The following is a 57,671-nucleotide window of genomic DNA, read 5'->3' as shown; positions in this document are numbered from 1 at the left end:
ATCTTACCTCATTGCCATCATCAACATTCCATTCGTAATTTTAGGCTACAAACAAATAGGCAAAGGTTTTGCCATTAAAACAGCCATTGCCATTGCAACATTGGCCGTAGCATTGATTATTGTTCCGTTCCAGCCCATTACTCACGATAAATTATTGATTGCATTTTTTGGTGGTTTGTTTCTAGGCGGAGGAATTGGTTTGGCTATGAGAGGCGGTTGCGTAATTGATGGTACAGAAGTTTTGGCGCTTTACATCAGTAAAAACAGCATTTTAACGGTGGGCAATATTATCCTGATTTTAAACATCATTATCTTTGCGTTTGCCGCTTATTTCCTCAACATCGAAACTGCGCTTTACGCCATTTTGACCTACCTTTCTGCATCAAGTACGATCGATTTTATTGTGAATGGTTTGGAGCAATACACAGGCGTCACCATTATTTCCGAGCACCAGGAAGAAATTAAGGCCTATATTATCAACGATATGAAGCGTGGTGTGACCATTTACAAAGGCGAAGGCGGCTATGGCGAAAAGAAAGATCTCGATATTATTTTTACTGTAGTAACGAAGTTAGAAATGAGCAAATTACAATCGGCCATCAGGCAAATCGATGCAGATGCGTTCGTTATTCAGCAACAAATTGCCGATTTAAAAGGCGGTGTAGTGAAACGCCATGCATTACATTAAAATATAAATAATAATTCGGGCATGACCCCAAGCTGCGCAAGGGGTCGGGCTATACGCTAAATCTTTTCTGTCATTGTCATCCTAAAAATCAAATATCAGCAAACAAAAAAGTATACCGCTTCCATCCCTCATGCAAAACCCATAACCATAAAACATTCCCATTGAAAATATACCACAACCTTTCAGACTTTCAAAAACTGGATAATGCCGTAGTTACCATTGGCACTTTTGATGGGGTACATTACGGCCATCAAAAAATCATCAAACAATTGGTTGCCAAAGCCAAAGCCGACAAAGGTGAAAGTGTTATTTTAACCTTTTTTCCGCATCCAAGAATGATTATCGATCCTGAAAATCAGGATCTGAAGATGATTAACACCATCAACGAGAAAGCAGAAATCTTAAGAAGTTTAGGTGTAGATCATTTAATTATCACCACTTTTACTAGAGACTTTTCGAATCAAACGCCTGATGAGTACATCAAAAATACGCTAGTTGAAAACATCGGAACCAAACATATTATAATTGGATACGATCATCGCTTTGGAAAAGACCGATCTGGCAACTTAACCGACTTAAAAGCTGCCGGAATCCATTTCGGTTTCACCGTAGAAGAAATTAAAGAGCAGGATATTCACGATGTTGCAGTGAGTTCGACTAAAATCCGCCAGGCACTTTTAGCTGGTGATGTAAGCTTAGCCGCCGATTACTTAGGTTATCCGTTCTCAATTTTCGGCAGAGTAATCAAAGGCGATAAAATTGGCAGAACGATAGGCTTTCCAACGGCAAACCTATTTGTTGAGGAAACCTATAAACTTATTCCTGGTGATGGAATCTATGCAGTAACAGTGGAAATAAGTGAGGAGTTTGAAGAAGAAGGAAGTGTAGATTCAGTATGCAGACCCCGGACTTCGGACTCCAGACTTCGGACTTTCAAAGGTATGGCTTACATCGGCCAGCGGCCCACCATAAATGGCATGACCAGAAATATCGAGGTTAACATCTTTGATTTCGACCAGGAGATTTACGGACAGGATATCAAAATGAATTTTCTTAAATTTCTACGCCACGATGTAAAGTTTACCGGGCTTGAAGCATTAACGTTACAACTTCATCAAGACAAAGAAGCTACACTCGCATTTTTTGCATCATCTGCATCAATTTAAAAAAATAAATCCTCTAAAAAAAGCCTCAATTCGTTATATTAGCAGCAATGAGGCTTTTTTACATCATCATATTCTTTTGTATACCTTATCATTTTGTGAGTGCAGCATCACAAATAAAAACAGATTATGCTGTAATTAAATCCACGCCTACAAGTTTTCAGCCTTATTATGGTCAGGTTAAATTCCATCAGCAAACGGCAATGGAAAACGAAAGTATTGAAAAGGATCTCCTCAACAATTACCAGCATCAAAATTTCACCGGCATATTATCGCTATTATTTTTCACTACTATTTTTTTGAAGTTCTATTTTTCTATTTCCAAAAAAATAGTACAAACTATCAGGCAAAATTATTGGTATTCGTTTAAAATGCTTTACCCAAAACATGTGTTTTGGTAAGTAAGTTGGCAATTCGTCAAAACCGAAAGTCCAATTTATTCAAGTGTAAATACACTCGAAAATTATTTTAACTACCATCATTATCAATGCATTTACCAGATTTAATAGCCGATTTAGGATTAATACTTGCCGCAGCAGGAATAACAACGCTCATATTTAAAAAAATAAAACAACCCTTAGTATTAGGTTACATCCTGGCGGGGCTATTGGTTGGCCCACACCTTGATTTTTTTCCTTCAGTAACAGATACGAAGAGCATCAACATTTGGGGAGAAATTGGAGTAATCTTCTTGCTGTTTAGTTTGGGATTAGAATTCAGTTTCAAGAAGTTGGTCAAAGTTGGCGGCTCGGCTTCCATTACTGCTGTTGTAGAGGTTGTTTTTATGTTGCTTATTGGTTTTTCTGCAGGCAAGTTAATGGGCTGGAAAACGATGGATAGTATATTTTTAGGCGGTATACTTTCTGTTTCATCAACCACAATTATAATTAGGGCATTTGAAGAACTCGGTGTAAAGCACAAAAAGTTTGCTGGTTTGGTTTTCGGTGTGTTGATTGTAGAAGATTTAGTGGCCATTTTATTGCTGGTTTTACTATCAACCTTAGCAGTAAGTCAGCAATTTGCAGGGAGCGAAATGCTCATTTCAATTTTGAAACTTGCCTTTTTCCTGGTGCTTTGGTTTTTAGGTGGAATCTTTCTTATTCCAACGTTTTTAAAGGCCACCAGAAAATTAATGAATGATGAAACGATGCTAGTGGTTTCACTGGCACTTTGCTTAGTAATGGTTTTGCTTGCAGTTAAAGTGGGCTTTTCTCCAGCTTTAGGGGCCTTTATTATGGGCTCAATTTTAGCAGAAACAACACAGGCCGAGAAAATAGAGCATCTTACAAAATCAGTTAAAGATTTATTCGCAGCGGTGTTTTTTGTATCTGTAGGCATGCTCATTGACCCAAAAATTTTGGTTGATTATGCTTTGCCAATTGTTATCGTAACGATGGCTACCATTCTAGGTAAGTTTTTAAGCTCAAGTCTAGGCGCTTTATTATCTGGTCAGCCGCTCAAAACATCGGTACAAGCCGGAATGAGTTTGGCGCAAATTGGAGAGTTTTCTTTTATCATTGCCACTTTAGGCCTCACACTTAAAGTAACCAGCGATTTTCTCTATCCTATCGCCGTAGCCGCATCGGCGATTACTACGTTCACAACACCATACCTCATTAAATTATCAGAACCTTTTTATCAGTTCCTAACCAGAATTTTGCCAAAGAAATGGATTGATGGGATATCAAGGTACAGTTCCAGTACAGCTGGAATTACCACTTTAAGCGACTGGAAAATCCTGCTGCGCAGTTATGCGTTTAACACCATTATACACTCGGTAATTATCATTGCGGTTATCTTTTTAGCTTCGCGATATGTGCAACCATTTATCGCTAAAAACGTGGTTAATGGTTTAAAATCTACCATCATTAGTTTAGTTGCATCGTTCATTCTAATGGCTCCGTTCTTATGGGCATTGTCAATCAGAAGGATACAGAAAACCGCTTATTCTCATTTGTGGTTAAACAAGAAATATACCCGTGGACCATTGATTGCCATCGAAGTATTTAGAATTGCACTCGGAATATTTTTTGTCGGTTTTTTGATGTATGAATTTTTCGACACCTGGGTTGCCGCTGGAATTGCATTAGCCTTAATTGTGTTGATGATGGTCATATTTTCACGCAAACTTCAATCCTTCTACAATAAGTTAGAAAAACGTTTCATGCTAAATTTGAATGCGAGAGAAAACCAAAAGCCTGATATTTTACCTTGGGATACCCACTTAACGGAAATTAAGGTATCACCGGAATCGAATGTGGTTGGAAAAACGCTTTCAGAACTAATGATTAGGGAAAAGTACGGGGTAAATATTGCCCTGATTGAACGTGGTAGAAACAACATTCCAACGCCTGGCCGCGATGAGAGACTTTACCCGAATGATAATTTATTATTAATTGGAGCTGACGATCAGCTTGCTTCAGTAAAAGCACTTCTTGATGTGGATATACCCCATCATGAAGACGAAAAATCTTTCCCCGATAAGGAAATGACACTGCAGAAGGTGATTGTCAATACCGAATCACCGGTGTATGGCTTAAGCATTCGAAATGCTGGCATCAGGGAAAAAGCACAAGCATTAATTGTTGGCATTGAACGGGGTAGTGAACGCATTTTAAATCCTTCATCCGATTTCATATTTGATAACGGAGACGTCATTTGGATTGTGGGGAACAATAAGAAAATTAAGGAGGTAATATAAACCTAAAATTGAGCGTGTTAATTTGGAGCACAGTGGATCAGTTATAATATTATTTCTTTTGCTTCAAACTTCCGACTATTGACTTAGGACTTATTTTTCTATATTCGTGTATAACCTAACCTATGAAAGTTGATAGAGAAAAGAGTGAATTTTTAGATGATATGATTGAACAGTGGCAAACCACTGGCTTAATTACTGAAGACACTGGCAGCAAACTTCGCAAAAGCTATGAGGCTAAAAATTTTGATTGGTTGCGTTTAGCTCAGTATGCTTTTTGGGTTGCCCTTGCTTGCGGGTTTATCGCACTCGGTTCATTATTAATAGATAATTCCATCCTCAACTATCTTAAAAGGGTTTACAACACACCGAATATTGTTATTGCAATTGTTTCAGGAGGTCTGGCCGCCTGGCTTTACCTGCTAGGATTTAGAAGAAAAAAGAAAGTGGCTCATTTAAAGTTTAGCAATGAGGCCATCGTATTTTCAGCCATATTACTTACAGCAAATGCCATTGCCTATTTCGGAAAAGCAATGGATAATGGTTCTGGAAATTTTTCAATTTTAATCTTAATATCCGTTTTCATTTATGGGGGATTGGGATACTTTTTCCATTCGCGGCTCATCTGGGTTTTCGCATTAATCTCTTTAGGCGCCTGGTTTGGAACAGAAACTGGTTATTTAAGCCGTTGGAATTATTATTTTCTGGGGATGAATTATCCTTTGCGCTTCGTTGTATTTGGAGCGGCACTAACTGCAGCGTCTTTCATCATGAAAGCATTGCCCAAAACACAACATTTCTTTCAGGCAACTTACATTGCCGGAATGGTTTACTTGTTTGTCTCACTTTGGGCATTATCCGTTTTCGGGAATTTTGCCAGCTTAGAAGAATGGTATTCGGTAAGGCAATTAAGCTTATTCTATTGGGCATTAATTTCGGCAATAGTCTGTGTAGCAAGCACCCTATTTGGCTTAAAATATCATGATGCTATTGCCCGTGAATTCGGGATCACCTTCTTATTCATTAACCTCTACACCCGTTATTTCGAATACTTCTGGGATAGCTGGCATAAAGCGTTGTTCTTCTCGGTACTTGCAGCATCCTTTTGGTTAATCGGCAGAAAAGCCGAGAAAATTTGGAACGTTGAGTTTTTGAAATAGGAATAAATACGGGTTATACTCAAAAAACCAATTCTACGGCTTGTTCAATATTTTGCAGCGCAAAAGACAGTGAAACATGGGTTACAGTAGTCCCGCCCATACTACCTGTCTACCGCAAGAAGGCAATCTTTCGATTTAAGGTGAAGTAATGAAAGTTTTGAGCAATCAAAAGTATTTTCGTTATGTCCGGGCTATTTAGTTTAATTCAGAACTATTTTGGTGGGTTCTATGCACAACGTTGTATTTAAACCCGACATAATCGAACACGGAACGCAGTGAAGTAAAGTGTTTGGCGGGACTGGAAGCCGCCATTAAAACAGCGCTTTCATTTCTAAATAATTAAATTTAAACTGAAGGGGTCCGAGAACCTCCAAGATCATTACAGCTAACTTGGCAATGAAATAGTTTCCTCTATAACAAAACCACTAATTGTTTAATTACCAAATAAGCGGCCAGCACGTATAAAAATATGGCTATCGATTTATTGATGATCAGACTGCTTAGAGCAAATTTTTCCTGAATAAAAGTGGCAAAATGCGCATAAACATATAATGCTACTGCAGAACCCACACCAGAACCTAAGCTAAAAATAATCAGCGAAAGGTAATCGGTCTCAATCCATTCGTGCAAGATTACATAGTTGCCGAAAAATAGCCAAAAAGGAATTTGTACTGGATTTAAAACACCTAATATTAATCCGTAAAGTACACTGCCACTGCGCTTGTCCTCTTTTTTATTGCTGGTAATAGGTACTTTTTTTCTGTTTACCCATGTGATTGTGCCCATGGTAATAAACATCAAAATCATAAAGCAATCTACTAATGTGCCTAACCTTACTTCACTTACGGCCTCATTAGGATTGATGTCGCTCATTGCCCAGCGGGCAAAACGCATCATTCCAAATGTAAAAAAAACCTCTACGCAAGAGAAAGAAAGGATGAAATACCAAACCTGGCGCATACCTTTATTTATGGCGAGTTGCGCAACCGTGAGGTTGATATTACCAGGAGGAATATACCCCATGGCGTTGAGAAGAATGCCTATAAAAAAGGTGAGAAAAAGCATTGCCGAAATTATGGATTTAAATTCAAATGCGATGCTAAATATTTTCCTGTATAAGAAGTCTTTTCTTTCACCAAATCTTCAGGGATACCCTCAAAAACAACTTTACCTCCACCATCTCCACCTTCCGGACCGATATCGATCACCCAATCGGCACACTTAATCATATCCATATTGTGCTCAATCACCAAAATAGTGTTTCCCTGCTCTATCAACGTATTTAAAGCCTTTAATAGCTTTTTGATATCGTGGAAGTGTAAACCCGTAGTGGGCTCATCAAAGATGAATAGTGTTTTGCTGGCGTTATTTCCTTTAATTAGAAATGAAGCCAGTTTAATCCGCTGGGCTTCACCACCTGATAAGGTATTAGATGATTGGCCTAAATGAACGTAACCCAAACCAACATCAACCAAAGGGTTTAACTTATTGAGAATTTTAGGTTCATCTTTAAAGAAATCCACAGCCTCATCGATGGTCATATCCAAGATTTCCGAAACATTTTTCTCTTTATAAACTACATCCAAAACCTGCTGCTTAAACCGTTTTCCTCCGCAAGCCTCGCATGGCAAATAAATATCTGCCATAAACTGCATTTCGATTTTCACCTCACCCTCACCCTGGCAAACATCGCAACGGCCACCTTCTACATTGAAAGAAAATGCTGCTGGCTTTAATCCAGCTGCTTTTGCCGATGCCAAACCAGAAAATAAAGCACGGATATCATCCCAGGCCTTTACATACGTTACGGGATTAGATCGGCTTGAACGGCCAATTGGATTTTGATCAACCATTTCTACGGCACTGATCAAATCACAATTACCAAAAATCCCATCGTAAGCTCCGGTTTGTTCGCCAGCATAATTTCCAATGGCTTTCTGCAAAGCAGGATATAAAATCTTTTTAACCAAACTGGTTTTACCCGAACCTGAAACTCCACTAACCGCAGTAAAAACACCCAAAGGAAATTTAACATCAATGTTTTGAAGGTTGTTTTCTCTGGCACCTTTAATAAGGATATGATCTTTCCACTTCCGGCGTTTTTCTGGGATGGCTATTTTTTCTACCCCCGATAAATAGCGTCCGGTTAAACTGTTTTTATCTTTTAATATTTCTTCGTAATTCCCGCTAAAAACAAGGTTACCGCCGTGGGTTCCCGCCTCCGGACCGATGTCAATAATATAATCGGCAGCCCGCATCATTTCTTCTTCGTGCTCTACAACTAGAACCGTATTACCAACGTTTCTGAGGGAAATTAATACTTCAATCAGTTTATTCGTATCTCGTGGATGCAAACCAATACTTGGCTCATCCAAAACATAAATAGAACCGACTAAGCTACTTCCCAAAGAAGTTGCCAAATTAATTCTTTGCGATTCTCCTCCTGATAAGGTATTTGATAAGCGATTTAAGGTTAAATAACCTAAACCAACATTATTTAAATACAGAAACCGGTTATCAATTTCGGCTAGCAAACGTTTAGCTACCTTAGCATCAGTAGCGTTTAATTTTAACTCGTTGAAGAAAACTAAAGCTTTTGCTAAGGGCATTAAAACGACATCGATAATCGATTTTTCTGCAATCTTTACATAAGATGCATCCTTGCGCAAACGTGATCCTTTACATTCTGGGCAAGTGGTTTTTCCGCGGTAGCGAGACAACATTACCCGGTATTGAATTTTATAGGTCTGTTCTTCCAGCTCCTTAAAAAAAGCATCAAGGCCAGCAAAATATTTATTGCCCGTCCACAGTAAACGTTGCTCTTTCTCAGTTAGCTGACTGAAAGGACGATGTATGGGAAAATCGAATTTTGGAGAAGCTTTAATAAAGTTCTGCAACCAAACACTCATCTTCTCTCCTCTCCATGGCGCTATTGCATTATCAAAAACGCTTTTGCTCTTATCAGGAATGACCAAATCTTCATCAATACCAATTACATTTCCATAACCTTCACAGCGCTTACATGCACCATAAGGATTATTAAAAGAGAAAAAATTTGGTGTTGGCTCCTCGAACTTCATTCCGTCAAGCTCGAAGCGATCGCTGAAATGCTTGGTTTTACCATTAGCTTCGACATCACAATCACCCTTACCTTCAAAAAAAGCAGTTTGAACAGAATCGGCTAAACGGCTTAAAGTTTCTTCTTCTTGGGTAGCAACTATTCTATCAATTAAAATCTGAACCGTTTTATCATCGGTTAATTCGGCATCTTTGAAATCAGCATCATCTAATACAGATTCAATTTTTAAAATTTTATCTTCAATAAGTACCCGTAAAAAACCCTTTTGCAATAAAATAGCAAGTTCTTCTTTTATCGTGCGATTGTTATGTGGGTATAAAGGACAAAATATTGTTACAGTGGTATCTTCAGGCAAAGCGCTCACATAATCAACCACGGTACTAACCGAATCTTTTTTTACTTCATTTCCTGAAATTGGGGAAATCGTTTTCCCGATCCTCGAAAAAAGAAGTTTCAAATAATCGTATATTTCTGTGGAGGTACCCACAGTAGATCGAGGATTAGAAGTAATTACCTTTTGTTCAATGGCAATGGCGGGAGCAATACCTTTAATATAATCTACATCAGGCTTATTCATCCTACCCATAAATTGGCGGGCATAAGAAGATAAACTTTCTACATATCGGCGTTGTCCTTCTGCGTATAAAGTATCGAAAGCCAGAGAAGATTTTCCCGAACCAGACATGCCAGTAACCACGACCAGTTTATTTTTAGGTATGGAAACATCAATGTTTTTCAGGTTGTGCACACGAGCACCTTTTATAATAATATTTTTATGCGGATCTTTTTCGGCTTCTTTTTTGCTCATGTATGGTTATGATTTTAAATATAACCCATAGAATACTGTTGGGTTTTTAAAACATACAAAAATAAGGTACTGATGCGGTTAATTTATTTTTTAACATTTTATTTTTTGTTTTTTGATAAAAAAATAACTTTCTTTGAATATTAACAACCTCAGAACCAAACTAACACAATCTAAAAAACATAGGAGAGACGCTATAGAAATTAAACTTCTACAAATTAATTTTTAGCAAACAGTACGGGATTTAGTGTAGGTAAACCTATGAATTTACAATCATACAGTGACCAAGACCTTGTAAAGTTATACATTGCAGGGGATGAGAATGGGCTACAAGAACTTTTAAGAAGGCATAAAAGTAAAATTTATACTTCCATCTATTTATTGGTAAAAGATCAATATTTAGCTGAAGATATTTTTCAAGATGCTTTTATAAAAGTAATTAATACGCTTCGTTCGGGAAGATATAATGAGGAGGGCAAGTTTCTGCCTTGGGTAATGCGTATTGCTCATAACTTAGTTATTGATTATTTCAGAAAAGAAAAAAGAACTCCAATCATTACGAGTTCTGATGGGATGGATGTATTCAATATGCTACACTTTTATGACGAAAGTGCAGAGGAAAAAATGTTACGCGATCAAACCCACAAAGATTTGAAAGAAATGATCCATTTACTGCCTGATGAGCAAAAAGAAGTGCTTTTAATGCGGCATTATGCAGATCTGAGTTTTAAAGAAATAGCTGACTTAACAGATGTAAGCATTAATACTGCCCTTGGGCGTATGCGTTATGCACTGAGCAACCTGCGCAAAATGCTTAAAACTAAAGAGATGACTTACAAAGGGTAATAAAAAAGTTACATTAAAAATTTTAGGGCTCGAAATAAAGCATCTGAACTATCGTTAAGTTTATAAACTTATCACATTTAGTTGCTTATGACAAAAACCTCTACATCAAAAAACAATGTAAATTTACCAACTCACAGTATGTTTCAGCCTAAAACTGATATTGAATCTGACGCGGAAATCGATTTATTTTACGATCAAATCAAAAGTAAATTAGATCGTCTGGCTAAAAATCCTCAAGATGAAACCATCAACAAGATTTTAGCATATAGTAAATCGAAGTAAATTTTACACCAGCCCAAAGCTGCCTTTCATAAAAGGCAGCTTTTTTTAGGCAGGAATTTTAACAAATTTTTCTATTCGTTCATCACTTAACTTATAGTCTATTTTCCATTTCCTTACTTTCTATTTCCTGATTCCCATTCCCATTTTCCTTTTCCAAACCCCCTTTTCTTTTTTACATTTCATTAACTCAAAAACACCTACCTTTACATAGTGTAATTTTAACACTAAGCACAGGTATGAATAAGAACTTACTACCACTCACCCTAGGAGGATTAGGCATTGGCATAACAGAGTTTGTGATGATGGGCCTGCTACCAGATATCGCAAAAGACCTAAAAGTTACCATTCCACAAGCCGGACATTTGATTTCTGCCTATGCCTTAGGAGTAGTGATTGGTGCGCCCCTATTAATAATGATTGCCGGGAAATATCCACCAAAAAAAATATTAATGGCTTTGATGATCATGTTCACTGCCTTTAATGCATTCTCGGCTTTTGCACCAACTTTCGACACTTTGTTTATTGCCAGATTGCTTTCTGGATTGCCACATGGGGCATTTTTTGGTGTAGGGTCGGTAGTTGCAAGTAGAATTGCAGAAAAAGGTAAGGCGGCTCAGGCTGTTTCCTTAATGTTTATGGGTTTAACCATTGCAAATATCTTAGGTGTTCCGCTGGGTACTTTTATAGGCCATAACTTTTCCTGGCGAATTTCATTTGCCGTTGTGGTGCTGGTGGGTTTAGTTACCTTATTAAGCTTAAAACTTTGGCTGCCGGCATTAGAAGCTGCTAAAAACAGGGATTTAAAAGCTGAATTAAGTTTTTTCAAGAAGAGGGAAGCATGGATTATTATCATGATGATCTCAATTGGTACTGGCGGCTTATTTACCTGGTATAGTTACATTGCCCCTTTAATGACGGATGTAGCAGGCTTTTCTGCCGATGCGGTAACGTATATATTAATGCTCGCTGGCGTAGGGATGTTGGTTGGAAATTACATTGGCGGAATATTAGCCGATAAGTTTTCTCCTGCCAAAGCCTCAGCTGCATTACTTCTGGCTATGGCCATAACTTTAACCATTGTACATTATATCTCCTTTAGTCAACCCTTGGCTTTAATAATGACTTTTATTACAGGAGCAGTTGCATTTGCACTTGCTGCGCCAATCCAAATGTTGATGATACAATCAGCGACGGGATCAGAAATGCTGGCCGCTTCGGCGAGTCAAGCCAGTTTTAACATCGGAAATGCATTGGGCGCCTTTTTTGGCGGTTTACCTTTAGTTTACGGATTTGATTATACCTCCCCCGCCTATGTTGGTGCAGCAATGGCTTTGGTCGGTGCATTTTTCGCCATTTGGCTGATCAAAAGTAAAGCCACAAAAGGTCTTGCTTCATCCAAAGAAAAATACGCGATGATGCATTAATCTTTTGGCTCGCGAGTAAAAGGATCAATTTCTATATTTGCTCATGCTAAAGAAAGAACGTTATAAACTTTTTGTAGAGCACTTTTCAGCAAAGCAGCCCGATGCAGAAACCGAACTACATTACAATAATCCTTATCAGCTTCTTGTTGCCGTAATTCTTTCGGCTCAATGCACAGATAAGCGAGTAAATATGGTTACCCCCGCCCTTTTTCAACGATTTCCAAATGCGAAAACACTGGCTGAAGCCACTCCAGATATTGTATTTGATTACATCAGAAGTATCAGCTATCCAAACAACAAAGCCAAACATCTTGTAGGTATGGCCAATATTCTGGTAAATGAGTTTAATGATGTTGTTCCATCGGGAATAGATGATTTGCAAAAAATGCCAGGAGTTGGGCGTAAGACTGCCAATGTAATTGCATCGGTAATTTATAATGCACCGGCAATGGCTGTCGATACACATGTTTTTCGTGTAGCAAACAGATTGGGATTAACTAACGGGAAGACGCCTCTGGCAGTAGAGAAAGACTTGGTTAAACATCTTCCACAACAGGACATACACATTGCGCACCATTGGCTAATTCTTCACGGCCGCTATGTTTGCGTGGCCCGAAGTCCGAAATGTGATGTTTGTGAAATTACCTACATTTGCAGGTATTTTGAACGTCTAACGGCGAAAAATGAGCGGGAAAAGCACGTAGCTTAAAATATTTTATAATTACTATTGACATTAGCTAAAAAACAACTAACTTAGCTAAATATTTTAGTAAATAGTTATAAACATTACACGCATATTAGCTCATAATTCAATTATATTTACGAAATCAAATCACAAGAAAATGGCAAGCGCAAACCCCGACAAATTAAAAGCTTTACAGCTTACTTTAGATAAATTAGAAAAATCGTATGGTAAAGGTACCATAATGAAACTCGGCGATACGGCTATTGAACCCATAGATTTTATTTCTACGGGGTCAATCAGTTTAGATATTGCTTTAGGCATTGGTGGTATTCCGAAGGGAAGAGTAATCGAAATTTATGGCCCGGAATCATCTGGTAAAACGACATTAGCTACCCATATCATTGCAGAAGCGCAGAAAAAAGGTGGCATAGCGGCTTTTATTGATGCGGAACATGCATTCGACCAATTTTATGCTAAAAAACTCGGCGTAGATACTGATAATCTTTTAATTTCTCAGCCTGACAACGGCGAGCAGGCATTAGAAATTGCTGATAACCTGATTCGCTCGGGAGCAATTGATGTAATCGTGATTGACTCCGTTGCTGCATTGGTTCCAAAAAGTGAAATTGAAGGCGAAATGGGTGACAGTAAAATGGGCTTGCATGCCCGTTTGATGAGCCAAGCATTACGTAAGTTAACTGGTACCATTTCAAAAACAGGCTGCTGCTGTATTTTCATCAATCAATTGCGTGATAAAATCGGTGTGATGTTCGGTAACCCAGAAACAACTACGGGTGGCAATGCGTTAAAATTTTATGCTTCAGTACGTTTAGATATACGCCGTATTTCCCAAATTAAAGATTCTGATGAGGTTTCTGGTAACCGTGTTAAAGTTAAGATTGTTAAAAACAAGGTAGCACCACCTTTCCGTATTGCAGAGTTTGACGTAATGTTTGGTGAAGGTATTTCGAAAAATGGCGAAATTGTAGATTTAGGTGTTGATTTTGGTATTATAAAGAAAGCAGGTTCTTGGTACTCGTACGGAGATACTAAATTGGGTCAAGGTAGAGATGCCGTTAAGCAACTTTTAAGTGATAACCCGGAATTAGCAGAAGAATTGGAAATTAAGATTAAAGCCGAAGTAACCGGCGATAAATTGGAAGAAAAATAATTTCGATACTCAAGAAATAAGAAGCGCTTTGTTAGACAAAATCTGGCAAAGCGCTTTTTTATGATATCGTGGCAATATTTTTAGCCCTGGCTAAAAACTGCGTTAAAATCTTTTGTTACGTAAACAATTACCAATAAGGCTGCAATTACCAAGGCACCTAAAATAATTACTCCCCAACTTCCGCTTAATTTATTTTTATCTTTTCTGATCAAATAATATAACAGCCCAATAAGCGGTACTGCACAAACAATCCAAAATATTAATGATGCTCCAGTCATAAAAAAAGTTAAAAGTGTAAAGTTAAATAATCAGATCAGGATTTTCAAAATTCAAGAATAAGACATAGAGGGCCAACCTCAAAATGTTTATTTATTCAAAACTACATCCATGTAATCAAATAATTTGTGTAATCATCTTATTAAAATTCCATTCTCGCTTTCGGAGACACCTCTTGGCCAACAAAGTCGTTAACCGAAAACTTTTGGTATCCGGCAATGGCAATCATTCCGGCATTATCAGTACAATATTGAAATGCAGGAATATAAACCTTCCAGCCCAATTCATCAGCGGTTTGCTGCAGGCCATCTCTTAATCCAGAGTTTGCAGAAACACCACCAGCTATTGCAATCTCATTGATATTAAATTGCTTTGCTGCTTTTTTAAGCTTGTTCAACAATATCGTAACAATGCTATGTTGAACAGATGCACAAATATCATCCAAATTTTCGGTAATAAAATTTGGATTCTCTATCTCCTGCTTTCTGATGAAATAAAGAATGGAGGTTTTGAAACCACTAAAACTAAAATTTAAATCAGCTATTTGTGGCTCGGCAAATTTATACGCTTTCGGATTACCGTTTTTAGCATGTTTATCAATTAAAGGACCGCCAGGATAAGGCAACTGCAAAATTTTAGCCGTTTTATCGAAGGCCTCTCCCGCTGCATCGTCCAATGTTTCACCCACAATTTCCATATCGAAATAATCTTTCACCAATACAATTTGTGTATGCCCGCCAGAAACGGTAAGGCATAAGAATGGGAAATTGGGTTTTGGCTCATCAATAAAATGCGCCAATATATGCGCATGCATATGATTGACAGAAATTAAGGGTATATTTAAGCCCAATGCGAATGATTTCGCAAAGGAAACGCCTACCAAAAGTGAACCTAAAAGGCCCGGACCTTGTGTAAACGCAACAGCACTAATGTCCTGTTTTGTAACCTGTGCATTTTTTAGAGCTTGCTCAATAGTAGGCACAATATTTTGTTGATGTACCCTAGATGCTAATTCAGGGATTACACCACCATAATTTTCATGAATTGTTTGGTTTGCAATAACATTGGCCGTAATTTTGCCGTTGTTACATATAGCGACTGAAGTGTCATCGCAAGAAGATTCGATAGCAAGTATAACAGACAAATTATTTATTTTTAAGCTGCAAAATTATTAAAAAACTATTTAAAATACTCCTTTGGGTAATTGCATCAATAATTTTGCTGCTGGCGCTTATTATTTTTTCACTACAGTTTAAGCCTGTCCAGACTTACGTTGCCCAAAAAGCAGCTGCATATTTGTCAAAAGAGCTTAACACTAAGGTATCAATTAAAAGCCTTTACATCAAACCTTTCAAATCTATTGTATTGGAAGATTTGCTTGTTCTCGATCTTCAAAAAGACACCTTGCTGAGCACTCCAGAATTCATGGTTGATATTAATCAACTCTCGTTTGACAAGAAGATTATTGATATCAATACCATTCAAATCAATAATGGCCAATTTTTCCTAAAGGATTTCAAAGATAAGTCTTCTAATCTCGATTTCATTATTAACTATTTCGATTCTGGTAAACCTACTGTAAAGAAACCGAAAAGTAAACCTTATGATATCAACATAGGTCGGGTGATCTTAAATAAATTCGCTTTTAGATATAAGAATTTTGCTGCGAAAGATACTGTTCAAGGTAAAAATGTGAATTTCGATAATGTTGACGTTAGGGAATTAAGCGGAATATTTGAAGGACTAGACACCAAGAACCATCTGGTTAAAACCAACATCAAAAATTTAACACTTCGTGAAAAAAGTGGCTTTTATCTAAAAAATTTAACTGCTGAAACAACTATTGATAGTAATGCGATAGAACTAAAGAAACTGTTGTTGGTAACCGAGAATAGCCGCTTAACCGATTACTATCAAATGAAGTTTAAAAGCTACAGGGATTTTAACCATTATGTAGATAGCGTACGGATGAAAGCGATTTTCAAAGAAAGTCATCTTTCCTCCAAAGATGTTGCTTTTTTTGCTCCTGAATTAAATTCAATGAAAATTGAACTCGATGTAGACGGCCAGATTACTGGATTAGTAAATAACCTGAGAGCCAAGAAACTTTCCATTCGATCAGGAAAAGCTACGCACATTAAAGGCGATTTTATCTTTAAAGGTCTTCCGAGATGGAAAGAAACCTTCATGGATTTAAAGATTGAAATGGCTGGTACGAATAAAAAAGATTTAGATGAAGTACTAGCTGGAATTACAGGAAACAAAAAACCGATGATTCCAATTATCGTAAGCAAATTCGGCAATATCAATTTCAATGGAAATTTTACTGGTTTTCAGAACGACTTTATTGCTTACGGGGAATTTAAGACGAAGTTAGGACGAATTGTTTCTGATGTGAATATGAAAATCGACAAAAATGATGTTCCCTCTTATACAGGTAACGTTAAAACGTTTGATTTTAATATCGGCAATTTATTAGATGAGAAGAGTTTGGGCCGAATTAGTTCATCATTGTATGTAAAAGGAAGAGGTACTGAATTGAAGGAGCTAACCGAAAAACTTAGCGGAGATGTTGAATACATTGACTTTAACAATTATCGATATAGAAACGTTAAAATTGATGGAACTTTTGAAAAGAAAAACTTCGACGGAAAATTAAGTATCAACGATAAAAATGTAAAACTTCTCTTTGATGGAGGTGTAAACTTAAATCCGAAACTTCCAGTATTTGCCTTTAACGCCACCATCACTAGGGCCAGGTTAAAGGCATTAAAGCTTTTAAAAGATTCGTTGTTGGTTGACGCAAAGTTTAGCACAAATTTTTCGGGAACAAACCTAAACAATATTGAAGGCAGCTTGCTTATCCAGGAGATCAGGTTGCAAAATCCGAAGGGAATTTATAATGTAGATTCACTTCAATTAATAGCAAAAGGCACAGGAGTAGATCGGACATTGGATATCAGATCAGATATTTTAGATGCAAGTATTCGCGGTGAATACGATTTAAATTCCATCGTGTCCTACTACAAAGCCATCGCCAAAACATACGTTCCCTCGCTTAGGGCTGATATTTTCAAATTTAAGAATCAAATATTCAAGTTTAATTTGCAAGTGAAGAAATTTGAGCCACTAGCTCAGTTTATTTCGCCTGGCTTAGAAATGGAGGAAGGCGCCACGCTTATTGGAGACTTTGACTCGCGAAACAATACCGCTACTTTAAACGGTTTTGTAAGGAAATTGAAATACAATGGCGTAGTGGTAAATAATATTATTCTGGATGAAAATACGACCAAGGAACAGTTGCAGCTAATCGTTACCTCAGACCGTGTTCAGCTGAATGATAGTTTATTCATCAAAGATGTAAATATTTCAAATATTCTGCGTAATGATAGTCTTTCTTTTAACGTAAAGATGTCTAATTCTGACGAGGCTAACCAACTGGATTTAAACGGCTTGGTAGAGTTTACTAAAAATCAGGATACTGTTGCACGCCTAAGCATTTTACCATCTATTTTAAAAATAAATAGCGAAGAATGGCGTATTCAGGAGAAAGTACGCATTGCGTTAAATAATGGTAAAACTTTGATCAGTAACTTCGATCTGACGAACGGAATTCAACAATTAACTATTGATGGTTTAATTTCCGAGGATCAAAAAGATCTGCTGGCTGTTGGTTTTAAAGATTTTAATTTAAAAACGCTGAATCCTTTTACTAAGGGTTTTGGAGTAAAATTAAGCGGAAATGTTAATGGAACAACTAATCTGTACGGCATTTTGAAAGCTCCAAAAGTAAACGATGACCTCAAAATCGATTCACTTACCTTCAATGATATTTATATTGGAACCCTTACCGATACATCATCTTTCGATAATCAAAGCAACAAAGTGAACGTCTTCACCCGGATCATGACCGAGGATTCAGAGACTTTTAAACTCACCGGAAATGTTGATTTAAAAGAGAAACTGATTGATTTGAATGTTAGAATGAACGACAGCAAATTGACCATACTGGAGCCCTTTGTTAAACAACTTGTTTCTAATCTCAAAGGTGATATTTCTGCCGACATAACCGTTAAGGGAAAATTAGATAAACCCGAAATTAATGGCAGTGTAGCTTTTGATAAGGGACAGTTGATGGTGAATTACCTTAAAACCACCTATGTTATTACTGATGAGGTAAAGATAGAAAACAGTGTGGTGTTATTAGATGGCGAATCATCAGATGGTTTTGTCTTGGCTGACCTGGAGGGCCATGAAGCTACTGCGAGAGGAACAGTAGACCTGAACAACCTAGATGATCCTACATTGAATGTAACGGTAAATGCAAACAGTTTGATGGCTTTAAACACCACTTCAAAAGACAATTCAGTTTATTTTGGAAAAGCCTACGGAACGGGGGTGTTTAAGTTTACTGGTCCTACGAGTAAAATGAAAATTGATATAAAAGCCAAAACTGAAAAGGGTACAGTTTTCAATCTTCCACTAAATAGTTCGGAAACGGTTTCGGATAAAGATTTTATAAATTTTATCAGTAGAGATTCAAGTAAGGTGGTAAAGAAAACCACCAATTTCGATGGCTTAACGTTAACATTTAAGCTTACCATCGACCCGAATACAACAGCAAATATTTACACCACACTTGGCAATTTGAGCGGCAAAGGTAATGCCGAGTTAAACCTAAACATCAATAGCTTAGGTGATTTTGAAATGTCTGGTGATTATATTATTGAAACGGGCAGTTTTGACTTCACGGCTCAAGAGGTGATTAATAAAAAATTTGAGATTAGGCAGGGAGGTACGATACGATGGACGGGTAACCCGACCGCAGCGCAAATCAATTTAAAGGCCGTTTACGCGTTACGGGCGAACTTGAACGAATTGTTTAAAGCTGCGAACAGAGATGCCAGCAGTAATGCTAACCAGCGAGTAAACACCGAAGTAGAAATGGGTTTAACAGGATTGCTGCTACAGCCAGATATTAAACTGGATATCTTTTTTCCTGCCCAACCAGCAATTAAAGAAGAACTTCAAACCTATTTTAGCGATCAGAATAATTTAAACTTACAAGCTTTCAGTTTAATCATAAGAAGAAGTTTTGCTCCAGGAAATGGTGGAGAATCTATCGGAAACCAATTGAGCTCAACCGCCACAAGTACGGCCACCGAGTTGGTTTTTAATCAATTTAATAATGTGCTTTCTTCATTAAACTTAAACTTTGTCGATCTTAACGTACGTTCATTAAGTGAAGCCAGTGCATCTGTTAAACTTTTTAACGACCGTTTAATTATCAATGCTGGTATTGTAGATAGAAACAGCTTAAATGATTTTACCATTATCGATTTTAACAGAAGCAACGTTGGCGGCGAGGTTGAAGGTCTATTTTTAATAAGAAAAGATGGTAGCTTGTTGGGTAAAGTAGCCAATAAACCACCAACTATCCAAAGTATCTTTGCTAATCCTGGTATTGATCAAAATAGAAACGTAACCTCATTTGGTTTAGTTTACACCCAGCAGTTTGATACGTTTAAAGAATTTATTCAAAAAATTACCGGAGCTTACCGCAAAAACTTGAAAAGAAAGCAAAGTGAATCGCCTGTTAAAACGAATAAATCAATTAATAAAGAAGCAATTATTAATCAAAGTAAGGGGAATCAGCGGAGATAGGCTCCAGTTGGAGTTTTTTGTTAGCAGCTACTAACTGCTAAATTGAAGTTATTAGTTGGCAATCTTATTAAGTGAAAATTGCCAACCAAAAATCAACCTATCCTTTCATAATAGAATGACCCATTTTATCTCTTTTTGTTTTCAAATAGCGCTCATTGTGAACGTTACTTTCAATTTCGATGGGAATGTTTTCTACTGCTTCAAGACCATAGCCAATTAGCCCAGCCCTTTTTGTAGGGTTGTTAGTCATTAAGCGCATTTTGGTTACGCCCTCCGATCTCAAAATTTGAGCACCAACACCATAATCGCGTTCATCGCCTTTGAAACCCAGTTTAATATTGGCCTCAACGGTATCAAAACCTGCATCCTGTAGATTATAAGAGCGAAGTTTGTTTATTAGTCCAATTCCTCTGCCCTCTTGATTCATATAAACCACGATCCCTTTGCCTTCCATTTGGATCATTTCCAAAGCTTTGTGTAATTGAGGTCCGCAATCGCATCTACAAGAACCGAAGATATCACCAGTTACACATGAACTATGGACACGAGCCAAAATTGGTTCATCAGGACCCCATTCGCCTTTTGATATGGCCAAATGTGTAGCACCATTGTCCAATTGAGTATAAGCACTCATTTTAAAATCGCCCCACGCCGTAGGTAAATCAATAGTAACTTCTTTCTTGATTAAACTATCAATATTTAAACGGTAAGCAATTAAATCTTCAATCGAAATAATTTTTAACTGATGCTGCTCGGCGATCTTCATTAAATCCGGAAGTCTGGCCATTTCGCCATCTTCTTTAAGAATCTCTACCAATAAACCCGCAGGCTTCATCCCGGCAAGGCGGGCTAAATCTACTGCTGCTTCAGTATGACCAGCACGGCGAATAACCCCACCATCTTTAGCTATCAAAGGAAAAATATGCCCTGGCCTACCCAATTCTTCCGGATCGGTTTTAGGGTTAACAAGTGCCAACATTGTTTTTGATCTGTCGCTGGCAGAAATCCCTGTGGTACAACCATAACCAACTAAATCTACTGATACTGTAAAATTAGTTTCGTAAGCGGCGGTATTTTTGCCCACCATTAAATCAAGTTTTAATTCTTTACAACGCTCTTCGGTGAGCGGAGCACAAATTAAACCTCGCCCATAGGTTGCCATGAAGTTGATCACTTCTGGCGTGGCATTTTCAGCTGCGGTTAAAAAGTCACCTTCATTTTCTCGATTTTCATCATCTACAACGATGATCACTTTACCAGCTTTGATGTCGGCGATCGCCTCTTCTATGGTGTTTAATTTTGTTTGCATTTGTATAAAAGCATATAGGTAATTCGATTAGCTTCGCCCAAGACAGGTAATTTTACTAATGTTTTACAGGTACAAAGGTACAATCTAAATGACCAATTTGGTGAAATAAATATCATCTGGAAGTAAATGATATTTGAGCTTATTTCTGTTTGATTCGAAGGAGTTTTTTAAAAAACTGTTTATAATAGTTTACGTCAAACAGTGCAGAATCGACAGTAGCTTTATAAGTTAAAAATGCAGCCAATGGCGATAGCACAATAACGGCAATCCACATGGCAAATATGGGATTTAAATTACCTTCTCTGGCAGATTTCTCAGCCACCGTAGTGATGATATGATAAACCAAAAAGAAAGAAATAGCGATGACCACAGGTAATCCCATTCCGCCCTTTCTGATAATAGCACCCAGAGGGGCACCAATAAAAAATAGCAGGATACAAGAGGCTGCAAGTGTAAATTTACGTTGATATTCAATCCGGGTGAAGATAATCTCCCCCATCAAATCATCATATCTTGGTACCGTGTTTGAAAGATTTTGAACCATCCCAGAAACGATGTTCGATGCGTTATCAACTGCTGTTTTTCTACTTCCGTTAGGAATAGATTTCAAAGTGACCTCGCCGATTACAATAGGAGCAATGTTAACTTTCGTATACCCTCTTGTGGTATTAAATTGTTTGAAGGTATTGCTTGCCACACGGTTTGATTGCCTGTTAAGCGTATCGAGTTGCTTGGTTAAGGAATCTCTTTTTTTAACAATGCCTTTCAGATTTAGCATTGGGGTACTGTTTCCGAAAGCATTCGGATCAGTCCTGTTCATTTCAAAAGATGATAAGTCAAATTTAGGTGCTGTTTTTTTAAATCTGCTCCTATATAAAACTTGCCGGGGATTGTAAGCTCCGCTGGTGTTAGATTGCTCTTCATACTGAACGCCATCCTTAAGCGCTAAAACTAAAAATTTGCCGTCAGTGGTTTTATTCATTTGCCCTTCCTTGGCCATGATCACTTTTGGAATGCCGTTGGTACCTTTATGATCATAAATCATGATGCCGTGTAGCGTTCCATCCTCATCTTTTGCATCCACACGAATGGAATAATTAGGAATGCTATTATTGAACACCCCAGGCTTAATCAAGAAGGCCAACTTTTTATTTCGAACATCGTACAATAATGAGCTAAATTTCAAATTGGCTTTTGGAAGCATGTAATTCGAAAACAGAAAAGAGCCGATGGTGAGCATAATAATCACTACAAAGAGTGGTCTCATAGCCTTTTGAAGCGAAATTCCGGCAGATTTAATGGCGACAAGTTCGTAATTTTCGCCCAGCGTGCCGAATGTCATGATAGAAGACAGCAGTACAGAGAGCGGCAATGCCATGGCTACATTGGCTGCCGAAGCATAACACATCAGTTCTAAAATGGTGTACCATTCGAAGCCCTTACCAATTAAATCATCAATCCACTTAAATAGAAAAAACATTAAAAGAATAAACATTACCACAAAGAATGTGGCAAGGAAAGGCCTAATAAATGCTTTAATAAGAAGAAGATGTATTTTTTTCACCCTACAAAGGTAAGCAATGCAGCGTTAAACTATGCACCTAAAACGCTAATCAAATAGTCAATTTGGTTATCCCAAATCAATTTTTTCTCTGCCAATAAATCATCGGTAGTAAAATCGGTTATGGCAAGAGCAACATCATTAGTAAGTTCATCTTGCACAATTTCCATTTCGAAATAGCACTGCGGCTCATCATCAAGCCATTTAAACTTCACTAATTTATTTTCTTTAATAGAAACGAGCTTTGCTTTAAGCTGTTCGTCGTCCCAAGTGAAGGTGTAAACCTGATCACGGAAATTTACATCATCGGCAAACCATTGCGATAAGCCATTCGGCTCACTTATAAAGCTATACAAAATTCGTGGTGACGATTTAACCTCGTACTCAAGTGTAAATTTTTTCTTTTCTGCCATGTTAATTCATTACCAGAATATATCCGGACGTATTTTTTTTATTTTATTTTTCTAAAGAAAGGTAATTTATTCTATATTTGCAACTCCAAAAAATAACCACCTAAATATTTGATAATATAAGCAAATATTTTTACCCGGCGGGGTAGCTCAGATGGTTAGAGCGCAGGATTCATAACCCTGAGGTCGGCAGTTCGATCCTGCTCCCCGCTACTTAAACGGCAAAAAGCCTTGAAAGTCGAACTTTTCTAATGAAAATGGACGCATTCAAGGCTTTTCTGTTTTTCAACTATTTTGAGATAAACAGTAAATGACTGACAATAAGATAAATAGCAGTTCAACTCTTATTCGGTTAACCCAATCGGCAGAATTCCACTAAACATTAACAATCAATTATTTACGGTTCGACATTTATTAATTCATTTGATTGCCTACCTTACTGCAATGATCCCTAATGACAATTCTATTAGCACGAAAGTTGCTATTTTGCGCTCAGTTTGGCTAATTTCACAACATATTAATATGAAGAATATGGTAATATTGGAGCAATATTTATTTGGCCTCTCTAGTTAAGGGAACGTTGATACGCTAATGGAGTCATATTGATTTTCTTCTTAAAAACCTTATTAAACGATTGCGGGTGCTCAAAGCCTAATCTGTAGGCAATTTCTGCAACAGATAAACTTGTAGTAGCTAGAAGCTCTTTTGCTTTATCTATAACTTTGCTATGAATGTGCTGCTGGGTATTAAATCCAGTTTGATTTCGTAGCATGTCACTTAGGTAATGTGCAGAAACATGTAGTTCGTCAGCAATATCCTGCACAGTAGGAAGACCCTTCACTAAGGTTTTCTCCTGATCGAAATATTCATCAAGAAAGGTCTCCAATCGTGCCAATAAATCGATATTTGGTATTTTTCTAGTAATAAACTGCCTATTATAATATCTTTTGCTATAATTTAAAAGTAATTCGATTTGCGTAACCATTACTTCCTGACTAAAAGTATCGATAGTGGAATCAAGTTCTTGTTCAATAAATTTAAAGATGCCCATAATAGTTGCCCTTTCCTTATCCGAAAGGTATAATGCCTCTGCTACCGAATAAGAGAAAAAACCATAGTTGCGAATATTTTTTCCCAGTGGAAAATTTCTAATGAAATCAGGATGAAATAATAAGGTATAGCCACTATATTCTGCCTCATCATGTGCCGCTGTAATTACCTGGTTTGGCGATATAAAAGATAGCCCGCCCTCATCAAAGTCGTAATGAGTTTGACCATATTTAATTTTACCCGAGAAGTCCTTCTTATATGAAACTTTATAAAAATTAAAGACCATACCATTTTTTAGGGCCGATGGATCGGAAGTGATTTTACCATAATCCACCAAGCTCAATAAAGGATGCAGGGGTTTGGGTAATCCCAGTGCACGATGTAGCTCAGAGATAGAATTAAATATCAATGGTTTTTTCTGAATATTCTGCATAAACTGTAAGTATTGGCACCTAAACCTTAAATGATGATCTAAGTGCCAAGTTAATAATTATAATTAATTTGATAAGTTATCCTTTGGAATGCCGATCCAAGTTCCCACATCCTGCCTTACCGAAATGGTTTGGGAAATGGTGTAGGCTAATAGTCCAGACAGCCCGCTCTCGCTACCCAGGCCCGATTGCTTATGGCCTGAGAAAGCTACTGAAGGTGAAAGTGCCAAGGCCTCATTTACCCATACCGATCCCGCCTGCAACTGCTCAGCAATAGCTAAACCAGCATTTGCATCCGTTGTCCAAACACTTGCCCCCAAGCCGAAATCTGAAGAATTAGCAAGTGCGATGGCCTCTTCAATGTTATCGAACATGATCAGCGGTAATACTGGCCCAAACTGCTCCTCCTGAACAATCCTAGAATGATGGGGAGGATTATCTATCAGTGTTAATGGAACAAAATAACCAGTTTCACGATCAGGCAAACCACCCAGAAGAAATTGATGTCCATTATCTTTTGAATCCTGTAGCAAGTCTATAATTCGATCATACTGTTGACGGTTCTGAATTGGTCCAAGTTGTGACCCAGGATCGGTACCGTCACCCACGCTTATCGTTCTGGCATATGCAGTCAGGGCCTGTTTCATTGGTTCATAAATATCCTTATGGATATATATTCGTTTGGCGGCAAGACAAATCTGTCCAGAATTTCCGAACGAGGCCCAGAATATCGCTTTGGCAACTACCTGTACATCCACATCGGGCATTACAATGGCAGCATCGTTTCCACCAAGTTCAAGGGTTAAATGTTTTAAAGTAGCTGCTGCACCTGCCATTACCCTACGGCCGGTCTGAGTAGAGCCAGTAAAACTGATTTTTGCAAATCCCGGGTGGCTCGTCATCCACGGCCCTAGATCATCCGATCCCGAAACCACATTCAATACACCTGCAGGCAGTAACTGCTGAAATAGCTCACCCATCTTTAAGGTAGTTAACGGCGTAAATGGCGAAGGCTTTAAAACAACAGTATTACCAGCCAGTAAGGCAGAAGAGATTTTGAATGTGGCCAGCCCTATTGGATAATTCCATGGAGCAATTGCACCTATTACGCCAAGTGGGATGTGTTTGGTAACCGAGCGATGCTCCTCAGAGTGGTCATTAACTGTTTCTGGTAAAGAAAGTTTTGCAGTTTCCCTTAGCCAATAGGCAGCTCCGGCTATTTCCATAGCTGCATCGCTAAGTGTTTTCCCCTGTTCAGCGGTTAGCAACTGGCTTAAATCGGTAACGTTTTGTTCAAGTAGATCAGCCATTTTATTTAGATAAGCTTGTCTCTCGGCATAAGGTACCTTAGACCATTTTAGAAATGATTTATCAGCAGCAGCAACTGCTTTATCTAGCATTTCGCGTGTACAATCTGGCGCCTGTGCAATTACCTTTTCGGTAGCAGGATTAATCACCGTAATTTGATCAGCAGTTGTTTCGCACTTTCCATCAATAGACATGGTAAAGTCACCATTGAAGTTGATTTTTTTTGAAGTCATCTTATTTGATATTAATAGGTTTAATTTTGGTGTCACCATTGGGATGACAGGAACAAAATTGCCAAGTTTTCAAATTAGGCGATAAATTAAAACGGACTTATATGTATCCAAAACGGACGAAAGCAAAAGCCACCAACATCATAGGCCTTGTCGCATAACTGAAAGCCCGCTTGGCTTTTTAAATGTTTATTAAGAATAAAGATCATACAAACTGTCACTGCCTATTCTGTGACGTTAAAATGCGGATTAAAAGAGCCAGCAGAATTAACGTAAACAAACCGTGATGTATTCATCGATACCACCACCAAATACATTCTCCGTTTTGGATACAGCAAAACCCAATATGGCAACATGCCCTAACTGCGTATGCAAGATCTTTGTATCACACAGAAAAAAGAATAGATAAATGGAAAAGCAAATTAAAGATTTCTTGACAGCCACAAACGCATTTGATGTTGATATGGCATTGAACCTGTTTACTAAAAACGCTATCATCGATGATGTATCAGTAGGTGCAAAATTTGAAAACAGCGATGGTGTTCGAGATTATATCGAAAGATATTTTGTCGGTTACCACACAAATACCAAGCTAAAAGACATAGAAGTTACCGGAGCCTTGAATGCAAAAGCAAAGGTTGATTTTACTGGTAATTTTGGATATGAAAAAGGGGTTCTGGAATTTACTTTTAACAAACAAGGCCTAATTGAGCGGATTGATGCCGATCTGGAATATTTCGGCAGATTGTTGGAAATTGAAGGTCAAATGCGTCGTCTTTTGGGAGAACAGGTTGAAGATTAACCATGCTAAAGAGATCGACATCAGGAAGGAGAATATTGTTTTCTCATCGCTATTATTCTTTCCCGATGCTGATTGCCCCAGTTCATCAGCTCTCTGACCACACCATCAAGCGTACAGCTGTAGGGGGTCAATTCGTAGCTAACCGATACGGGAATGGTAGATGTCACCGTGCGAAGGACAAGCCCATTGATTTCGAGTTCTCGAAGCTCCTTTGATAAAACTCGAGGGGTAATACCGTCCAATGCTCTATATATATCCTTAAAACGATGGGCACCTTCTGAAAGAACGAGGAGCAATGGAAGTTTCCATTTGCCACTTACCACATAAAGGGCATCCTTAATAGCTCTTACGCCATCTGTAGTGATCCCTTTGATATCAACCGATTTTTCCCTTGCATTTTCCATATCGCTATCCAATAGTATACCGGTATCCTTTTGTATATCAGTATCCTTTTGATAGCAAAGTTAGCTAGTTTTGACCAGATAAATCATAAAGAAATGAAAACAATAAAAATCACCTATTGGATCAGCACAGGTCTGATTACACTCATGATGCTCTTCTCGGCTTTTTCATACCTCACGCAGGATGATATGAAGAATGCTTTTATACATCTAGGCTTCCCGTCCTATTTTAGGATAGAATTGGCTATAGCTAAACTTATCGGTGCAATACTCATCCTCGCTCCAGTTCCATCTCGTTTCAAAGAATGGGTTTATGCAGGATTTGCAATTACTTTTATCTCTGCACTTATCGCACACGCAGCAAGTGGCGACCTATTATCAGTTACTGCTGTCCCAATTGTCTTTCTTTTAGTCCTGGCAACATCTTACGTCAGTTACCATCGGTTGCGGTTACGACGATCGGACCTTGCAGCGAATTAATACTTTAATGGATATCCATATAACAAAACAAACTAACAAATCATGAAGACACAAAAAAATTCCTCGGATTCTTTCCAATTTCGAATCCTTTTGTTAACAACGGCTATACTTATTTCATTCCATTCAGCAAAGGCCCAAATTATACCGCCTATAGACCGTTTGGACTACCACCTTTCGTGGGATGGTATTTCATCCATCCTAAAAATTGATCTCCAGTATCAAGCAACAACTAAAGACAGCTTGACATTCGTATTCGGTAACCCGGAAGCAGGCGGGCAACCCCGTATTTTCGAAATACTGCAAAACGTTAAAATTGATGGAAGTGACTCGTTAGCTTTAAACCCGGATACGAGAGAGATTAAAATTTATCACCATAGCAAAGGACCAAAAAAGCTGCATTTTGAAATGGACTGCAGGCTCATAAAAGATAAGAGGCGGGCATTGCCCAATGAGGCTTTCCGACCTACTTTAGAAAAGGGTTTTCTTTACACATTAGGCTATCAACTGTTTTTAGGTTTCCCTGAACAACGTTTTAAGCACATCGGCATAGTCTGGGATAATTGGCCTAAAAATATGCCCTACTTAGTTTCCACAGATCCAAAGGCAAAACCCAATGATCTCCAGGTTATAGCAGCCAACAGCGCTGAAATGAACGTGTTCATGTTGCAGATGAGCGATGACCTGGTCATCAAAAAATACGTAATAAAAGGCATTGACAACTACCTGTTAACTTCGAAAAACGATACTACCAGTGGCCTCCCTAAAGACATTATGTCTTTGATGGAGAACTTTATTCCCAAGGTGAGGGATTTCTGGCAGGACTATACCGGATCATATTATATTTTGAGTGCCATCCAACTACGCAATGATGTGGAATCCAAAATGACCGGAATGGGTCTGCGTAATGGGTTCTCTGTTCGCTATCGAGGTCCACTCGACCTTTACAAAACCCGGCTCATCTCCCATGAAATTTCCCACACCTGGATTGGAACAAGGTTGAAATATAAATCGATCAAGATGGAGAACAACTGGTTCAACGAGGGATTCAATGATTATATATCGGTATACAATCTGGTGAGAACAGGGTTGTTTGATGAAAAAGCATTTGTAAATTATATGAATGAGGAAAATCTTAAAGAACATTACAGCAGCCCAGTAGCAACGATACCTGGCGATTCTATTTCAAACGAGTTTTTCACAAACAACCTTTATGAGAAAATCCCTTACCAGCGAGGATTTATCTATGCCTTCTACCTTGATAACCAAATCCGTTTGGCAACCAAAGGCAAACAGAACATGAGAGATTTCTTGGTTGCGCTGTATGCAGAAAACAGAAAGCAGAACAAAGATACTATTGAAAAAGCAAATTTCTTGAAGGCAATTGTCCCATTTCTTCTTGGAAAGGACATCGGTAAGGAAATTGACACCTACTTATTGGATGGAAAATTAATCGACTTTAAAACAGCTAAACTTATCGACGCTTTCCGAATTACCTATGCAAAAGGTTGGCCAGAGCTAAGTTTAACCGAAGGTACAAACCTGAAAGAGATCTATAAATAGTAAAGTCTTAAAAGCTGACCCTGTTATACGATATTAACCCGGGTTAAGAAAATTGAGCGGGAACAGGTCGAGATTTGTAGAAAAATAAAATCATAATATGAAACTTACAAAAATCTATCACAGCCAAATTTTAAAAGCTGCCTGTCTATTGCTAATGGTTACATCTACAGTGTTATTTACCTCTTGTAAAAAAGATGCCGATCCAGCAACATCAAAACCTGTCAAAACTTTCGTGCTGGTACATGGCGCATTTCAGGGCGCCTACAGCTGGAAACAGGTTAAGGAAGATCTGGAAAAACAAGGGCAACAGGTCTTGGTTGTCGAACTACCTAGTCATGGCGATGACAAAACAGACCCAGCAACAATCACAATGGATAGTTACAAGAATAAGGTGGTCTCTACCATTCAGGGTTTACCGGGAAAAGTAATTTTGGTTGGCCATAGCATGGGCGGTATGGTAATATCGGCAGCTGCTGAAGCTATACCAGAAAAGATTGAACGGTTGATTTATGTTGGCGCATTTGTTCCGGCAAACGGACAGTCCCTGCAAGAATTGTCTTTGGGAGATCCTGACAGCAAGCTAAAGCTCATCCTGCAACCAACAGCCCAAGGCACCATAGAAATAAACGACCTCAGCAAACTCACAGAAGTATTTTGCGCCGATGCGAGTACAGCATTAAAGACAGAGCTACTTAGCAAATACCGCCCCGATCCGATCGCACCTTTCGCAGAAAACGTTATGCTTAGCATTGGAAAATTTGGATCTGTAAACAAAAGCTACATCAGAACAATAAATGACCTGGCCATTGGTCTTGCCGCCCAGAATAAAATGTTGACCGCGGCAGCAATAAAAGATGTTTACGATCTGCAAAGTAGCCATTGTCCACATCTGTCAAAACCAGTTGAACTGTCCAACCTATTGTTCAAAATATCAAATTAAAAATTTAAAGCATCAATGTCAAACAACAAAATCAACATAGGGGACCATGTCCCCTTGTTCACTTTACAAGATCAAAATGGCCAAACTTTCTTGATTAAAGATTTTATTGGCAAGAAAAAGCTTGTTATTTATTTTTACCCCAAAGATGAGAGCAGCGGATGTACAAAGGAAGCATGTTCATTTCGAGATAGTTATCAATTTTTTGAGGATGCTGGAGCAATAGTAGTTGGGATAAATTCCGCGAGCCCCGAAAGTCACCGGAACTTCGCAAAGAACCACCATCTGAAATTCACCTTGCTGAGCGATCCTGGAAATAAAGTATTAAGTTTGTTTGGAATCAAGAATGTTTTGTTCCTAACGGGAAGGGAAACATTTTTGGTAGATGAAGGCGGATTGATCAAATTTCGCTATCGTGGTTTTCTCGACGGGGCAGCCCATGTTAAAGAAACCATCGGCTACCTTAAATCAGAAAACATCTAGAATCTTGGCTAATCAGAGATCCAATGTAGGCTAGCCGATTAAATCAGTATTTAAAAGTAAATTATGGAAAGCGTATATCTGCGTCAATTACAAATAGCACTAAAGGAATTCGCTGGTATCGACGAGCCCGCTTTTGACCTCAGTAAGGAATTTTGGAAAGAACATCATTTCATAAAAGGTGAGTTTTACAATGAATATAAAAATGTTTGCAAACGCTTGGGCTTTGTGATTGAGGGCATATTTCGGACCTATCACGTAAGTTCCCATAGTGGTGAGCAAAGGAACATGTTCTTTTATTCTGAGCAACAGCTAGTGGTCTCCTACAAAAGTTTTGTTGAGCAATCGCCCTGTAATTATTTTACAGAGGCGATGCTCGACTCAACAATTCTATATATCCATGTTGACTCCCTGCAAAAGCTATATAATCTCTCGAAAGATTGGGAACGGTTTGGTCGGCTAATAGCAGAGCGGGCCTTTATCATGGCAATGTCGAAGGCCGAATCATTTATGTTTCGCAAACCTGAAGAGTGTTATTTGGAACTCGTTAGCCAACACAGATATTTAACAGAACGTGTCCCTCTATATCAGATCGCATCTTATCTCGGTATACAAGCGCCATCTTTAAGCAGGATTAGGCGGAAACTCATTGGAAAAACTTGAGGTATAAATCGGTGTGCTAAAGCTTCAAATCTCCATTTCCCAGATTAACAGCAGTTCTCTGATAAAATCATAGGCCGTTAATCATAATTTAAGAAAGTTTTCTTCCTCCTATACTGTCCTTCAACCTTATTCTTCAGTACTTTCTCAAAATTTACCACCTCTTCACAATCATCATAGAAGTTAGACCTATTGAAGCTTAACCTACATAAGGAAACAGCATATATTTGTTGTTTCCTTTTTTTATACCCATAAACCACTATACAACAATTAGTTGTACCCATCCCATTACCGGTTCGATATTTTCCAACCAGTTAACGTATACCAAAACGAGTTTGGGTCTAAAAAAACCTATCAAGGTTACGCCAAACAATTATTTGGCTTGTTCGACTTTTCCTTAGGGATCTCGGCATTTTTCAACCCCATTTTTCTGTTATGGATTTTGGCCATGAGATATAAAAAATTCAGTATTACCACAGCCTCTTCGTCATTAACCTCTATGCCGTTTCTGGCAAGCAATCCAATTGCCTTCCTGCTGGAAACCTTCCTATCTATAAAATCCATTTGCTTTTCCTATTATCCTATTTACAAACCAATATCTTCGAAAGCGCAACATTATGTCCAATAGAGACCCCGCTTTTATTTAGGTCTATCTCCACTGGAGGAAAAAAGCTGACCAACTGCTTTTTATCTGCCGTATCGAGACTTTTAAAGGCCCCAAATATGTCGATTGAGGATCTTAGGTCAAACTTCCTCTGTTCTTCGATGGCCCGTAGCTTGGTAGCAACGTTACAAAGTTCCTTCCTTATACCGTCAGTAATCCTCCGAAATTCACTTTTCATCTCGCTATAGTCGTCAAATTTCAATATGTTCTCTACGAACAGTTTTCTCGCCCTGGAGAGTATTGTCTCCTGCTCGCCTAACTGACGCCGAAGCGCCTGCCTTTCGTAAAGGAATTCTACCTTCTGTGTATCCACATTCCAGTCTGCAAGAATGGTACCGAACAGATCACTTGCCATTCCCGACAGTTCCAATTTCTGGAGTTGTTCCCTATAGCTGTCGTTTAGCTTATCTGCCCTGACCCTTGCACTGAACCTCTATATCATATCGCCTCTTATTTGGGCATACAATCACCCTCTTTAAGCAGGATTAGGCGGAAACTCATCGGAAGAACTTGAGGTATCAATCGGTGTGCTAAATCTTCAAATCTCTATTTCCCAGATGAACAACAGTTCTATGATAAAATCATAGGCCGTTAATCATAATTTAAGAAGTTTTTTTGCTTCGATAATGCCAGTCGACTTTATTAGACAATGCCTTTTCAAAATACAGCAATCAGATCAGGATAGTCCACATTAACTGCTTAGAAGTTTTTAACTGCATATTGGTCATTCTATAAAATTTCTAATGAGGATATAGTGGCCTTTAAACCAAAGTAAATTCGGCCTTTTAAACAAACCTCACAATCTCGATGGTCAATAACTTTGTATAGTAAAAAAAACTTAAAAAATTATGATTGATCACGTTATTCTTACCGTAAGCGACTTCGAGCGCTCAATTGATTTTTATAATTCGGCTATGAAACCGTTAGGCATTTCGATGACCCACGATTTTAAGGGACCTGGTGAACATCCCGATCTAAAAGGGTTTGGAGATGCTAATACTATTTATTTCTGGCTCAAGCAGGGCGATCCAACACCAGGTGGCGTACATGTTGGATTCGTAGCGAAAGATAACGAACAGGTAGAGTTGTTCCACGAAGCAGCGATTGCTGCTGGTGCAAAAAATGTGGAACAGCCCAGGGTCTTCACCGAATATTATCCAGGATACTATGCAGCATGGATATTGGATCCTGACGGGTATGAAATTGAGCTAGCTCATAAAAGCTAGAGAAGTCCTATAAATAATTTTCAAGAGACAAAACATATGGATAACAATAACTATAATGGTGTATGGCAACATGCAATCAGCTCAGGTTTTGGGCCTGAATCTACAGCAATTGAGGTTATTAAAGGTACTGACTTAAGCGGAAAAATAGCAATAGTTACTGGTGGATATGCAGGTATAGGCTTAGAAACAGTAAAAGCATTGGTGTCAGCGGGAGCTCACGTTATTGTCCCGGCAAGAAATAAAGAGAAGGCTTTAAAAAACCTGGATGGAATAGCCAATACGGATGTGGAAACAATGGATTTAACGGATCCCCGTTCTATTGATGAGTTTGCCAACAGGTTTTTAGCATCTGATAGGCCTTTACATTTGCTAATTAACAATGCAGGTATTATGTGGGTACCGTTAGAAAGAGATTCACGTGGATACGAATCCCAACTTTCAACCAACTACCTCGGACATTTTCAATTAACGGCCCTACTTTGGAGTGCTCTGGTAAAAGCCTCTGGGGCAAGAGTAATTAATGTTTCCTCTTGGGGCCATCATTTCTCTCCTTTTATATTCGAGGATCCCAATTTTGTAAATAGAGAGTTTGAGTCATTCTCAGCGTACGGACAATCAAAAACAGCGAGTATCCTATTTTCGTTGGAATTGGACAATAGAGGTAAAAAATCAGGAGTTCGCTCTTATTCCCTACATCCAGGCATAATCTCTGAATCTGAACTAGGCCGCAACGTTCCACATGAAGACCTTGTTGCCTATGGAGTTTTTGATGAAAACGGTATTGTAATCAACGATCCCTCTAGAGGGCTTAAATCTATTTCACAAGGTGCCTCAACAACAGTCTGGTGCGCTACAAGCCCATCTTTAGACCATATAGGTGGAGTTTATTGTGAAAATGCGAACATAGCTGAGTTGGATCGGGAACAAGCCAATGAAAATATGGACGGTTCATCAATGATGAAAGGTGTAGCTGGATTCGCACTTGATCAGATATATAGTCAAAAGTTGTGGGTTTTAAGTGAAGAGCTTACCGGTTTAAAATTCTCAATATAAATAATCAAGACAACCTTAAGCAGAGGTGTTTATTAGATATCTCTGCTTATATTTATACCTTAAATAAGTCTTATGTCAGGACAGGAACAAAGTAAGTATGCGGAAATTCTTCTATCTTGCATTGAAGAAAATTATTATGAAGCTGAAGTGGCTTTGGAGTTTCATGCCTTTGCCAAGGTAGTTTCGGGTGAAATGAAGGTGATCCAGGGGGATGAAACTTTTACTTTTGAGCCAGGAGACACCCTATTATTCCCCTGCAATCAGCTGTCAACATTAATCAAAAATCCGAAGAACGGCTTACCATATAAGGCTATTGTTATCTCCTTTACCCCAGAGCGCTTAAGAGAATTCTATCGGGAAAATCCAATCCACATTACCGGGCCACACGCCCATAAAATAAGAAGTTTCAGCACGGATCCGCTTTTGGAAAGTTATTTTGCCTCCCTTATCCCTTACTTCGGGTTGGAAAGAAATTTGCCGGAAAAAATTGTTTCAATGAAAATAGTTGAGGCGCTAACTATTCTTCGCGCTATCGACATGAACATTGATAATTTCTTTTCCACTTTTCTCCAATCCTACAAATTGGATATCGCTGATTTTATGGAAAAGAACTTCAGGTATAATCTTACAATAGAACGATTCAGTATTTTGACGGGCAGAAGTCTTACCACCTTTAAGCGGGATTTTAAAAAGGCATATAATACCACACCCCAAAAATGGATATTGCAAAAAAGACTGGAGCTTGCGCATTACAAGTTGTCAGAAAAGGGAGAAAAACCGAAGGATGTTTATTTAGCAACCGGCTTTGAAAATCTTTCCCATTTCTCACACTCCTTTAAAAAGCACTTCGGCTATGCTCCAACAGAATTATCTATAGCTGTCCCAATTAGTTAGTTGGAATAAAATTTATATCGTAAAAACAACATAGAACTGAAAATAAGGGCAGTATTGCCTGTTATATGCTTTGTGAGGTACTTGGCATTGCTTGCATTAAATCCTTGAATTTATCACTATCCTGCATAGCCCAATCTGCCAGCAATAGCAAAGCAGGGACTAACCTGGCACCAGACTCTGTTAAGGTGTAAGTTGTGATTGGAGGCATTAATTGGACGACCTCTCTGCTAATTAACATGTGTTCACACAATTGTTTGAGGTGCTGAACCAGCATTTTTTCTGTAATCGCAGGAATTGCCCTTTTTATATCGCTATAACGCTTTGGCCCTTCTTTTAGATGATAAAGAATAATTGGCTTCCAATGTCCGCCAACTTTATTCATCACATAGGTGATAGGGCAATGCGACTCTGAAATAGATTTGTTGGCATTCCACGTCGATGCCTCTTTTACTTTTGTCATGACTACTTACTTTGGGGTATGTGCTTGTATCAAAGTTAATGTAAAATCATCTTTGTGCATTAATAAATAAATACTATATGAATTTTACAATATTAGGTTCACTGGGTAATGTTAGCAAACCACTTGCAGAAATTTTAATCAGCAAGGGGCATAGAGTGACAATCGTTAGCAGCAACCAGCAAAAAAGAAATGAGATTGAATCTTTAGGGGCAAAGGCGGCTATTGGTTCGGTTACAGATGTAGATTTTCTAAATGCGGCTTTTAAGGATGCAGATGCAGTTTACACGATGGTTCCACCCAATTGGGAAGTTACTGATTATAGAGGTTATATAGCAAAAACCGGGGAAGTTTACCGAGTTGCAATTCAAAAATCCGGCATTAAGCGTGTTGTCAATTTAAGCAGTGTAGGTGCTCACCTGAGTCAGGGAACCGGGCCTATAGCGGGTCTTTATGATGTAGAGCATGCTTTTAAGAACCTAGATGGTGTCTCCGTGAAGCATTTACGTGCCGGTATTTTCTATATCAATTATTTCTTTGATATAGGTACAATTCGAAATATGGGACTGATGGGAAATAATTACGGCTCCCATACGCCGCTTCTTTTGGTACATCCACGAGATATCGCAATGGCAGCTGTACAGGAACTTGAAGAAATCTTCGAAGGTAAAAGTTCACGATATGTTGTTAGCGAAAGAATAACAGTAAGTGAAGCTGTAAAAATTCTAGGGAGCTCAATTGGCATGCCGCAGTTACCCTGGGTTCAATTTCGTGATGAAGAGGCATATGTAGGCATGACGGCTTCTGGTATGTCGCCTGCTATTGCCAAAGTATATGTTGAGATGGGTAACGCCATTCAAAGCGGGATTCTGTTTGAAGATTTCCAAGCTAACAATCCGCCTTTTTGGGGGAAAACCACCTTGATTGATTTTGCCACAGAATTCGCTGCTGTATATAAATCCCAAGTCTAATTATTATATACTGTTGTAATAAGCATCTAAACTGCTCAATGTAAAAGGATTACCAAGAAATAACCTATTTTAAATGCTACTAGAACATATTGTGCCCAAAACCAAAGGGAAGCTTATACTTATACATCATGAGCCTGTATTAGGGAAAGTTTTTGAAGAGAAAACTGAAAAGGAACAACTCTTAACGATCGCTTTTAATACCGGTGAAACCCAGCGAATGGTAATCAATGGGGCTACATTTGACTTTCCATCCCAAAATGTGCTCCCAATGGTATCGCGTGAAGTTTTTCAATTCGATAAACCAGAACAAATAACAATGTTTCAATATAATCGGGATTTTATTTGCCTTGAAGATGCCACTCACGAAATCAGCTGTATCAGCGTAATGTTCTTTGGTTTTTCCGGTAATTTGTTTCTGCACTTGGATAAAATTCATCACAATAAAATCGCTAACCTTCGGCAAATGTTTATGGATGAATTCAGTACCAGAGATAGCATACAGACCGAAATGCTGCAGATGTTATTGAAGCAACTAATCAACATTACAACCAGGCTGGCCAAAGACCAGTATATGAATGGAAGAACATTGGAAGATCAAAAATTTGATATGATCAGACAATTTAACCTTTTGGTGGACCAACATTACAAAACAGAGCACCAGGTACAGTTTTATGCCAGTGCACTTAACCGTTCTCCCAAAACCATATCAAATTTATTTGCACAGTATAATTACCGTTCACCTTTACAGATCATTCATGACCGGATTATTAGTGAGGCTAAGCGCCAATTTTATTATACGAGTAAGTCGTCAAAGGAGATTGCTTATGAGCTTGGTTTTAGTGAGGCCGCTCACTTTAGTCGTTTCTTTAAAAACGCCACTAAACAAAACATCTCTGATTTTAAGAGGAACTAGTTAGAATTAGCCATAAGCATGAATAAACACAACTACTATATTAACCGCTGCGTTGAACTTGCCTTGATTGCAAAAAATAAAGGGGAAAGTGCCGTTGGGAGTGTACTTGTATTAAACGGGGCAGTTATTGGTGAGGGCTATGAGCAAAGCGTGCAACAAAAAGATATTACCCGACATGCCGAAGTGGTGGCGATTTTGAATGCTGTAGCCAAAAATTATGATTGCAAAGGTGCTATTCTTTATTCAAATATGGAGCCCTGTATCCTGTGCTCCTATGTTATTCGTCATTATCAAATCGCCACTGTGGTTTTCAGCAAGCGCTGTGGCGAGCTGGGAGGCACCAATCCTCAATTTAATATACTTAGTACAAATGATATTTCCTCTTGGGCAGAAGCGCCAAAAATAATCCTAATCCAGTCAGATAATTTAATTTAAGGATAAAACGCCAATTCTTCGGGAAGGATATCCATTTTTTGGCGCTTGGTTCTAACCCATCTTTGTATTGTCAATAACGACATAAATATTAAAAAATAATACAATGAAAACTCAAAACCAAGTACCAGGCAATAAAGTAGCCGCACTCGTTGCAGGAATCCTTTTAACAACTGGCATCTCTACAGTTAGTGCCCAGGTGCAAGATTATGCTACTGATCCACACTTAACACCCGCAGTCAAAACTTTCCTTAAAGCAATCCACGGAGGTCCGGGAATAGAAACACTTTCTACCAAGGATGCTCGTAAAGTACTTGAAGATGCGCAAGCAAGCGTTAAATTCGATTATTCTCAGGTTAGCGAATCAGAGAGAACAATTACCCAAGACGGTATCACGGTAAAAATATTTATCATGCGTCCAAAAGGGATTAAAGAAACATTACCAGCATTTATGTTTATTCATGGCGGTGGATGGATACTTGGAGATTATCCTACCCATAAACGTATGGTTAGAGATCTGGTATTAGGGTCAGGTGCAGCAGGCGTATTTGTAGAATATACCAGAACTCCGGAAGCAGCTTATCCTACAGCGATAAATGAAGTTTATGCAGCTACCAAATGGGTTGCGGAACATGGATCAGAGATCAATGTTGATGGTAAAAAATTAGCGGTTGTAGGTAATAGCGCAGGAGGAAATTTAGCTGCTGTTTTATCGATCATGGCTAAAGAACGTAAAAGCCCGGAAATTAAAACAGTGGTATTGATGTGGCCTACTACTGATACCGATTTTACTACTGAATCAATGAAAGCATTTGGTGCAGACCGTTTTCTCACCATTCCGTTTATGAAGCAACTTTATGATCTGTACGTTCCTGATCACTCAAAACGCAACGACATTCACGTTTCCCCACTATTAGCTACCACTGAACAATTGAAAGGTTTGCCTCCAACGCTGATACAAATTGCTGAAAACGACGTATTGCGTGACGAAGGCGAAGCATACGGGCGAAAGTTGTCCGAAGCAGGGGTTAAAGCCACAACTGTCAGATATAACGGTGTAATCCATGACTTCGGATTGCTAAATCCATTGGCAGATTTGCCGCAAACTAAGGATTTGTTTATCCAAGCCTCTGCCCAGTTAAAATCATATCTGAAGTAATTTCACTACACCTGCCTTTTAGTTGATCGAAGACAGGTGTTTTTTTACAACATTAAATCTAATCAAATGAAAATTACAAGATTATCATGGGCGGGTTTGTTACTGGAAAGTACTACGACCTCTATTTATATTGATCCATTGCAAAATGTGACGCACATGGCACCCTTCTTAGGAGAACCCAAATTTCCAGTGTTTTCTGTGCCTTTTGCAAAAACCTTAATTGCCAGTGCATTGATTACGCATATTCACCAAGACCATTTTGATTTACCACTGCTACGCGAACTGATTGGCAGCAAAGGTGATATTTGGGGGCCAAGTGCCGTTAAAAATGCAGGAAAAGAAGACGGGCTCGATGTTAGCGACGTAAAACTGTACGAAACCTTTATGGCTGGCGATTTCAGGGTAACAGCAGTACCGGCCGTTGATTGGATAGGAGATGAACAGGTCTCTTATATAATAAGTGATGGCAAGCACACCATAATACATGGTGGAGATACTAATTGGCATGGCTACTGGTGGCCTATTGCCAAAAAATACGGGCCATTCGATGCAGCCTTCCTACCTGTTAATGGCGTTATTGGCGTAGTGCCCGGTGTTAACCCTCCAGCGGGAATGTTCGGTACAATGACACCAGCTCAGGCAGTTAGTGCTACACGCATTCTTGGCGCTGAAGTTTTGGTACCTATGCATTACGCCCAGTTTCATAATGCGCCTGCCTATACTCAATTTCCTGACCTAGAGAACGTTTTAGATCAATCTGGAGTAGAACAGGGTATTAAGATAAGAAGACTGAAAGACGGAGAGACAATAGAACTATAGACATTAAACAACAACAACAAAGGAAAGCCCTTACAAAGACGTGGCTTATCAAAATCTTATAATAAACAATAGAATCATGCAAAATCAACTTTCGTTACTTGGAATAATCCATACGGTAATCAGCATTATAGCACTCGTACCCGCAGCTTATGCTTTAGTCCGTTACGGGCAAATCAAGCCCGAATCTACATCAGGAAAGGCATATATTTATCTAACTATAATTGCCTGTCTAACCTCCTTACCTATAATGAAAAGTGGCCATTATACGATTGGCCACATATTCGCAATCCTAATACTAGGATTATTCCTTTTATCATATTTCGCAAAAAGTATTTTTGGCACCAAAAGTTTGTATGTGCAAACAGTCGCTATATCAAGCACTTTATTTTTCTCCCTAATTCCAGCTATAGTAGAGACCTTGACCCGTATACCTATTGGTCACCCTATTGCCAACGGCCCCGATGAACCAATTTTACAGATTGTGCTATTGAGTATCTTAATATTTTATGTAGGCGGTGTTAGCTATCAACTTTATCGCTTAAGACAAGCCCTACTTTATTAAAATACTAATACATGGAAGAACTAGTGAGGCATACCTACCTTTCAATTCAATCGGAACAAATCAAGATATCACATAACATTGTCCCTGAACCGTCACAAAACTAGTAAAACCTCAATCACTCATCTCGATACTAAAAAAGCGCATCAAAAACTACTCTTTCCTTTTTCTGTAATCTTTCTTTTTACGATAGTGTCCCTCAACCTTATCCTTTAAAACTTTCTCAAAATTTACCACCGCTTCACAATCATCATAGAAGTTAGACCTATTGAAGCTTAACTCTACTAAAACGGCAAAAGCCTTGAAAGTCGAACTTTTCTAATGAAAACGGACACATTCAAGGCTTTTTTTGTTTTCCAACTATTCTGAAATAAACTGTAAATATCTGATAATAAGACAAATATAGGTTCAACTCCTATTTGGTTAACCCAGTCTGCTACATTTTTTTCTACATACTGATTATCAATCGATTAAGGTTCGACTATTTACGTTCCACTTTCATCATCAATATTATTCTTTAAGTAATCACAATAAACAATTTCCGCAAACCTTTTAATTGTCTGTACCACCTCTAAGGCCTCCTTGTCTGAGAAGTTAGAAAAAATCTTAAAGGATTTTACCTCGTCGATTGTAAGGTCATTCAGTCGGCTTAATTCCGATTCGTTCATATTTTCCATGTTATTTTAATTAATATTCTATTTTAAAAAACCAAATTTTTAAAAAATAATTGATTTTTAAATCGACAGAATGACCATTCACAATGGTTTGGATAGAAGATTAGATACATCAAACAGTTATTATAGGTGTAACAAATCACAACCGAAAGTCGACAATAAAAAAATTGTCAAATATTTTGGCAATAAAAAAATTGTTATTATATTTGACAACGAAAAAATTGTTAAATGAAAAATATTGTTGGCCAAATAGCCTCTAAAGAAGATTTTTACATGCGAGAAAAAGAGATTAGACGGATTAATCTAAATCTAGCTGCAGGAGCAAATTTACAAATAGCTGCCCCACGAAGAGTTGGCAAGTCGTCGATATTGTATTATTTTTTGGACAATCCAGAAAAGGGATTTCTCCATCTATATATTCAAGTAGAAAGTGCAAGAACAAAGAATGATTTTTATAGAAAACTATATAAAGAAATCATCAAAAGCGATGCTGTTGGTGGAGGAAAGAAGTTTTTCGAGCAGTTAAAGTCCGCTGGAAATACATTTTTGAATAGACTTAAAGGCGTCAAAATTGCAGGTTCCGGAATTGACTTTAATGAAGCGGAGGAAATAGATTATGAAGATGAGCTTTTAAACCTATTATTGGGACTTGATATGGGCGAAGACAGGCTTGTTTTGATGATTGACGAATTCCCAGAAGTGATCCTAAATATCGTTGAAGAAAATAAAGGGGACATTACTGAAGCTAAAAAATTTCTTCAATCTAACAGAGAGCTTCGCAACAATGCAAATCTAAGTCGAAAGGTGCAGTTTATATATACTGGCTCTAACAGTCTCAACCTAACTGTAGGGAATTTAGATTCATCTTCTCTGATAAATGACCTGCCAGCAATCCCAGTCAATCCACTAAACGAAACAGAATCTAAAGGACTAGTCACCTCTGTTCTAAAAACTTACGGACATTCTATTGGTTCAGATGCACTGAATCACCTTATCGCAAGCGTGGAATGGACAATACCTTTTTATTTTCAACTGATCATTCACGAGATTATTACTGAGATTTCGGTAGGAGATGAAATCACAAATGGTGTAATAGATCGTGCTTTCACTACTGCACTTGAGCAGCGTAATGACCATCATTTTGAGCATTATGTAAAGCGTCTGAAACGGGTATTCACCGATAAGGAAAGAGAATTTATACACATCTTTCTCTGTACACTAGCGAATAAGTCAACGATGGAAAAAAACGAAGTAATTAATCTTGCTACCGGAATTTTGGATGAAAATCAAACAAGAAGATTATTAGATGCCCTAAGATACGATGGCTACATCATCAATCAAACCGATACCCTATATAAATTCAACTCACCAATATTGAAAAATTGGTGGAAAAACCACGAATGTTAGTATTATGGAGATCTTACTCAGAAATAACACAGGAAACCAAGGAAAAAGCACCTTAGTAAAAGGATTTGTAGTCCGATTAAAAGTGTTTAATAATATTTTAAATGAGCTGAAATTATCTCAGAGCGATAAGCCAGAACAGAATTATCTGATTATTGGACAAAGAGGGGCTGGAAAAACCACTTTACTCTATCGCCTGAAGTATGCGATTGAAGATGATAACGAACTGAAAGGCAATATTTTGCCAATAATGCTCAGTGAGGAACAATACCACGTAACCGATTTAATAAATCTGTGGGAAACACTAGCAGAGCAATTGAACGAAATAAATGGGTTTGAAGGTCTGTCCAAATCAATTCAGTCAGCGTTTGTTGGAAATAAATATGACGAGGAAAAGGCGTACGATCTATTGGAAAAATCCTTAAAAGAAAACGGCAAAAAGGTCGTGCTCTTTATTGAAAATGTAGATGTTCTTTTGAAAAAATTTGGCAAAGAAGGTCAGCAAAGATTAAGAGAAGTTTTGACAACTTCAAAAAACTTGCGAATCATCGGCTCCTCTACCACTTATTTTGAAGGCATAATAAATTATACAGACCCTTTTTACGACTTCTTCAAGATTATACAATTAAATGGCCTTAGCAAGAACGAGACTTTCAAGTTGTTACTCAAGATAGCTGAACAATCAAATGAAACAGAAAAGATAGAGTTGCTATTAAGGCGAAGTGCTACAAGGATCGAATCCCTACGTAGACTGACAGGAGGAAATCCAAGAATGATGTCTTACTTATATCAAATCTTTTTAGATAACGCTAATGGGAAAGCAATCAAAGATTTGTATAGACTGTTAGATGACCTTACATTCTTATATAAATCAGAGCTGGATCAACTTTCGGCACAGCAACAAAAAGTAATAGACATCATCGCAAGAAATTGGGATGCAATATCCGTAAAGGAAATTGCAGGGATTTCGAGAATGGAGAGCAAACACATCTCCTCCATTCTAAATATGCTGGACAGAAACCAAGTAATTGAAAGGATTAGCACTAAGACTAAAAACAACCTTTACCGCCTTAAAGACCGATTTTTGAACATATGGTATTTGATGCGATTTGGCAAGAAAAAAGATAGAGAGAATATCCTTTGGCTCGTGCGATTTTACGATGCATGGTGTAACAAAAGCGAACTTTCGGAACGCGTGCTGCACTATATCAATGATTTGCTCGATGGCGAATATGATAATATTGCAGCGATCGATATGGTCAACACTTTTCTTTCATGTAAAAATGTGTCGGCAATGGATAAATATAAACTATTCAAAACGACAAAATCTGCATTGCCAAAAGCCCTTATAAGTGACCTCAAATTATCACAAAATGATTGGTTTGAAACAATAAAGGAACTGGTAAAGAAGAAAAAATATAGACCCGCAATCATCGCATTGGAGGAAATGGGAGATAAAGGGCTTTTGTATCATACTTACTCATATTGGATATATTACAATCAGGGAGAATATCAGAAAGCTGTTGAAAATTTAGAATGGATATTGGAAGAGAAAAAAGATAGTTTAACTGCATTTACGCTCGCCGACATCTATGAAAGGAGATTGTCAGATAATACTAAAGCTATTCATTATTATGAGATTGCCCTGGAAAAGCAATATTTCGAAGCAGCATTCCGACTGGGGCAGATATATTATTTCGTAAAACATCAAGAAGCTAAGGCCATAGAATATTATGAGTTGGCAATAAAACATGATATAGATGATTCAATAATGGGACTTGCAACCATTCACTTCTCAAACAATAATTTCCCTGAGGCTAAAAGGCTTAGCTTGATTGCTGTTGAAAAAGGGGTAACAAGTGCATACATAAATCTATCAGTTCTTCAACAAGAAGAAGGCGATATTGAGGGAGCGATTGCAAGCCTTAAAAATGCGATTGAATTAGGAGAAGATTATGCGCTCATTGCACTGGGAGAACTTTATCTTACTGCCACTAAAGGTAATGAGCTTTTGGCCAAAGAATTATACGAAAAGGCGGTGGTGAAAAAACAACAACATGCGCATTATGCCTTGGGAAGATATCTGCTAAAAACTGAGAAAAATGTTAAGGAAGCTTTAAAAGTACTTAATGAAGGTGTTAAGCAGGGAGATGAGGATGCGGCACATTTGCTTGCACATTATTACCAGGACATTAAAGTTTTTGATAAGGCCGAAAATATGTTTATCAAATCCTTTGAAATGGGCAAGCGCACATCGTTGCTTTGTTTGGCTAATGTCGCTTTCCATGATGGGCTGGAGGACAGAAAAAGGTCTATTTTGACATTATTTGAAGATAAAATGGCCCCATTTACTGAACCGTTAAAGTTGCTTGAATACTGTAAATTGCTAATATGGAATGATAAATTTCAAGATTCTGTGGTAGCACTCAATGAAAGCCAAAAAAGGATTTCTGATAGCTTAGAAGGCGATAATGAGGACTATAAAGAAGATCTCTTAGCTGCACTTGCTACATATTTTATCAGATTAATTGCGAAACAACAATATAATTTGGTTAAGCAACTTTTCCATTCCGAAGCAGTCGATTACAAACAGATCCTAAAACCAGTTTATTATGCATTCATGCGTTATTTGAAGGAAGAATTTCCAAATGAGCACTTAAAAGCAGGCTCGGAAATGGATGAAACAATCGAAGAAATCATTAAAGAAATTGAGCAATTAAAAATTCAATCTTAAAACCCAAACATTAGCAAATATAAAGATGGATACTAGTTAGAAAAAAAAGGGAGAGAAGTAAAAAGGGCCGGGCTGTTGACGCATCCCGAGCCCCAAAATATTTACTCATCTGTGCCGAAAGAAAACTCAAGGAAAGATGATATCGTGTTAGTGAGCACGTACAAAAATATAAAAAGTTATCAAACGCAAAAATCATTTTATATTTTTTTCATTCCCTTCCTTTCGACCACATAGGCGGATCTGAACTATGCCTCAACAGTCAGATGATTTACTGTAATCGCTCGCATCAAGTTAACTTGAACGCAGGACGTTTTAACCTTAAAAACAATTAAAAATGACGAAGAGATTTAGTCAGAACTCGCTTTTTTTGAACGAGTCAAATAGTAAACATCGATTGAGGGTCAAAAGTTTGATGACCTTGGTCGAAGAGCACCCGTATAGGGAAAATATTGAAAGGACTTTCGGAACGGAAGAAATAGGGGATGAATTCATTCTTATTGACCACATCGATACAGTCTATAACCGCCTTACAAAAATTCTTAGGGAAAACAGCCGTTTTAACATCCAGGCAACCAGAAAGGATATTTCCCTAGTGGAGCAGATAATCGAGGTCGAGGGTATTGCTGGTACGCCCGTAAAATTTGTTTTCGACGAGTGCGTAAATGAAGACGGAGAAATCATCAATGACCTGGAGGCTTTTGCCATTTATGATGCAAAAAATATGTTCCTGAACCAATATGAGATGGCGAAGTATGCCAATCATTTGTACAAGGGAAAACAGTTTGAACTTGTAAGATACAATATTGAATATTTTAAGAACCAGGCTGCCGAAGCAAAGATCCCAGGCAAACCCAGAAGTTATCGTTTGATAGAGAACGATGGGGAACTTTTTTTGAGGGGAATCACATCTGTTAACCAGTATAACGAATATGGAGTTGATTTTGCGTTTGTTGTCTCTATGCTAACATTCCATCAGATGATGAAGGATTTTCCAGGTGATAATTATGCTATTTCGAGCGCTGCTTTGAGCGCATCTAAGCTTGAGGTAATTGTAGAAAGTAAAATACTGAAAGAAGCGGAAGGCTTTGGAAAAGTAAGTTCATCTACAGTAGTAACGACAAATGACCTTGGAAATGCCTCATTCAAGTTCCTTAACATAGTTAAGGTAGGAATTCAAGAATCGAGGGGATTCTACATTTTTCCTGATTCAAAATCGGATTACAAAAACGAATTGGTCATACCTCACAATACAAAAGCTGACAGGGTGCTTGCAATGGTAAAGGACTCTAAAGATGTTATACATAGTACAGATGACTTCATTGATGAACTTAAGAAGGTAAAGGGAATCAAAACTCCTGACGAACTAAGGGTGCAGATTCTACTCAGGCTAGAGAACAGTAAAACCGAACTCAAGAGCATGAAAAATGTGAAAGACCTTTTCAGTAAGAGCATCAACAATACTCTAGAGAACTTTGCCAAATTGTTGGAAATGTGCAGAAAGGCAGAAGAATTGGATATAGATTATGATTTAAAGGATAAACTACGCTACATCATTTCTGAAATTATCCTAAACAAAAAATCGAAGTCATGATAAAGATTAAACTTTTGACATTTCAGCAGGCTTTAACAGAATCCGGGAGATTTGCTTCCCGGCACCTGCTGCTGGGAAATGGATTTAGTATAGCCTGTATACCAAGCATATTTACCTACACTTCACTTTACGACCGTGCAGATTTCTCAGAAATCCCTGAAGTAAAACTTCTTTTTGAAAAACTAGGAACCATGGATTTTGAGCTAGTGATTAGGTCACTAGAAAATGCTAGCGTTGCTTTGCCTATATACCTTAATGGGCATATAGACATTGCGCAAAAGATGCGTGAGGATGCTATTAAGCTAAAGGAACTGCTAATCACGACAGTGGCTCAGAACCATCCTGCATTTCCATCAGAAATTGAGGAGAGCAAGTATATGCATTGCATCAATTTTCTTCGGCACTTCATGGACCACAAAGGCAAGGTATATTCTTTCAACTACGATCTATTACTTTATTGGACAGTAATGTATGGAATGGAGAATAAACTGATAGAGCAGAAACCATTGGATGGTTTTGGCAGGGATACGGATTTTCAGAATGGCGAGTTCAATGTGTCCGACTACCTTACTTGGCAAGGCGAATCAACTGCCCATCAACAGAACATCCACTATCTTCATGGTGCGTTGCACCTCTACGACAATGGTGCCTTTCTTGAAAAATTTACGTGGAATGATAAGAATATACCATTAATTGACCAAGCTAGAAAGGCGTTGTCTGAAGGACGGTTCCCATTGTTTGTTTCGGAAGGAGAATGTGAAAAGAAGTTGGAGAAGATTACACATTGCGGATACCTTTATCACTCTTATAAAAGCTTCAGCAAGACCATGGAGGTGGTAACACGTGGAGGTGGCAATTGCCTATTTACCTTTGGGGTTTCTTTTACGGACAACGATGATCATATACTTAAAAAAATTGCCTCTGGCAAGGCCAAGAGCCTTTATGTAAGTATCTACGGCAATCCAGACACATTAGATAATCAGCGTATTATCGCAGCGGCAGAGGCCCTAAAAGGGAGGCGAAGCACTGGTGATCTTGAAATTTTTTATTATGATGCCGAATCTGCTAAGGTTTGGGGTTAGGCACTAAAAAACTTAACTGATAATGAAATGACAGTGTGATAGTAACTCAGAATTAAAGCTTTTTCTTCATTCTATACTGCCCTTCAACTTTATTAGCTAGTGCTTTCTCAAAATTTACCACTGCTTCACAGTCGTCATAAAAGTTAGACCTATTGAAGCTTAACTCTACTTAAGGAAATACCAAAAGCATGGTATTTCCTTTTTTATGCCAATAAAAACCTGATAACCAAATTGTTACAGCTTGGCCAACGGGTGTTCGACAATTAGTAAAAAACCTCCTTAGACTCTTACGTGAATCAGTCTAAAAATGCTATTTGTTCACTCTTCTTGATGGATTTTAGCAAGTTCGATTTTTCCTTTGGGTTCCGGTCATTTTCCACTTTATCATTCTTGGTATAGTTCTTTGCCATTAGGTAAAGAAAATCCAAGATGATGTCAGCTTCGTGATCTTCAACCTCAATCCCACTCTTGGCCAAAATAGAGATAGCTTTTCTGTTTGAAATTTTCCTTTCTATAAAATTCATATACTTAAACAACGTTCTTGGTTTCTAATATTTTTGAGAGTGCCGGGTTTGACTTGAACGAAACATCTCCCGTCAGTAAATTTATATGTTCAGGCGGGAAGAGCTGCACAAGATGTTTTTTATCCGCTATATCCAAATTTGCGTTTCCACTGAAAACATCTATTTCGGATCCATGATTTAACTGGCGCTGCTCATCGACTATACCAATGCATGACCTGAGAAGTCTATGGAAATGGTAAATATTGTCTTAGTCCATTTCTCAAACACCATAAATTAACTTTATGCTGTGCGGTAAATAGAACCTTTATTCACCGCAAAAATAAGGCGATTAGTAACGCTCTTCACCGAAAAAAAATGGATAAAATTTTAATATGCGGTAATTAAACCCTATATTCACCGCACAAATGCGGTAATTATGTTTATTCATCAGCGAGAAAAGTGGCCAGATTTTAACTGGGACCGGGAGAAACTCTTCGCAAAATTAGGCGATGTCAGGCATAGGCAAGGCAAAATCTTAGGTCAGATGCAGGCATTTGGTTTCAAGATCCAGGAAGAAGCGATGCTTCAGGCATTGACTTTAGATGTTGTGAAATCTAGTGAAATTGAAGGTAAACTGCTCAGCGAGGAACAGGTTAGGTCTTCTATCGCCAGGCGTTTAGGTATAGAGGTTGCGGGTACTGTAACTACCGAGCGGGATGTGGAAGGTGTGGTTGAAATGATGCTTGATGCTACCCAAAGATACGACCAACCCCTCAGTCAGGACAGAATTTTCGGATGGCATGCGGCACTCTTTCCAACCGGACGCAGCGGCATGTATAAAATAAAGGTGGCCGACTGGAGAGACGGTCCAATGGAAGTCGTCTCGGGTGCAATGGGACGGGAAACGGTGCATTTTACAGCCCCTGCCGCAGAAAAAGTTCCACCAGAGATGGACGGCTTTTTACACTGGCTGAATGATCAGCAGGAACTGGACCCGGTGATCAAGGCAGCGATAGCGCATCTTTGGTTTGTAACCATTCACCCCTTTGATGACGGAAATGGGCGTATCGCGAGAGCTATTGCCGATATGCAACTGGCTCGTGCAGATAAAAGCAGGCAAAGATTTTATTCCATGTCGGCCCAAATACTCAAAGAAAGGAAGGGCTATTATGAGATCTTAGAATCCACTCAGCGAGGTGAGCTAGATATAACACCCTGGCTGGAATGGTTCCTTGACTGTCTTTATCATTCGATGGAGGAAACAGAGCAAACCATATCCAGGATTTTAGAACGAGCAAGGTTTTGGGAAAACCATAGCGGACAGGAATTCAATCTGCGTCAGCAAAAAATGCTGCAGGTCCTGCTTGACAATTTTTTTGGGAAACTAAATGTTTCCAAATGGGCGACAATCACCAAAACATCTACAGATACTGCACTAAGGGATATACAGGACCTGGTAAAAAAAGGTGTACTCGAACAGGAGGAAAGTGGTGGCCGAAGTACAAGTTACAGATTAAAGAACATTAGTTAAATATCAAATTACAACGCACAAAATTTTTATGTCTGTTCTAATAGAGAAGTAGATCTCGACAATAAAAAGGATCGGAGGAAAGTCATTCCTACTTTAACCCCGCTTATTAACGCTCTCGATGCAAATCTAAAAAAATATTTGCAAGTTATCTCCTCATCAAGGTTCTTCAATTCCTTCGCCCCGACAAAATGCGATAATAAGGAGTGAGATCCTATCTCACGAAAAGTGAAAAGAATGAAGAAAGAGCGGGACTTTATTATGGGATTACAATGTTTAGCATAACTGAACGTTTTTTCCATGACCGTTCAATTAACCACAACATCACCCCTATCACCTATCAAAAGGGCAGAGAACCAAATGAACTTCATTTATAAAGAAAATCCTTAAATTTAAGTGTCAATGATAACGAATGAGATCTATGTAATTTATCTTCCAAAAGCTTGAATAGACAGCGGGTACTCATGGCAGTTCCGCCAGAATCGGTTGTAATTCGGAATGTCACAAATGCTTGGAAAATAAAGTCTAATTTTTTTGTGAATGGCTAATTTTAGCCATTCATTTTTCCTATGAAAAGGTTTTTTAAATCACTATTGCTTCTTCTTTCGATACTGACCTTCAATTCTTGTAAGTACTGATTTCTCAAAATGAATTATTGCTTCACAATGGTCATATAGGGTCGACAAATTGCGCCTCGACCCTACTGATTAAAAAGCTCATCGAAAGATGGGCTTTTATACTTTAGAGGACTTTTTCTACATTCCATCCTAACTCCCTAATGTCTTTTGTTTAATCTAAAATCACTTCCGATCAGAAAATGAGAAATCTTATTTAATTCTCTCATTGGATTTTTAGAAAAATATACTTCTTACATTATCATGTAGTACAACATCATTGAGCACCTTGTCCACAGTTGGAGATTAAGAAGTTATTGAACTCTAATTTACTTTCTGGATTTGCCTAACATAACCTTCTTTGATCAAATCAATTTCGATATTTGTTTTATCCGAGATTCTTGTCTACCCCAAACAAATTACATTATATTTGGTTTGGCAATGTTTAACCGCACTAAGAATATTGAGAGGCTACTTTTCAGTTTTTAAGAGCGACCAAAATTTAAGTTACGAGTGGATGTACTTTTTAACCATAAGGGATTAAAAAATGATCTAAATATTAGCGACATGGAAACAGAAATTAAATTGCAATATGGGAAAAAGCCTGATAAGTTCAAAAAGGACTATTGGGAAATGAGCCCCGAGCTTCAAGAAGAATATAAAAAATGGCAAGAAATGAATATTAGGGAAAACATATTTTCCCGCAATCAGCCATTGGTTTACCGAAGAGCTTCAGATAATAAAATGATAGCTGAATATAATGATGGTAAAATAGAATTGATGAGAATGTAAAATAAACTGTGTCAAAAGTTAAATTACTAACTTTAGATACAGTTTATTATGACGAGAGAAGAACAGCTCGCTTATGAGTTAATGAAACAACAAGCCCTTGAGCAATTGCGTTCGGGTAAATCCTTGTATGGCAAAGATGGTGCATTCGCTCCTTTGCTTAAAAGTTTTCTTGATTCTGCCCTTGAGGCAGAAATGGAAACCCACCTTGACGAGAATGAGCGTTTTTCAGGTAACCGGAAAAATGGTAAGACCTCGAAGGACATCAAAACCTCCGTTGGGACAATCTCAATTCAGACTCCCCGCGATAGAAACTCCACTTTTGAGCCTGAGATCGTCCGTAAAAGGGAGACCATTCTGGCTGAGAGCCTGGAGAGTAAGATCATCGGCATGTATGGTCTTGGGATGAGCCTTCGGGATATTTCGAGGCATATTAAGGATATGTATGATACTGATATCAGTCATACAACACTTTCCGCTATTACCGATAAGATTATACCCGAGGTAAAGGAATGGCAATCTAGGCCTCTTGAAGAGCTCTACACAATCGTTTGGCTTGACGCTATGCATTACAAAGTAAAAGAAGATCACCGAATGGTTTCACATGCTGTCTACAATATACTTGGAATAAACCGTCACGGACATAAAGAACTTTTAGGAATGTACGTTTCTCAGAGCGAGGGTGCCAATTTTTGGCTGAGCGTAATTACCGATTTACAGAACCGGGGAGTTAAGGATATTCTAATCGCCTGCATTGATAACCTGAATGGATTTCCACAAGCAATCAATGCCGTTTACCCGCAAACGGAAATACAAACATGCATTGTTCACCAGATACGGAATAGTTTAAAATATGTTGCATCAAAAGATCAAAAGGCCTTCATGAAAGATTTGAGGCCTGTCTATCAAGCTGAAACCCTTGAGCTGGCAGAGCTGAGGCTAGATGAGCTCGATGAGAAATGGGGCAAGAAATATGAAAAGGTACTGGAGTCCTGGAGAAGAAACTGGTCCAAACTCACCGCCTATTTTCGATATGATGCTGCAATCAGAAAACTCATTTACACCACAAATACTATTGAGGGATTTCACCGACAGGTTCGAAAAGTCACCAAAACAAAGGGTGCATTTACTTCAGATATGGCGTTGCTGAAATTGATCTATCTGGCGCAAAAGAACATTAGCCAGAAATGGACTATGCCTCTGAGCAATTGGGCTACAACTGCTCAGAAACTTGCCATTTGGTTTCCTGATAGAATGATATTAGATTTGAACTAGATTTTTTTGAGAAGCATTATTTTAGATTGACACAGTTTGTTTTACATACCCGAATTGATTGATTAAATGGCTGAAATAATTCGCATTAAATCAAAGAAATACTATTTATTTATCACTTTAACTTAAAGGCATCAAGTCAGTTATTAGCGCCCAATACGACGTTGAGGCATTTGATCCTCCTCCTCGCTTTCCCATGGTATCCGCTGAGATTTAACGATTTGAAGGATGTAATCTTCCCCTTCTTTAAAAGCATTGCTTTCAGTTAAAACATTTTGCATTCGATCCATATCCTCACCGTTGATAGTTACGCTAAACAGCTGAGCACGTTGAAGCATCCTAATATATGTATCGGGCTCTTGTCTGCGTGTCAACTGTCTTAATCCCCCTAGATAGTCTTCCCTATATACTGTAGGAATAATAATTTTAGACTGTCCCACGCTTGCCAACTCTGCGTTCATCATCACTCTGGCTATCCTACCATTTCCATCTAAGAAAGGATGTACTTCACTGATCATAAACATCATATAAGCGGCCCTCGCGAAAGAGCTTTGCAGCCCTCTGTAAAAATCAAACCCCTGTGTGAGTGTTCCCCTTACCAGTTTATGATCAACGAATTCGGTATCACCAGCACGGTTATTTTTATCCTTAAATTCTCCTGGATTTTTGTGCGGACGAGCGCTGAGTATAATCTTGTGTCTATATTGCAGGATTTGGAGCAAATGATCCGGATTTTCCGGAGTGATACTCATTTCTGATTTGTTACTAACGATTTGGTAAGTACCCAGAACATCATGCGAATCTTCGTCTCTGGCCGGAAGCGGCTTCCCTGTCTCGACGATTTGCTTGGCTTCCTCAATTTTGAACTTAGTGCCTTCAATAAAATTGGAAAAATACGCTTCAAAAAAAGCAAAATTACGGAATGCCTTAATAGAAGTATTTACTTCCGGGATGTCAGCAAACTCCCTTTGTTGCAATTCTACAAACAATTTTTCAAAAAGGGACAAACGCAATGGATCGTAAGGATGGCCAAATGCCCTTGCAATTGCGACTGGTGAGGTCAAAAAATCAGAAGGCTTTGTGGTCAGCATAGCACTGACCATCCTATTTAGCTTTTCAAATTCCTTTTCCATATCCAGTTCAACACTGATCTCTCTTGCCCTGTCTCTCAAAGCATTCAGACCTTCTTCACCTTTTATTCTGACTACCTGATCAAGACGTTCCTCAATTTCAGTTAAAGCGAGCGCTTTTGATGTTGCCCCAACCTTCTTACTTGACTGGAGATTTTCAAGCAATGCCCTTGCCTGTTGGGAAACATGAAGCTGTCCGCTAAAAACATTATCCCCTGATAAAATGCCAGGCCCTTTCATAATATTAAGGATCACTCCTGGTAATTCTATCTTTCTGTTATGGGAACTAGTAAGAAAAAGATCCCCGGTTGAGGTAGGTTTATATTCTAAAGCGGAACGGTGACTTAAGATAGTCCCAGGATATAATTGACCTATGATCTTAAAAATATTGCGCCTGATGATTTCAGCTGGATCTTCATCAAAATTTGGAGTATAAATCCTCGGAGCGATCTTTCTAAGCTCACCACTTTTGGTCAGTTTGCCGATCGATCGGCTGATCTCTGGATTACTTGAAGAAAAAATAACTTCCTGAAGATGTAGTGGTATTGTATTATCCATAGATTTAATTACAAAATTTTCTTACTAAACGATTCAAAATGTAGCATTAACACAAATTTTTCATACTATAAAAGCAGTTTCTACAAAAAATCATAAATGGACCTTTACAAATTTTTCGAGTAAAAAACCGATACAACTATGTATATCACAAATTTTTCATAACATAATAACTAAAATTACAAATTTTTCATATTATAACCTAAACTTAGGAAAATGAAGGAGCAAAATTACCTTGACTCACTCAGATTTTATAATAACATATCTAGCTATAACTTCTTCTTTCGATATTCACCCTTACCACGATTATTAACCAAATTCTCAAAATTTACAATCGCATCATAATGCTCATAAAAGTTCGACATATTGCCGCTTGATTCCATAAGGAAACAACATATTTTTGTTGTTTCCTTTTTTTATAACCATAACCAATATATATCAATTAGTTACACCTCCCCCATTACCAGTCCGACATTTTCCAACTAGTTAACCTACACCAAAGTAAATTTGAGTCTAAAAAGGCTTATTAATCATGCGCTGAGTGAATATTTGACTTGTTCGATTTTTCCTTAAGGATCTTTCTATCCATAAGCGCATTTTTTTTGTTATGAATCTTGGCCATGAGGTATACAAAATTCAGTATTGCCGCAGCATCTTCTTCATTAACTTCAATTCCGTTTTTTTCAAGCAAACTAATTGTTTGTAAATCAAAGAATTAAATTCGATTTAAGCCTTAAAAATGGCTATCCTACTTTTGCACTTACCGATTTTTCGTCATGAGGAGTTTTAATATCCGATAAATCTATCAGCATTTCCTCTTTTCTGATTACCTCGTCACTAAATTCTTTTTCCTTTCGGAGTTTATGTTATTCTTCTCTTTAAACTCTGTAAATATCTTTTAAAACATCATTACAACACTCCGTCCTTCGTAAAATTTACAGTAAAAATATCCTTTGTCATTATATTTCTCTTTATGTTCAAAGCTACAACTTTAACCCTTTCTATAAGCGCTGGCAATATTTCGTGCGATCATCGAACTTGGCAATAGCGCCATTAGCTTGGCTCTTATTCTATTTCTGCGCCCGGAGATAGCGAAATTACGCCGGTCGTCCAGCGCCTTTATCAGTTCGACCGCCACTTGTTCAGGTGTTTGACTTGCAGCCTGATTATGATTAGATCTTAATCTTAAAGCCTTTTCACCTTCTATTCCGGCAGAAGCATTAAAGTTAGTTCTAGTAAGCCCGGGAGAGAACAGCAAAACACATACCCCTTTGGGCTTGCATTCTTCACTAATCGCTTGGGTAAAAGATCGAACAAATGCCTTACTAGCTGCATATACAGCCATGTATGGCACAGGCATAAAGGCTGTCATGGAAGCTATATTTACCAAAGTGCCGTTTCTTCTTGACTGCATTTGCGGTAAAAAAAGGTGCGTTAAGGCAACTAGTGAACTGATATTTAGCTGGATAAGATTCAATTCAGATTGCAAAGATATAGCTGTGAAGTCACCCCCCGATCCAATACCAGCGTTATTAACCAGCATTTCTACCTCAAGCCCCCTTAAGGTAACTTCTGTAAATACTCGTAAAGCAGTTTCAGGTGCAGATAAATCAGCAGCAATGTAATGGGCGCTGATGCCATGTCGCTGCATAAGCAGTTTGCACTGTTCCTGCAGCGTTTCCTCATTACGGGCTATTAACAGTAAATCATGTTTCCTTCCAGCAAGCTGATCTGCAATAGCCTTGCCTATTCCTCCGGATGCTCCAGTTATCATTGTCACTTTCATATGCTCATTTTTCATACTCAAAAATAAAATAGGTAACCAAGGTAAAAGTGTCTCAATGTCGGAACATTGTATGCGGAAATTCAGATTCAGGTAAAACCAAAATGTGGTTTAATTGATGATTTATATCCCTAAAAATTTCTCAAGAAACGGTCGTTACGACCAGAATGATTATATCTTTTCTTTAACAATGCAGCATTTCCACTCGCTCGACCCCTTTCTTGTTTTTCTGAATCTCAAAGTATATATTTATCACCTGCTTTAATCTATATTAATGGAGATCCCTGACCAAATATTATTGAATGACCTCAAGAGTGGCAAGAAAACTGCCTACGAACAGGTATTTAAAAAATATTACAAACCACTCGCGTTAAAAGCATATTTAATGCTGGAAGACGAGATGGAGGCTGAAGATCTGGTTCAGAACCTGTTTATTTCCATGTGGCAAAAATCACACTACCAGTCTGTAAACAGTTCGCTTAAAGCTTACCTTTTCAGAGCTCTTCATAATCAATGCCTAATGAGTTTAAGGGCAAGAAAAGTTACACAGCAAAAATTGGATGAATACACCGAAAGGATAAATCTGGGAGAAGATATTGAACTAGCAGAGCAAACCTGCAGCGAAAACACCATTAACCTAGCCCTTAACGAGCTTCCCGCCCAGCGTCAGAAAGCATTTAAGCTGGTTTACATGGAAAATAAAAAATATAAAGATGCTGCCGATGAAATGGGACTTTCGGTTAATTCAATAAAGACACATCTGAAGCTCGCGGTTAAGATGTTACAGGAAAAATTAATCACTTTCAGATGAGCGTTCACCTAATGATACCATAACTGCATCTATAAGTAAAAGATGGAATATAACGAGGATTTTATAAAGGGGCTTTTATTTGAAAAGATTGCAGGCACGATAAGTGAAAGCGATGACTTTATTGCTGAAAAAGCAATTCAGACAGACCCTGATGCCAGGAAATTCTGGGAAGAGCTAAAAACTGAAATGGAAAGGCCTGGTGCGGAATCATTTCTTTCCGGTATCGATGAAACTAAAGCATGGTCAAATATCGAACCCGGGCTTTCTGAAATACCAGTCAGATCCTTTTATGAACGGAACCGGCGATACATTAGCGCCGCGGCAATGCTGCTTATCGGGCTGCCATTGATCTGGTATTTTTTCGCTAGACAGGAGTTACTACATCAAGAGAAAAACACAGTACTTCAACAGGTGTACCTGAAAACCAATGATGGTAGGATTATCGAACTTAATGCTGATCGAACCATAAACATGGATGGTGCGACAGTACATAC

The 57,671-nt window shown here is 38.2% G+C and carries 51 protein-coding genes and 1 tRNA gene (2 of these 52 cut by a window edge); 35 read left to right on the top strand and 17 right to left on the bottom strand.

Annotation, left to right across the window (positions count from 1 at the left end; all coding sequences use genetic code 11):
- The 4 genes from AC3ITD_RS00530 to AC3ITD_RS00515 form a co-directional block, all read left to right on the top strand.
- A protein-coding gene (locus AC3ITD_RS00530) for a YitT family protein (RefSeq protein WP_265798075.1) crosses the window boundary here: on the top strand, positions 1–688 show its 3' portion. Its footprint begins 173 nt before the window's first position; 688 of the gene's 861 nt are visible here — the last part of the coding sequence; its start codon lies off the left edge, out of view; its stop codon occupies positions 686–688.
- A gap of 161 nt (positions 689–849) precedes the next feature.
- Positions 850–1,854 (top strand): bifunctional riboflavin kinase/FAD synthetase, encoded by a 1,005-nt coding sequence (locus tag AC3ITD_RS00525; RefSeq protein WP_489363151.1) that lies wholly within the window; start codon positions 850–852, stop codon positions 1,852–1,854.
- A gap of 484 nt (positions 1,855–2,338) precedes the next feature.
- The gene (locus tag AC3ITD_RS00520) at positions 2,339–4,552 is read left to right on the top strand and encodes a monovalent cation:proton antiporter family protein (RefSeq protein WP_489363149.1); all 2,214 of its coding nucleotides are present in this window, start codon (positions 2,339–2,341) and stop codon (positions 4,550–4,552) included.
- Positions 4,553–4,674: 122 nt separating this feature from the next.
- Positions 4,675–5,709 (top strand): DUF2157 domain-containing protein, encoded by a 1,035-nt coding sequence (locus tag AC3ITD_RS00515; RefSeq protein WP_265798072.1) that lies wholly within the window; start codon positions 4,675–4,677, stop codon positions 5,707–5,709.
- Between the two features lie 411 nt (positions 5,710–6,120).
- Here AC3ITD_RS00515 and AC3ITD_RS00510 read toward each other — a convergent pair whose 3' ends face one another.
- Both AC3ITD_RS00510 and uvrA read right to left on the bottom strand, forming a co-directional pair.
- Positions 6,121–6,774 (bottom strand): LysE family transporter, encoded by a 654-nt coding sequence (locus tag AC3ITD_RS00510; RefSeq protein WP_489363146.1) that lies wholly within the window; start codon positions 6,772–6,774, stop codon positions 6,121–6,123.
- An 8-nt stretch (positions 6,775–6,782) separates the two neighbouring features.
- Complete coding sequence (uvrA, locus tag AC3ITD_RS00505; protein ID WP_489363144.1) at positions 6,783–9,596, bottom strand: excinuclease ABC subunit UvrA; 2,814 nt, start codon at positions 9,594–9,596, stop codon at positions 6,783–6,785.
- A 258-nt stretch (positions 9,597–9,854) separates the two neighbouring features.
- Here uvrA and AC3ITD_RS00500 point away from each other — a divergent pair, with 258 nt between their 5' ends.
- The 5 genes from AC3ITD_RS00500 (at position 9,855) to recA (ending at position 14,001) form a co-directional block, all read left to right on the top strand.
- Positions 9,855–10,439: an RNA polymerase sigma factor gene (locus AC3ITD_RS00500; RefSeq protein ID WP_056851529.1), complete on the top strand. Its 585-nt coding sequence runs from the start codon at positions 9,855–9,857 to the stop codon at positions 10,437–10,439.
- Positions 10,440–10,526: 87 nt separating this feature from the next.
- Entirely contained in the window at positions 10,527–10,721 is a 195-nt protein-coding gene (locus AC3ITD_RS00495; RefSeq protein WP_056851528.1) for a hypothetical protein, read from the top strand.
- Positions 10,722–10,957: 236 nt separating this feature from the next.
- Positions 10,958–12,145, top strand: a complete 1,188-nt coding sequence (locus AC3ITD_RS00490; RefSeq protein WP_489363141.1) for an MFS transporter — start codon at positions 10,958–10,960, stop codon at positions 12,143–12,145.
- A gap of 43 nt (positions 12,146–12,188) precedes the next feature.
- Entirely contained in the window at positions 12,189–12,854 is a 666-nt protein-coding gene (gene nth / locus AC3ITD_RS00485; protein WP_489363139.1) for an endonuclease III, read from the top strand.
- A 133-nt stretch (positions 12,855–12,987) separates the two neighbouring features.
- Complete coding sequence (recA, locus tag AC3ITD_RS00480; protein WP_056094982.1) at positions 12,988–14,001, top strand: recombinase RecA; 1,014 nt, start codon at positions 12,988–12,990, stop codon at positions 13,999–14,001.
- A gap of 80 nt (positions 14,002–14,081) precedes the next feature.
- On the opposite strand, the gene AC3ITD_RS00475 is transcribed toward recA, so the two are convergent.
- Positions 14,082–14,279, bottom strand: coding sequence for a hypothetical protein (locus tag AC3ITD_RS00475; protein ID WP_056851525.1), 198 nt, complete (start codon positions 14,277–14,279; stop codon positions 14,082–14,084).
- 140 nt (positions 14,280–14,419) lie between these two features.
- A complete protein-coding gene (gene tsaD / locus AC3ITD_RS00470) occupies positions 14,420–15,421 on the bottom strand; it encodes a tRNA (adenosine(37)-N6)-threonylcarbamoyltransferase complex transferase subunit TsaD (RefSeq protein WP_489363136.1) in 1,002 nt (333 codons plus the stop codon).
- A 152-nt stretch (positions 15,422–15,573) separates the two neighbouring features.
- Between tsaD and AC3ITD_RS00465 the strand changes: the two genes are divergently transcribed.
- Positions 15,574–19,941, top strand: coding sequence for a translocation/assembly module TamB domain-containing protein (locus AC3ITD_RS00465; protein WP_489363134.1), 4,368 nt, complete (start codon positions 15,574–15,576; stop codon positions 19,939–19,941).
- Positions 19,942–20,038: 97 nt separating this feature from the next.
- Here AC3ITD_RS00465 and AC3ITD_RS00460 read toward each other — a convergent pair whose 3' ends face one another.
- The 3 genes from AC3ITD_RS00460 to AC3ITD_RS00450 all read right to left on the bottom strand — a co-directional run bounded on the left by AC3ITD_RS00460 (position 20,039) and on the right by AC3ITD_RS00450 (position 23,224).
- A complete protein-coding gene (locus tag AC3ITD_RS00460; RefSeq protein WP_265798064.1) occupies positions 20,039–21,250 on the bottom strand; it encodes a bifunctional 3,4-dihydroxy-2-butanone-4-phosphate synthase/GTP cyclohydrolase II in 1,212 nt (403 codons plus the stop codon).
- 139 nt (positions 21,251–21,389) lie between these two features.
- Positions 21,390–22,814 carry an LptF/LptG family permease gene (locus AC3ITD_RS00455; protein WP_489363131.1) on the bottom strand — a complete coding sequence of 475 codons (1,425 nt, stop codon included), beginning with the start codon at positions 22,812–22,814 and terminating at the stop codon, positions 21,390–21,392.
- A 29-nt stretch (positions 22,815–22,843) separates the two neighbouring features.
- A complete protein-coding gene (locus AC3ITD_RS00450; protein WP_029284154.1) occupies positions 22,844–23,224 on the bottom strand; it encodes an START-like domain-containing protein in 381 nt (126 codons plus the stop codon).
- Positions 23,225–23,360: 136 nt separating this feature from the next.
- Here AC3ITD_RS00450 and AC3ITD_RS00445 point away from each other — a divergent pair.
- Positions 23,361–23,434 (top strand) — tRNA-Met (locus AC3ITD_RS00445).
- A 352-nt stretch (positions 23,435–23,786) separates the two neighbouring features.
- Here AC3ITD_RS00445 and AC3ITD_RS00440 read toward each other — a convergent pair.
- Together AC3ITD_RS00440 and AC3ITD_RS00435 are read right to left on the bottom strand one after the other, a co-directional pair.
- The gene (locus AC3ITD_RS00440) at positions 23,787–24,704 is read right to left on the bottom strand and encodes a helix-turn-helix domain-containing protein (protein WP_489363128.1); all 918 of its coding nucleotides are present in this window, start codon (positions 24,702–24,704) and stop codon (positions 23,787–23,789) included.
- A gap of 63 nt (positions 24,705–24,767) precedes the next feature.
- On the bottom strand, positions 24,768–26,243 hold the full coding sequence (locus AC3ITD_RS00435; RefSeq protein WP_489363126.1) for an aldehyde dehydrogenase family protein: 1,476 nt from the start codon (positions 26,241–26,243) through the stop codon (positions 24,768–24,770).
- Between the two features lie 406 nt (positions 26,244–26,649).
- Here AC3ITD_RS00435 and AC3ITD_RS00430 point away from each other — a divergent pair, with 406 nt between their 5' ends.
- Positions 26,650–27,042 carry a nuclear transport factor 2 family protein gene (locus AC3ITD_RS00430; RefSeq protein WP_489363124.1) on the top strand — a complete coding sequence of 131 codons (393 nt, stop codon included), beginning with the start codon at positions 26,650–26,652 and terminating at the stop codon, positions 27,040–27,042.
- A 20-nt stretch (positions 27,043–27,062) separates the two neighbouring features.
- Here AC3ITD_RS00430 and AC3ITD_RS00425 read toward each other — a convergent pair whose 3' ends face one another.
- A complete protein-coding gene (locus AC3ITD_RS00425) occupies positions 27,063–27,446 on the bottom strand; it encodes a winged helix-turn-helix transcriptional regulator (RefSeq protein ID WP_489363122.1) in 384 nt (127 codons plus the stop codon).
- 93 nt (positions 27,447–27,539) lie between these two features.
- Here AC3ITD_RS00425 and AC3ITD_RS00420 point away from each other — a divergent pair, with 93 nt between their 5' ends.
- The 5 genes from AC3ITD_RS00420 (at position 27,540) to AC3ITD_RS00400 (ending at position 31,563) form a co-directional block, all read left to right on the top strand.
- Positions 27,540–27,923, top strand: a complete 384-nt coding sequence (locus AC3ITD_RS00420; RefSeq protein WP_489363120.1) for a DoxX family protein — start codon at positions 27,540–27,542, stop codon at positions 27,921–27,923.
- 42 nt (positions 27,924–27,965) lie between these two features.
- Positions 27,966–29,483 carry a M1 family aminopeptidase gene (locus tag AC3ITD_RS00415; RefSeq protein WP_489363118.1) on the top strand — a complete coding sequence of 506 codons (1,518 nt, stop codon included), beginning with the start codon at positions 27,966–27,968 and terminating at the stop codon, positions 29,481–29,483.
- A gap of 97 nt (positions 29,484–29,580) precedes the next feature.
- The gene (locus AC3ITD_RS00410) at positions 29,581–30,423 is read left to right on the top strand and encodes an alpha/beta fold hydrolase (protein WP_489363116.1); all 843 of its coding nucleotides are present in this window, start codon (positions 29,581–29,583) and stop codon (positions 30,421–30,423) included.
- A 15-nt stretch (positions 30,424–30,438) separates the two neighbouring features.
- Positions 30,439–30,903 carry a peroxiredoxin gene (locus AC3ITD_RS00405; protein WP_489363114.1) on the top strand — a complete coding sequence of 155 codons (465 nt, stop codon included), beginning with the start codon at positions 30,439–30,441 and terminating at the stop codon, positions 30,901–30,903.
- Between the two features lie 63 nt (positions 30,904–30,966).
- Positions 30,967–31,563 (top strand): Crp/Fnr family transcriptional regulator, encoded by a 597-nt coding sequence (locus AC3ITD_RS00400; protein ID WP_489363112.1) that lies wholly within the window; start codon positions 30,967–30,969, stop codon positions 31,561–31,563.
- Between the two features lie 357 nt (positions 31,564–31,920).
- Here the strand turns inward: AC3ITD_RS00400 and AC3ITD_RS00395 are convergent, their stop codons facing one another.
- Together AC3ITD_RS00395 and AC3ITD_RS00390 are read right to left on the bottom strand one after the other, a co-directional pair.
- Positions 31,921–32,124 (bottom strand): hypothetical protein, encoded by a 204-nt coding sequence (locus AC3ITD_RS00395; RefSeq protein WP_489363110.1) that lies wholly within the window; start codon positions 32,122–32,124, stop codon positions 31,921–31,923.
- A gap of 17 nt (positions 32,125–32,141) precedes the next feature.
- Positions 32,142–32,579, bottom strand: a complete 438-nt coding sequence (locus tag AC3ITD_RS00390) for a hypothetical protein (protein ID WP_489363108.1) — start codon at positions 32,577–32,579, stop codon at positions 32,142–32,144.
- Between the two features lie 493 nt (positions 32,580–33,072).
- On the opposite strand from AC3ITD_RS00390, the gene AC3ITD_RS00385 reads away from it, so the two are divergent.
- From AC3ITD_RS00385 to AC3ITD_RS00375, 3 genes are all read left to right on the top strand, one after another.
- Positions 33,073–33,450 (top strand): VOC family protein, encoded by a 378-nt coding sequence (locus AC3ITD_RS00385; protein WP_489363106.1) that lies wholly within the window; start codon positions 33,073–33,075, stop codon positions 33,448–33,450.
- A gap of 36 nt (positions 33,451–33,486) precedes the next feature.
- On the top strand, positions 33,487–34,503 hold the full coding sequence (locus tag AC3ITD_RS00380) for an SDR family NAD(P)-dependent oxidoreductase (RefSeq protein WP_489363104.1): 1,017 nt from the start codon (positions 33,487–33,489) through the stop codon (positions 34,501–34,503).
- Positions 34,504–34,575: 72 nt separating this feature from the next.
- Positions 34,576–35,397, top strand: coding sequence for a helix-turn-helix domain-containing protein (locus tag AC3ITD_RS00375; protein ID WP_489363102.1), 822 nt, complete (start codon positions 34,576–34,578; stop codon positions 35,395–35,397).
- A gap of 61 nt (positions 35,398–35,458) precedes the next feature.
- Here AC3ITD_RS00375 and AC3ITD_RS00370 read toward each other — a convergent pair whose 3' ends face one another.
- The gene (locus AC3ITD_RS00370) at positions 35,459–35,857 is read right to left on the bottom strand and encodes a winged helix-turn-helix transcriptional regulator (RefSeq protein ID WP_489363100.1); all 399 of its coding nucleotides are present in this window, start codon (positions 35,855–35,857) and stop codon (positions 35,459–35,461) included.
- 77 nt (positions 35,858–35,934) lie between these two features.
- On the opposite strand from AC3ITD_RS00370, the gene AC3ITD_RS00365 reads away from it, so the two are divergent.
- The 6 genes from AC3ITD_RS00365 (at position 35,935) to AC3ITD_RS00340 (ending at position 40,710) form a co-directional block, all read left to right on the top strand.
- Positions 35,935–36,825 carry an NAD(P)H-binding protein gene (locus tag AC3ITD_RS00365; protein WP_489363098.1) on the top strand — a complete coding sequence of 297 codons (891 nt, stop codon included), beginning with the start codon at positions 35,935–35,937 and terminating at the stop codon, positions 36,823–36,825.
- A gap of 73 nt (positions 36,826–36,898) precedes the next feature.
- Positions 36,899–37,738 carry a helix-turn-helix domain-containing protein gene (locus tag AC3ITD_RS00360; RefSeq protein WP_489363096.1) on the top strand — a complete coding sequence of 280 codons (840 nt, stop codon included), beginning with the start codon at positions 36,899–36,901 and terminating at the stop codon, positions 37,736–37,738.
- Positions 37,739–37,756: 18 nt separating this feature from the next.
- Positions 37,757–38,173, top strand: coding sequence for a nucleoside deaminase (locus tag AC3ITD_RS00355; RefSeq protein ID WP_489363094.1), 417 nt, complete (start codon positions 37,757–37,759; stop codon positions 38,171–38,173).
- Positions 38,174–38,276: 103 nt separating this feature from the next.
- Entirely contained in the window at positions 38,277–39,329 is a 1,053-nt protein-coding gene (locus tag AC3ITD_RS00350) for an alpha/beta hydrolase (RefSeq protein ID WP_489363092.1), read from the top strand.
- Between the two features lie 66 nt (positions 39,330–39,395).
- Positions 39,396–40,148 carry an MBL fold metallo-hydrolase gene (locus tag AC3ITD_RS00345; protein ID WP_489363090.1) on the top strand — a complete coding sequence of 251 codons (753 nt, stop codon included), beginning with the start codon at positions 39,396–39,398 and terminating at the stop codon, positions 40,146–40,148.
- 76 nt (positions 40,149–40,224) lie between these two features.
- A complete protein-coding gene (locus AC3ITD_RS00340) occupies positions 40,225–40,710 on the top strand; it encodes a hypothetical protein (RefSeq protein WP_489363089.1) in 486 nt (161 codons plus the stop codon).
- A gap of 482 nt (positions 40,711–41,192) precedes the next feature.
- Here the strand turns inward: AC3ITD_RS00340 and AC3ITD_RS00335 are convergent, their stop codons facing one another.
- Positions 41,193–41,375, bottom strand: coding sequence for a hypothetical protein (locus tag AC3ITD_RS00335; RefSeq protein WP_489363088.1), 183 nt, complete (start codon positions 41,373–41,375; stop codon positions 41,193–41,195).
- A gap of 234 nt (positions 41,376–41,609) precedes the next feature.
- Between AC3ITD_RS00335 and AC3ITD_RS00330 the strand changes: the two genes are divergently transcribed.
- The 4 genes from AC3ITD_RS00330 (at position 41,610) to AC3ITD_RS00315 (ending at position 48,192) form a co-directional block, all read left to right on the top strand.
- Positions 41,610–42,788 carry an ATP-binding protein gene (locus AC3ITD_RS00330; protein WP_489363087.1) on the top strand — a complete coding sequence of 393 codons (1,179 nt, stop codon included), beginning with the start codon at positions 41,610–41,612 and terminating at the stop codon, positions 42,786–42,788.
- Positions 42,789–42,792: 4 nt separating this feature from the next.
- Positions 42,793–45,519, top strand: a complete 2,727-nt coding sequence (locus AC3ITD_RS00325; RefSeq protein WP_489363086.1) for a tetratricopeptide repeat protein — start codon at positions 42,793–42,795, stop codon at positions 45,517–45,519.
- A gap of 412 nt (positions 45,520–45,931) precedes the next feature.
- Positions 45,932–47,110, top strand: a complete 1,179-nt coding sequence (locus AC3ITD_RS00320) for a hypothetical protein (RefSeq protein WP_489363085.1) — start codon at positions 45,932–45,934, stop codon at positions 47,108–47,110.
- Entirely contained in the window at positions 47,107–48,192 is a 1,086-nt protein-coding gene (locus AC3ITD_RS00315) for a DUF4917 family protein (RefSeq protein WP_489363084.1), read from the top strand. The genes AC3ITD_RS00320 and AC3ITD_RS00315 overlap by 4 nt, the downstream gene beginning before the upstream one ends.
- A 296-nt stretch (positions 48,193–48,488) precedes the next feature.
- Here the strand turns inward: AC3ITD_RS00315 and AC3ITD_RS00310 are convergent, their stop codons facing one another.
- Positions 48,489–48,716, bottom strand: a complete 228-nt coding sequence (locus AC3ITD_RS00310) for a hypothetical protein (RefSeq protein WP_489363083.1) — start codon at positions 48,714–48,716, stop codon at positions 48,489–48,491.
- Positions 48,717–49,131: 415 nt separating this feature from the next.
- Between AC3ITD_RS00310 and AC3ITD_RS00305 the strand changes: the two genes are divergently transcribed.
- From AC3ITD_RS00305 to AC3ITD_RS00295, 3 genes are all read left to right on the top strand, one after another.
- Positions 49,132–50,226, top strand: coding sequence for a Fic family protein (locus AC3ITD_RS00305; RefSeq protein WP_489363082.1), 1,095 nt, complete (start codon positions 49,132–49,134; stop codon positions 50,224–50,226).
- 1,178 nt (positions 50,227–51,404) lie between these two features.
- Positions 51,405–51,629, top strand: a complete 225-nt coding sequence (locus tag AC3ITD_RS00300; RefSeq protein ID WP_489363081.1) for a hypothetical protein — start codon at positions 51,405–51,407, stop codon at positions 51,627–51,629.
- 48 nt (positions 51,630–51,677) lie between these two features.
- On the top strand, positions 51,678–52,901 hold the full coding sequence (locus tag AC3ITD_RS00295; protein WP_489363080.1) for an IS256 family transposase: 1,224 nt from the start codon (positions 51,678–51,680) through the stop codon (positions 52,899–52,901).
- Between the two features lie 143 nt (positions 52,902–53,044).
- Here the strand turns inward: AC3ITD_RS00295 and AC3ITD_RS00290 are convergent, their stop codons facing one another.
- Positions 53,045–54,586 carry a Fic family protein gene (locus AC3ITD_RS00290; protein WP_489363079.1) on the bottom strand — a complete coding sequence of 514 codons (1,542 nt, stop codon included), beginning with the start codon at positions 54,584–54,586 and terminating at the stop codon, positions 53,045–53,047.
- Between the two features lie 988 nt (positions 54,587–55,574).
- Positions 55,575–56,384, bottom strand: a complete 810-nt coding sequence (locus AC3ITD_RS00285; RefSeq protein WP_489363078.1) for an SDR family NAD(P)-dependent oxidoreductase — start codon at positions 56,382–56,384, stop codon at positions 55,575–55,577.
- Between the two features lie 256 nt (positions 56,385–56,640).
- Between AC3ITD_RS00285 and AC3ITD_RS00280 the strand changes: the two genes are divergently transcribed.
- Complete coding sequence (locus AC3ITD_RS00280; protein ID WP_489363077.1) at positions 56,641–57,177, top strand: RNA polymerase sigma factor; 537 nt, start codon at positions 56,641–56,643, stop codon at positions 57,175–57,177.
- A gap of 42 nt (positions 57,178–57,219) precedes the next feature.
- On the top strand, positions 57,220–57,671 hold the beginning of the coding sequence (locus AC3ITD_RS00275) for a FecR family protein (protein WP_489363076.1). 673 nt of this gene lie beyond the right edge of the window; 452 of the gene's 1,125 nt are visible here — the first part of the coding sequence; it begins with the start codon at positions 57,220–57,222; its stop codon lies off the right edge, out of view.

The sequence above is a fragment of the Pedobacter sp. KH_004 genome (assembly GCF_057840755.1).
The sequence above is the reverse complement of the archived record's forward strand: the minus strand, read 5'-3'. Positions and strand labels throughout refer to the sequence as shown.

What these genes read in the sequence shown, in the direction of transcription:
- AC3ITD_RS00520 (WP_489363149.1), top strand. Translation starts at nt 2,339, where the DNA reads ATGCATTTACCAGATTTAATAGCCGATTTAGGATTAATACTTGCCGCA.
- AC3ITD_RS00515 (WP_265798072.1), top strand. Translation starts at nt 4,675, where the DNA reads ATGAAAGTTGATAGAGAAAAGAGTGAATTTTTAGATGATATGATTGAA.
- AC3ITD_RS00510 (WP_489363146.1), bottom strand. Translation starts at nt 6,774, where the DNA reads ATGCTTTTTCTCACCTTTTTTATAGGCATTCTTCTCAACGCCATGGGG.
- uvrA (WP_489363144.1), bottom strand. Translation starts at nt 9,596, where the DNA reads ATGAGCAAAAAAGAAGCCGAAAAAGATCCGCATAAAAATATTATTATA.
- AC3ITD_RS00500 (WP_056851529.1), top strand. Translation starts at nt 9,855, where the DNA reads ATGAATTTACAATCATACAGTGACCAAGACCTTGTAAAGTTATACATT.
- AC3ITD_RS00495 (WP_056851528.1), top strand. Translation starts at nt 10,527, where the DNA reads ATGACAAAAACCTCTACATCAAAAAACAATGTAAATTTACCAACTCAC.
- AC3ITD_RS00490 (WP_489363141.1), top strand. Translation starts at nt 10,958, where the DNA reads ATGAATAAGAACTTACTACCACTCACCCTAGGAGGATTAGGCATTGGC.
- nth (WP_489363139.1), top strand. Translation starts at nt 12,189, where the DNA reads ATGCTAAAGAAAGAACGTTATAAACTTTTTGTAGAGCACTTTTCAGCA.
- recA (WP_056094982.1), top strand. Translation starts at nt 12,988, where the DNA reads ATGGCAAGCGCAAACCCCGACAAATTAAAAGCTTTACAGCTTACTTTA.
- AC3ITD_RS00475 (WP_056851525.1), bottom strand. Translation starts at nt 14,279, where the DNA reads ATGACTGGAGCATCATTAATATTTTGGATTGTTTGTGCAGTACCGCTT.
- AC3ITD_RS00460 (WP_265798064.1), bottom strand. Translation starts at nt 21,250, where the DNA reads ATGCAAACAAAATTAAACACCATAGAAGAGGCGATCGCCGACATCAAA.
- AC3ITD_RS00450 (WP_029284154.1), bottom strand. Translation starts at nt 23,224, where the DNA reads ATGGCAGAAAAGAAAAAATTTACACTTGAGTACGAGGTTAAATCGTCA.
- AC3ITD_RS00440 (WP_489363128.1), bottom strand. Translation starts at nt 24,704, where the DNA reads ATGCAGAATATTCAGAAAAAACCATTGATATTTAATTCTATCTCTGAG.
- AC3ITD_RS00435 (WP_489363126.1), bottom strand. Translation starts at nt 26,243, where the DNA reads ATGACTTCAAAAAAAATCAACTTCAATGGTGACTTTACCATGTCTATT.
- AC3ITD_RS00430 (WP_489363124.1), top strand. Translation starts at nt 26,650, where the DNA reads ATGGAAAAGCAAATTAAAGATTTCTTGACAGCCACAAACGCATTTGAT.
- AC3ITD_RS00425 (WP_489363122.1), bottom strand. Translation starts at nt 27,446, where the DNA reads ATGGAAAATGCAAGGGAAAAATCGGTTGATATCAAAGGGATCACTACA.
- AC3ITD_RS00420 (WP_489363120.1), top strand. Translation starts at nt 27,540, where the DNA reads ATGAAAACAATAAAAATCACCTATTGGATCAGCACAGGTCTGATTACA.
- AC3ITD_RS00415 (WP_489363118.1), top strand. Translation starts at nt 27,966, where the DNA reads ATGAAGACACAAAAAAATTCCTCGGATTCTTTCCAATTTCGAATCCTT.
- AC3ITD_RS00410 (WP_489363116.1), top strand. Translation starts at nt 29,581, where the DNA reads ATGAAACTTACAAAAATCTATCACAGCCAAATTTTAAAAGCTGCCTGT.
- AC3ITD_RS00405 (WP_489363114.1), top strand. Translation starts at nt 30,439, where the DNA reads ATGTCAAACAACAAAATCAACATAGGGGACCATGTCCCCTTGTTCACT.
- AC3ITD_RS00400 (WP_489363112.1), top strand. Translation starts at nt 30,967, where the DNA reads ATGGAAAGCGTATATCTGCGTCAATTACAAATAGCACTAAAGGAATTC.
- AC3ITD_RS00395 (WP_489363110.1), bottom strand. Translation starts at nt 32,124, where the DNA reads ATGGATTTTATAGATAGGAAGGTTTCCAGCAGGAAGGCAATTGGATTG.
- AC3ITD_RS00390 (WP_489363108.1), bottom strand. Translation starts at nt 32,579, where the DNA reads ATGGCAAGTGATCTGTTCGGTACCATTCTTGCAGACTGGAATGTGGAT.
- AC3ITD_RS00385 (WP_489363106.1), top strand. Translation starts at nt 33,073, where the DNA reads ATGATTGATCACGTTATTCTTACCGTAAGCGACTTCGAGCGCTCAATT.
- AC3ITD_RS00380 (WP_489363104.1), top strand. Translation starts at nt 33,487, where the DNA reads ATGGATAACAATAACTATAATGGTGTATGGCAACATGCAATCAGCTCA.
- AC3ITD_RS00375 (WP_489363102.1), top strand. Translation starts at nt 34,576, where the DNA reads ATGTCAGGACAGGAACAAAGTAAGTATGCGGAAATTCTTCTATCTTGC.
- AC3ITD_RS00370 (WP_489363100.1), bottom strand. Translation starts at nt 35,857, where the DNA reads ATGACAAAAGTAAAAGAGGCATCGACGTGGAATGCCAACAAATCTATT.
- AC3ITD_RS00365 (WP_489363098.1), top strand. Translation starts at nt 35,935, where the DNA reads ATGAATTTTACAATATTAGGTTCACTGGGTAATGTTAGCAAACCACTT.
- AC3ITD_RS00360 (WP_489363096.1), top strand. Translation starts at nt 36,899, where the DNA reads ATGCTACTAGAACATATTGTGCCCAAAACCAAAGGGAAGCTTATACTT.
- AC3ITD_RS00355 (WP_489363094.1), top strand. Translation starts at nt 37,757, where the DNA reads ATGAATAAACACAACTACTATATTAACCGCTGCGTTGAACTTGCCTTG.
- AC3ITD_RS00350 (WP_489363092.1), top strand. Translation starts at nt 38,277, where the DNA reads ATGAAAACTCAAAACCAAGTACCAGGCAATAAAGTAGCCGCACTCGTT.
- AC3ITD_RS00345 (WP_489363090.1), top strand. Translation starts at nt 39,396, where the DNA reads ATGAAAATTACAAGATTATCATGGGCGGGTTTGTTACTGGAAAGTACT.
- AC3ITD_RS00340 (WP_489363089.1), top strand. Translation starts at nt 40,225, where the DNA reads ATGCAAAATCAACTTTCGTTACTTGGAATAATCCATACGGTAATCAGC.
- AC3ITD_RS00335 (WP_489363088.1), bottom strand. Translation starts at nt 41,375, where the DNA reads ATGAACGAATCGGAATTAAGCCGACTGAATGACCTTACAATCGACGAG.
- AC3ITD_RS00330 (WP_489363087.1), top strand. Translation starts at nt 41,610, where the DNA reads ATGAAAAATATTGTTGGCCAAATAGCCTCTAAAGAAGATTTTTACATG.
- AC3ITD_RS00325 (WP_489363086.1), top strand. Translation starts at nt 42,793, where the DNA reads ATGGAGATCTTACTCAGAAATAACACAGGAAACCAAGGAAAAAGCACC.
- AC3ITD_RS00320 (WP_489363085.1), top strand. Translation starts at nt 45,932, where the DNA reads ATGACCTTGGTCGAAGAGCACCCGTATAGGGAAAATATTGAAAGGACT.
- AC3ITD_RS00315 (WP_489363084.1), top strand. Translation starts at nt 47,107, where the DNA reads ATGATAAAGATTAAACTTTTGACATTTCAGCAGGCTTTAACAGAATCC.
- AC3ITD_RS00310 (WP_489363083.1), bottom strand. Translation starts at nt 48,716, where the DNA reads ATGAATTTTATAGAAAGGAAAATTTCAAACAGAAAAGCTATCTCTATT.
- AC3ITD_RS00305 (WP_489363082.1), top strand. Translation starts at nt 49,132, where the DNA reads ATGTTTATTCATCAGCGAGAAAAGTGGCCAGATTTTAACTGGGACCGG.
- AC3ITD_RS00300 (WP_489363081.1), top strand. Translation starts at nt 51,405, where the DNA reads ATGGAAACAGAAATTAAATTGCAATATGGGAAAAAGCCTGATAAGTTC.
- AC3ITD_RS00295 (WP_489363080.1), top strand. Translation starts at nt 51,678, where the DNA reads ATGACGAGAGAAGAACAGCTCGCTTATGAGTTAATGAAACAACAAGCC.
- AC3ITD_RS00290 (WP_489363079.1), bottom strand. Translation starts at nt 54,586, where the DNA reads ATGGATAATACAATACCACTACATCTTCAGGAAGTTATTTTTTCTTCA.
- AC3ITD_RS00285 (WP_489363078.1), bottom strand. Translation starts at nt 56,384, where the DNA reads ATGAAAAATGAGCATATGAAAGTGACAATGATAACTGGAGCATCCGGA.
- AC3ITD_RS00280 (WP_489363077.1), top strand. Translation starts at nt 56,641, where the DNA reads ATGGAGATCCCTGACCAAATATTATTGAATGACCTCAAGAGTGGCAAG.